This is a genomic window from Pantoea sp. MBLJ3, assembly GCF_000816655.1.
Lineage (GTDB): Bacteria > Pseudomonadota > Gammaproteobacteria > Enterobacterales > Enterobacteriaceae > Pantoea > Pantoea eucalypti.
Window position 1 is genome coordinate 399,534 of the sequence record NZ_JSUT01000003.1, and the last position, 57,671, is coordinate 457,204.

Here is a 57,671-nt window from a genome sequence, read left to right on the forward strand (position 1 = left end):
TCTGTCAGCAGATGAGAGGGGCCGACCAGGCGGCGCAGGTCAGAAAGCAGGGCAGAGGTTTGTGTCATGAGCAATTCCCTTGTCTTATCAGTGCGTCCTAACTGTAGCACGTCAACTGACCACAACGCAGTGTGACCCTGACCGCTACCTGCTATTCTCATCTTGTGGCACACTGCCGCCTGTTAATTCGATATTGCGCAGTTACTTAAGAGAACCCAACCTGATGAAATGGATTTGCTCTGTTAGTCTCGCTGTCTCCCTCGCGATGCAACCCGCTTTAGCTGAGACAGTGCAAGGTAACCACCCGATGACCGAACAGGCGCGGGATGCCTTCGTTAACCAACTGCTTAAAAAAATGACGCTGGACGAGAAAATCGGCCAGCTGCGTTTAATCAGCGTCGGACCTGATAATCCGAAAGAAGTGATTCGCGACATGATTCAGAAGAGTCAGGTTGGCGCGATCTTTAATACTGTGACCCGTCAGGATATCCGCGCGATGCAGGATCAGGCGATGCAGCTCAGCCGCCTGAAAATCCCGCTGTTTTTCGCCTACGACGTTATTCATGGCCAGCGCACCATTTTTCCTATTCCTTTAGCCCTGGCGTCGAGCTGGGATCTGGATGCGGTGAAAGAGGTGGGGCGCGTCTCCGCCTATGAAGCGGCCGACGATGGGCTGAATATGACATGGGCACCGATGGTGGATGTCAGCCGCGAACCGCGCTGGGGTCGTGGTTCCGAAGGTTTCGGTGAGGATACGTATCTCACCAGCGAAATGGGTCGCAGCATGGTGCAGTCGATGCAGGGAAAAAGCGCGGCCGATCGCTACAGCGTAATGACCAGCGTGAAGCATTTCGCACTCTATGGCGCAGTGGAAGGGGGACGCGACTACAACACCGTGGACATGAGTCCGCAGCGTATGTTCCAGGACTATCTGCCGCCCTACAAAGCCTCACTGGATGCGGGCAGCGGCGGCGTGATGGTGGCGCTCAACTCCATCAATGGCGTACCGGCCACGGCAGACAGCTGGCTGCTGAAAGATCTGCTGCGTGATAAGTGGAAATTCAAAGGCATCACCATCAGCGATCACGGTGCGATTAAAGAGCTGATCAAACATGGCGTCGCCAGCGATCCGCAGGAAGCGGTGCGCATCGCCCTGAAGTCGGGCGTCGATATGAGCATGAGCGACGAATATTACAGCAAGTATCTGCCTGCGCTGGTGAAGAGCGGCGACGTTACCATGGCTGAAATTGATGATGCGGCACGGCATGTGCTTAACGTCAAATATGACATGGGCCTGTTTAACGATCCCTACAGCCATTTAGGTCCGAAAGAGAGTGACCCGCAGGATACCAATGCGGAAAGCCGTCTGCATCGGGCTGAAGCGCGCGACGTCGCGCGTAAAAGCATCGTGTTGCTGAAAAACCGTCTGGAAACGCTGCCGCTGAAAAAATCGGGCACCATTGCCCTGATTGGTCCGCTGGCAGACAGTCAGCGCGACATTATGGGCAGCTGGTCTGCGGCGGGCGTGGCGAAGCAATCCGTTTCGCTGCTGCAGGGCATGCGCAATGCCACCGAAGGCAAAGCGACGCTGCTGTATGAGAAGGGCGCGAACGTCACCGACAACAAAGGGATTCAGGACTTCCTGAACCTCTATGAGCAGGCTGTTTCTGTTGATACGCGTTCACCGCAACAGATGATTGATGACGCGGTCGCTAAAGCGAAGCAGGCCGATGTGGTGGTCGCCGCCGTGGGTGAAGCGCAGGGTATGGCGCACGAAGCCTCCAGCCGCAGCGATCTGGTGATCCCGCCGAGCCAGCAGAAGCTGTTAGCCGCGCTCAAAGCTACCGGTAAGCCGCTGGTGATTGTACTGATGAACGGCCGCCCGCTGTCGATAGTGAACGAAGATCGCATGGCTGATGCCGTGCTGGAAACCTGGTTCAGTGGCACCGAAGGTGGCAACGCCATCGCCGATGTGCTGTTCGGTGACTATAACCCATCGGGCAAACTGCCGGTCTCCTTCCCGCGTTCAGTGGGTCAGATTCCGATTTACTACAACCATCTGCCAACTGGCCGGCCTTACAACTTTGCGAAGCCGAACAAGTACACCTCGCACTACTATGATGCGGTTAACGGCCCGCTCTATCCGTTTGGTTACGGCCTGAGCTATACCACGTTCACCGTGTCGCCGGTAAAAATGTCTTCACCGACCATGCCGCGTAATGGCAGCATTAAGGCCAGCGTAACGGTAACTAACAGCGGTAAGCGTGATGGTGCGACGGTGGTCCAGATGTATCTGAACGATCCGGTCGCCTCTATCAGCCGTCCGGTGCAGGAGCTGCGTGGTTTCAAACGCATCATGCTGAAAGCAGGCGAGTCGCAAACCGTGACCTTTAAGATCGACGTCGATGCGCTTAAATTCTGGAACCAGCAGATGCAGCATGTTGCCGAGCCAGGCAAATTCAACGTGATGATTGGACTCGATTCCGTGCGTACTCAGGATGCGCAGTTCAACTACCAATAACCGTCAGCCTTTCCCCTGAATGCAGGGGAAGGTGATGCGGCGCGTCGTGAGCGTCCTGCTATCACGCGTCGCATCATATCCACTATCAGAGCCGCTATGATTAATCTGCGTGACCGCATTCAGCAGCAGGTCTTCCGCCTTAATGGTCTGTCGATGAATGAATTTGACCTCTCTCAACCGCCAGGCGATCCCGGCCTGTATGGCCCGGACAGCGTGATCTGGCGCGTCCACGGTGATTTCACCTCCATGATGTGCGGCGGGATCAGCGCGCTGCTGTTGCAGATGCTGCATCCAGCGGCGCTGGCGGGCGTCTGGGATCACTCCAATTTCCGCGAAGATATGATGGGCCGCCTGCGGCGCACCAGTCAGTTTATCGCCGTGACCACCTACGGGAATTCGCAGGATGCCCGGACGCTGATTGAGCGGGTGAAACGCATTCATCTGAAAGTCAGCGGCGTCGACAGCGAAGGCAAACCTTATGCCGCCAGCGATCCACATCTGCTGACCTGGGTGCATGTGGCGGAGACCAGCCGTTTTCTGGCGGCCCATCTGCGCTATAAAAATCCGCAGCTCAGCCGCGCCGAACAGGATCAGTACTATCAGGAAGCGGCGCAGATTGCCGAGGCGCTGGGCGCGGAGAAGGTGCCGAAAAGCGTTGTTGATGTGGCGGATTACCTGCAACAGATGCGAGCAGAGCTGCGCTTTGATGAGCGTACCGCCGAAGTGACGCGATTGCTGATGAACGCCCCTGCACCGAGCTGGCAGGCGAAACCAGTGATGAAGATCATGCTGAAATCAGGCTTCGGGCTAATGCCAGCCTGGGCGCAGGCGATGTCCGGTAGAGAAATCGGCCGCTTTGAGCAGGCGATCATTGACCAGAAGATTAATGCCATCGCGTTGGGGTTGAGATGGTCGATTCAGCGCGGAGCGTGGTATCGGGCAATGGTGCGGATGGGGAGAGATCCGCACTGAGGTGACTGGTATCTTTTTTACTCGTTTTTAAGTAAGTCAGATGGTTAAGTTTTACCAGCATAACGACGCGGGTTCAGTGCTTTAAAAGTAACCCTACAGGCGCTTTTATGGCTTCCCGCAGAACCGAAAACGTCACGCGAGAGCAAGCAGCGTTTCCTGAAGCTATGACCACGAAAAAGCAGGTTATGCTCTGACGTTTATAGTCTGTTCAGGCTTCTGCATGTCTTACACTGATAATCTTTTGTACAGCAGTTTCAACAATTGATCGTTCCGGGCCAGCCATAAAGCTTACAGGCTGAGACAGATTATGGCTGTTTCTCCAGGCCTGGTTTCCAGCAAAGGAAAAGTTGGGCATATCCGTGAGCGGTTATAATAAGTATTTTCTTTTGACTAACGACTCTGGGGGAAAAGTGTTTTCTGACAGCAAGAACATTCCGATACTTAATTCTCTGACCGGCTATCAGCTCTCCCGCTTGCATACTTTTGAGTGCGTTGCACGGCGATTATCATTTGCGCTTGCTGCCGAGGAGTTATTCGTTAGCCCAAGCGCGGTGAGCCATCGTATCAGCCAGCTTGAAAAAGAACTGGGTTTCAGCTTGTTTTACAGGCTCCATCGTAAAATAGCTCTCACGCCTGAAGGAGAACGGATGCAATGGGCACTAAAAAATTCTTTTAATCTTTTAAATCAAGAGGTTAATTACATAAGGAATAGCGGGCTTACAGGTGATCTGACTGTTTATTCACATCCGTCTATCGTTCAGTGCCTTCTTCTTCCTCATCTTAATAAGTTTATAGAACAGAATCCTGCCGTTCAGCTGAAGATTCTGACCGGACTTGAAGCTATTAATCTGGCTAATCGGGGAGTAGACCTGGCAATATACTTCGGAAAACCTTCGTTTTCTGAAAGCTATACAGAAGAGATCTTCATGAAAGAAGCCATAACGCCGGTCTGTACTCCGCGGTATGCCAGAAATCATGGTCTTTATAACAATCCCGAAAAACTGTCAGATTGTATCTTTCTGCACGATCGTTTTAACTCAGGTGAAAATGAATGGGCAAATTGGACAAGTTTTTTTCAGCTGGATATTGATACTGATCTAAAAGGAATATCCTTTGACCGTTCTGATTTGGCTCTGATTGCAGCTTCCCGGCATCTTGGTATTGCGATGGGAAGAATTAATCTTGTCCAGGAATGGACGGAAAGAGGAGAATTAATTTTTCCTTTCCCGGGCATGCTGATGCCCGTAGAGCACTGTTACTTCAACTTCATAATATCCGACAGGCAGTGGCCAAAAATCATGGCTTTTAAGCGATTCCTGAGTTGTCTGCCTGATGTATATTAATATTTTTTTTTAGCCCAGGTGTCGGGGCTATACCAGGAAATAAGATTGCACCTGAAGATTTTTCCATGTTTAAAATAATCGATATGTGACCTGGTTTCGTTCCATGCTATTGCTGTATCGTCGCCAAATCGAAGTATCTCAATACGTTGATTTTTTGCAAGACTAAACCATTTTCTATTTCTCATGATTTCAAAGCTGGCATTGTCACTCAATGTGATGAGAGGCGCACCGTGAGAGTAATTTGTTACCTGAATCATAATGTTATTACCTCCAGTGCAGTTTATATTATAACTTAAAATATCGTAATTCATTCTACTGACTTATTTTTTGAATGCTGTTGATGCGTTTTTACTGTAATAAAAAGCAGGCCAATAATAAGCAGCACTGTGCCAGCAATAAAGTTGGCCTGAACTTTTTCATGCAATATTATTATGCCCGAAAGTATTCCGAAAAAAGGTGTCATAAATGTCAACATTGAAAGTGAGGCTACCTGATAATTTCGCAGCAGGCTGAACCACACAAGATAACTGATTACTGAAACAATTAATGTCTGGAATATCAGGCTTCCATATGCCACTGTACCTGGCTTGAAATGATAACCATCATTAAAGAGCGATATGGTCATTAGAATGATAAATGCACCTGAAAGCTGATACAGCAGGGTCTGTTTGGCTGAGCACACAGAAAGTGGCGTTGTACGTATAACTACGGTAGTGCATCCCCAGGCCAGGCCAGCAAGTAGTCCGCACAAATCGCCATAATTAATGCTGTCAAAGCCAGCATGAGCGACTGTATTGATCATGCTTACCACCAGCCCAAAAAATGCAATCATCACACCAAACCACTGTCGGGCAGTAAGTTTTTCTTCGGCAGAAAAAATATGCAAGCCTACAGCCGAATAGAGTGGAGCAGTATAAAGAAGTACCGCCATATGCGATGCGCTGGAGTAGCGTAGTCCTTCAGAAAGAAAAAAAAATTCCAGCGCAAAGAGGACTCCTGCACAAACGCCTGCGAAGAGTGTTATTTTCTCCATTGAAAATTTTTCTCCTTTAATCTTTGCATAAACGTATATTACTAATGCCGCGAGACCGGATCGCATAGCAATCTGCAGAGTGAGTGAAACCTCTTTTTCGGCAGCCTTGATTGCAACCTGCTGTAGTCCCCATACAAAGCAGATGAGCGTCATGATCATGATCGCTTTGCTGTTTAAACGTAAACGCATAATATTTTCTTTAACTCCAGGCTATAGACGATATCAGGCGTGTCCGGATATCATAATTCGTTTGTATGAACGAAAAATTGTGAGTTTTTTATTTTTAGCGCTGATTCATGATGGTGCGTTATATTTTTAACATCTTTCCGGTATGGATATTCGCGTTTCTTTTTCCGCTTTCGGGTTATTTCATTTTTCCTGCAGTGTTACGGGGGAATAGGGTAATTGTTAATGGTATTATTATTGAAAATATTAGCGTTCAGGATGCGCAGAATGACATTCTGCAATACAGGTCGGGGATTGCAAAACTACTATAATCAGATGTGCCGGATTCAACCTTCCGCTTTGGTTACATGGATTTAGTTCGATAGGGATATTTAACGTTTTTTTGCCTTAAGCTTCAAATGATATATATCATGCTTTACATGATATGAATTCATCTCAAGGGTAATATCATTTCTTTGAGGATTTCCGAGCTATTTGAAAAAAGGATGCAGTTAGCCACAGCTGATTTTTTATGATTGATATTTGCTCAGTTTCTGCATAGGAACATCAGGCAGTCGGATTTACGCATAGGGCCGGTCATTATCGATGCAAACAGACGCTATTCTTTTAGAAAGCCCTGTATGGTTTTATGATTAGCATGAGGCGATGATCGTCTCATCCTGTGTTAAAACCTTAGTCTTTTTTTAAATCGCATCGCTCTGGAATTTCACACTGTTTATCCGGGTCGTGTAAAAGTGTTTTTGTTACAAGAATCCTTCATCAGCTCCTCGCTCTACATCATCCTGAGATGCACTTTGAGACTATTACCCTTGTCTCATATCGCCGTAGCCAGGATCCTGCTCTATTCTCGGGGAAAATGGATTCCTCCAGGCTTTGTCGAGGCACTATGACGTACAAATCCCTGATTGCTGAAGTCCACAATCAGCAGCGCACACTGACCGCGATTGTCGAACAGGATGAGCGCACTGCCTATTTTTACATCTGGCCAACCGACCTGTTCCGCAGTCAGTATGCTGTGCGCGGCTGCTGGCTAAGAAATCTGCTGTCTGCACCGGCGCAGGAAGATCGCGAGGCAATGGAGCAGGGCATAGCGCCGCTGCTCAGCGCAGAGTATTGCCGTAATCTGGAAGCGGAACCCGCACTGGACCCGGCCGGTCTGCAGATCCTGTGGGAGCCTTCTGATGATGGTGCAGCACTGTGGTATTACGGCCAGCTGCTGGCTGTCATCCCTGGCTGGAGCCTTTATCAGGAAAAGCAGGTGAGCTTCTCTGCGGGCTGCATTAAAAAGAACCGGCTGACGGCTCCGCTGGGGTCGGCATCGACCAATGACTACTATGCCCGTGCGGAGCATCAGCGTCAGTTCTGGCGTGAATGGCACGACGGCAGCGAGTGGGATAAGGTCCAGCAGGATCTCATGGCCTGCTATCAGGCACGCTTCGGGGAGTCGGTGAAATATTACGCGATTGATCAGGGTAGCTGGCCGCCAATGGCAATCTCGCAGCACTGGCATCAGGGCGTCTGGTATTTCCTGACGCTTGGCATGAGTATCCGGCCCATGCCGCAGGTCGATTATCTGTTTGATGAGCTGGCACCGCAGTATCGACGTATCGAACTGGGTATGGCGGTTGACGGTGAAATCATGACGGAAGGCAATGCGGTGCAGATGGCCAGCGCATTGGCGGAATTTGTACATCTGCCCTGGGCGCGTCTCACCTGGCTGGGCGAGGGCCATACGCTGGCGTCAGAAGTGGCACCGGTCGGCTTTGAAAGCTTCCTGCTGGCGAATGAACTGGCAACCGAAAAAGGGCAGTTCACGCTGCCCAAGCGTGATGGCGATCGCCCGACGCTGCTCTGGACAACGCCGATTACTGAAGCGGAGCGGCAGTTCGCGCAGGCCGATGAACACGGCGGCCAGAAGTTACGGGAGTTGTTAACAGCAGACGGTAACGATCACGTTTTCCGTCCACGCCAGCAGGTGGTCGATTCGCCAGAGTAGCTCAGCAATGACGCGCCTGTAGACACTTTCCCCGGCGGCTGTCGGGGAGGTGATAGTCCCGGAGTGAAATTAAATTTCACATAAATCATACATTTCTTAAATATGTGATCCCGCCCATCTCAAGTTCCCCTTAAGCGAGCCGTTAACCCGAATAAGGCAATCGCGCCGTACCAGGGGCAGGGGCATGAAGATGTTCAAAACAACACAATCCCGCTTTACCGCAACAATGATCGCATTCTTTGTTGCGCTTTTACTCGTTACAGTCTGGGTGATTAATCAGTTCGTCGCACCACAGCTCGTCGACAGCGAAAGCCGTCTGGTTCGCTATCAGGTTGATTCACTGGCCTCTGGCATCGTTGAACAGATGAACCGCGTGCAGGCTCAGCAGCGTGCGATTACCGAAGCGGCCTCCGTTATGGACAGCGCGACTATCGACACCCTGTTACCGACGCTGGTAAACCAGTATCAGGACAGCAATGTGTTTGGTGGCGGTATCTGGCCACTGCCAAACCGTCGTGATCCGGCCAAAGAGAAAGACAGCAGCTTCTTTGCCCGTAATGCCAGCAATGAACTGCAGGTCAATACCTACTGGAACTCCGACGCCGCCGACAAATACTGGGAGCAACCCTGGTATAAAGATGGCATGGCTGCTGCAAAAGGGCAGTGTGCCTGGGCTAAAGCCTATCAGGATGCCGCCAGTCCGCAGCCGCGTACTAACTGTGCTATGGCCATCTACAAAAATGGCACGGCCTGGGGTGTTGCCACTATCGACGTCACGCTGGGGTTCTTTAATCAGCTGGCGAAGCAGATGGGTGAAACCATTCATGGCAACGTGCTGATTGTTGAAGCCGACGGCAAAGTCGTGGGCAATGGCGCGCTGGTCAATGCCGCACCGAAGCTGGAGAACCTGGCTGAAGTGCAGATGCCGATGGCAGCACCGCTTAAAGCGCTGCTGAACGGTGTTGGCAGCCAGCCGCTGGAAACCACCTATGACAGTAGCGAAGGCGAGCAGACCCTGTTCGTTCAGGCGATTCCCGGCAGCCCGTGGTATCTCGCCAGTAGTCTGCCGACCAGCCTGCTGAAAGCGCAGTCGCATAACATGCTGACCCGACTGGGCCTGGTGCAGATTCCTCTGGCGGTAATCCTGCTGCTGGTGTCGCTGGGATTTGTCCGCGCCATGATGAAACGTCTTAACGTGCTGAACAGCAACATTGAAGCGCTCTCGACGGGTGGCGCCGATCTGACCCAGCGTCTGCCAGCCAGCAACAGCCCGGAGTTCAACGCCGTTGCGCAGAGCTTTAACCAGTTCATCAGCTATCTGCAGGGCCTGCTCCAGCAGGTGGGTGACAGCGCGCTGGCGATCACCGCCGCGTCGCGGGAAATTGCCAGCGGCAACGCCAATCTCTCGTCCCGTACTGAAGATCAGGCCAGCTCGATTGTCGAAACGGCTGCGTCGATGGAACAGCTGACCGGCACCGTCCGTCAGAATGCCGACAACGCGACGCATGCTAACCAGCTGGCGGCCGATGCCTCACAGGTAGCCGCGCGTGGCACCGAAGTGGTCCGTCAGGTGGTCACCACCATGGGTGAGATTCATCACTCGTCCCGTAAAGTGGTCGATATCATCAGCGTAATCGACAGCATCGCATTCCAGACCAATATCCTGGCGCTGAACGCCGCAGTCGAAGCTGCACGTGCCGGTGAACAGGGTCGTGGGTTTGCGGTCGTGGCATCGGAAGTGCGTAACCTGGCACAGCGTTCAGCTAACTCGGCACGAGAGATTAAAAAGTTAATCGAAGAGTCAGTGGCGAACATTGATACCGGCAGCGCGCTGGTGGAACAGGCGGGTCAGACCATGGATGAGCTCATGCAGGGCGTGAGCAGTGTGACCACCCTGATGAGCGAAATCATGTCAGCCAGCCGTGAGCAGAGCATGGGTATCGAACAGGTCAACGTGGCAATTACCCAGCTGGATGGCACCACACAGCAGAACGCCGTGCTGGTGGAGCAGGTTTCCGCTGCCGCGCAGGCGATGGAATCACAGAGTACCCAGCTTGAGCGGGTTGTTCAGAGCTTCCGACTGTAATTCTCTTCCAGGCCAGCCTTGCTGGCCTGATTTCCCCTCTGCTTCATCCGCTTATCTCTGACGGACCTGGGTAAAAAATCCGCGATGATCCGCCCAAACTGCGCATTCTGTGCCAGAATAGTTGGGAATAATCTCAAGGAAACGCCATGTCTGCTATTGAAGTTATCCTCGTTGACCACCTCGATCGTCCCACCGGCAAAATGGAAAAGCTGGAAGTGCATGAAAAAGGATTGCTGCACCGCGCGGTGACGGTCTACATCTTCAATTCCCGGCAGGAGCTGTTATTGCAGCGGCGCGCCAGCGATAAGTATCATTGTGGTGGTTTATGGAGTAACACCTGTTGTGGCCATCCTTATCCCCATGAATCGACCCGCGACGCCGCCGAGCGCCGTCTGCGTGAAGAGATGGGTATGACAGTGGCACTGACGCCGGTGTTTGAACTGAGCTATAACCTGAAGCTGAGCAATGGCCTGACAGAGCATGAATATGGTCATGTCTTTTTTGCGATCTGTGACAGCCTGCCGCAGCTTAATCCTCAGGAAGCGGATGCCTTTGATTATCGTCCGATGGCGATGATCGAGCAGCAGATGCAGCAGCAGCCACAGCAGTTCACGCCGTGGTTTTTGCATACCTTCCCGCGTATCCCGGATTATCTGGAGCAGTTTCCATTTCCGGCTGTCACGGCATAAAAAAACCGCACTAAGGTGCGGTCAGACGGTTTGAAATTCACAGCGATGGGCGCAAACGTCCATCGCAAAGCATCGCGGGCCAGGGATGGCGTCTTTTGCATCTTTGCAGAGGACGTTTGTTCCCTGAGCCTGCGTGCGCGCCACGCCTGGAATGTTGTTTAACGCGGCAGCTCAAAATCCTCCGCATCCACATCATAGCCCGACGGCTCCCAGCGGATGGCCAGCAGCGCCAGAAGACCGGCCAGCGGCGCCAGGAAGATCACCCAGAACACGCCAGTGCCCAGCGCCGCGACCAGCACCGGAAACAGAAACAGCGAAACGGTTGAACTGCCGCGCATCAGTGTCTGGTTGAAGCCCACGCCCACGCCGCGCAGTGAAGTGGGATAGCTGAGTGAGGCAAACGTCATGGTGTGCGAGCCAGGCCCGAATCCCTGACCAAACAGGAACAACGCCAGCATGGCGATAGCCATTGCTGCCTCCTGACCGCCTTCCGGGCGACCAATCAGCGCCAGCCCAAGCAGCGCCACACACTGACAGCCATATCCCGCCACTGACATCTTCCACGCACCCAGACGCGGCACCAGTCGCACCGCCAGAATCCCGCCAACAAAGGCAAACAGCAGATTCAGTGCCAGCGACACCAGAATGGTGGTGAGCATCGACTGAGCAAAGAAGCTGGAGATAATCACCGGCAGTCCAAACGCCACAGCGTTATAGGCAAACGACGAGGCGATAGAGGTAATGGTCGCCAGCAGCGTACGGCGGCGATAGACGCCCTGCAGCAGCGCACCATAGTTACGCCAGCTTGCCTTACGCACCGGCGTGGCAGCGGTCAGTGCGGCGTCGGACGCGACCTGAGCGTTGATATTCCACGCACTGCGTAAAATCGCCGCGGCCCCTTTCAGGTCGCCCTGATTAGCTGCCCACACCGGGGATTCGCTCATGTAACGGCTGCGGATAGCGATGATGACAATCGCCGGAACGGCGCCAAAACCGAGGATCAGCCGCCAGAGCCAGTCGGTGTGACTTTCGGGCAACACCGCATAGAGCAGCAGCACCAGCAGATAAGAGATGCTGATTGCTGCGTACCAGGTCGGACACCACATCGCCACGCTGGCCGCTTTATTCCCCTTACCGCGCAGCTTTGAAAACTCCGCCAGAAAGGCCATCGCCACCGGCAGATCGATCCCGACGCCCAGCCCCATTACGAAGCGCGCGCCAGCCAGCACATATTCATTGGGCGCAAATGCACAGGCGATAGCCGCCACCACGAAAAAGAACATATCGGCCATGAAGACCCGATAACGGCCAATTTTGTCGGTGAGATAGCCGCCAATCAGCGCGCCGATAATCGCCCCGAAGGTAATGGCCGAGGCGACCATGCCGGTGCCGGCTGGGGTGAGATTAAACTCGCGTGTGATGTCTTTGATGCCAAAGGCCAGCGCACCCAGGTCGTAGGCGTCGAGAAAAACGCCTCCCAGCGCAATCGCCACCACAATGCGGGCATTATTACGGGCGCTGTCGCCGCTGTTGACTAATCGGGAGACGTCAGCTGCGCTACGAATCCACTGTGTTTCGCCACCGGGCGAACTCCCTGCTGTTGCCACATGGGCGGAAGAAGTCAGATCGGACATGATGTTATGTATCTTTTATTTTAAACAGATTACCGAGGATAGCCGTTTAGACGCCCAGACGTAAATTCATTTCAGTTATATAAGATAATATTATAATCCCAAATCGTTATTAATTTTCGATAAAGTCCGCTGCATCACCGCTATGCCAGGCTACGCTTTTAAAGCAGATAATTTATCGCTGCACGCCTTGCCAGCAACACTCTCAGCGGCAGGAGAGCAGCCTGCACCCTCAGGCGCATGACGCCTTGTAAGTCATCACGCACTCACGAAACACAAAAACAACACGCGAAAATGCGATAAGGAAAAGGCCATGGTCAGAGTTCGGGGTTGGATGGGCGTCAGCGCGTTGCTGCTTAGCATGGGGATGGCACACGCGGCCGATCCTGTGCGGGTCGGCTCAAAAATTGATACCGAAGGATCGCTGCTGGGCAATGTGATTCTTCAGGTGCTGGAAAAGCATGGGGTAAAAACTGTCAATAAAATCCAGCTCGGCACGACCCAGGTCGTCCGTGGCGCCATTACGGCGGGCGAACTCGACATCTACCCGGAATACACCGGCAACGGCGCATTCTTCTTTAACGATGAAAAAGACAGTGCCTGGAAAAATGCCGGCGCAGGCTACGAAAAGGTGAAGAAACTGGATGCGGAGAAAAACCATCTGGTGTGGCTGACACCGGCTCCGGCCAACAACACCTGGACCATCGCCGTGCGTAAGGACCTGGCGGAGAAGAACCAGCTTACCTCGCTGGCCGATCTCAGCGCTTTCCTGAAAAAAGGAGGCACCTTCAAACTGGCGGCCTCAGCCGAATTTATCGAACGCAGCGATGCCTTACCGGCCTTTGAAAAAGCTTATGGCTTCGACCTTAAGCAGGATCAGCTGTTGTCTCTGGCGGGTGGCGATACCGCTGTCACCATCAGCGCGGCAGCACAGCAGACGTCGGGCGTGAACGCGGCGATGGCCTATGGCACTGACGGTCCGGTGGCGGCACTGGGCCTGCAGACGCTCAGCGATCCTAAAGGCGTACAGCCGATCTATGCGCCGACGCCGGTGATCCGCGAATCGGTGCTGAAAGCCTACCCACAGATTGCCGACTGGCTGAAGCCGGTCTTCAGCGCGCTTGATGAGAAGACGCTGCAACAGCTCAATGCGAAAATCGCGGTCGACGGTCAGGATGCGAGCAGCGTAGCGACTGAGTGGCTGCAGCAGAAAAAGCTGCTGTAACCGATGCTGATAGCGCGGGACGCGATACGCCGCCCGGCTCAGCAGCCGGTAGCATTGTTGCTGCTGACGCTGTTGAGTCTGGCGCTGGTGACCTTGCCGTTTCTTAACTTCGCTCCTAACCGGCTGGTGGCGGGTGAACCGCTGATGAGCTGGCAGGTCAGCAGCGCCGGGCTGTTACTGCTGCCGCTGATGATGCTGTGGTTGCTGCTGTGGCGTCTGCCTGGGCGTACTACGCTGATTCTGGCGCTGCTGGCGGCAGAGCTGCTGCTGGCCGCCATGCTCTGGCTCAGCGGTCATCAGGCGACACTACTCAGTCAGCAGGGCAGCCGTCTGGCGCGAACCAGCTTTGCCAGTGGCTTATGGTGCAGCGGTGCACTCATTCTGCTGCTGATTACCGATCAGGTGCGTCAACTCACTTCCCATCGGCTCGCTCAGATGCTGCTCAATCTGCAGGTCTGGCTGTTGCCGCTGTTGCTGCTGTTCAGCGGCCAGCTCAGCGATCTCTCCCTGCTGAAAGAGTATGCCAACCGTCACGCGGTGTTTGATGCGGCACTGAGCCGTCATCTCACTCTGCTGGTGGGTACGGTACTGCCAGCCTTAATATTTGCACTGCCGCTGGGCGTCACGCTTTTCCGGAGACCCGACTGGCAAGGCAGTGTGTTTGGCGTCCTTAATGTTATTCAGACAGTGCCGTCAGTGGCGCTGTTTGGTCTGTTAATTGCGCCACTGGCCGGGCTGGCGCAGCATTTTCCGTGGCTCAGTGACTGGGGCATTAGCGGCATCGGTATGGCTCCAGCCTTGATCGCGCTGGTGCTCTACGCCCTGTTGCCGCTGGTGCGCAGCGTGGTGGTGGGCTTACAGCAGGTGCCGCAGGAGGTGCGCGAAAGCGCGCGCGGCACGGGCATGAGTGGCTGGCAGCAGTTTGTCGCGGTGGATGTACCGCTAGCGCTACCGGTCTGGCTGGCGGGCCTGCGGGTCGTCGTGGTACAGACGCTGGGCATGGCGGTGGTGGCGGCATTAATTGGCGCGGGCGGCTTTGGCGCGATTATTTTCCAGGGGCTGTTAAGCAGCGCGCTTGATTTGGTATTGCTCGGGGTGATCCCGGTGATTGCGCTGGCGGTCGTCATCGATGCGCTGTTTCGCCTGCTGATCTCACTGCTGGAGAGAGAAGATGATTGAGTTTGATCGCGTTTCCCGCGCGTTTAACGGCAAGGCGGCGGTGAAAGATCTGTCGCTGCAGGTGGCAAAAGGGGAGTTCTGTGTACTGCTCGGCACTTCCGGCTCCGGCAAATCGACCACCCTGAAGATGATTAACCGGCTGGTGGAGTATGACAGTGGTGAAATCCGCTTTGCCGGTGAGTCGATTCGTCAGCTCGATGCTCGCTCGCTCAGGCAACGCATGGGCTATGCTATTCAGTCGATAGGGCTGTTTCCACACTGGACGGTGCGAAAGAATATTGCCACGGTGCCGGTGCTGCTGGGCTGGTCCAGAGCAAAGATCAACGAACGCATCACGACGCTGCTGGCGCTGCTCAATCTCGACGAGCACCTGCTGAATCGTTATCCGCATCAGCTCTCAGGCGGTCAGCAGCAACGTGTCGGCGTGGCGCGTGCGCTGGCGGCTGATCCGGAGGTCCTGCTGATGGATGAGCCGTTTGGTGCGCTTGATCCGGTGACGCGCGGCGTGCTGCAACAGGAGATGCTGCGTATTCATCGCCTGTCGGGGCGAACCATCGTGCTGGTGACGCATGATATCGACGAAGCACTGACGCTGGCGGACCGCATCGTGCTAATGGATAACGGTGAGATTGTTCAGCAGGGCAGGCCGGTTGAGTTGCTGACCCAGCCGAAAAATGATTTTGTGCGCGACTTCTTTGGCCGCAGCGAAATGGGCGTACGGCTCTTGTCGCTGGAGCAGGTGGGTAATGCCGTGCGACGCGGCGAGTGGCTGGCGGGTGAACCGATTGCTGCAGGGCTGACGCTGCGCGACGCCCTGTCGCAGTTTATTGCACGGGGCACAGACAGACTCCCGGTCATTGACGATCAGGAGCAGCCGCTGGGCGTGCTCTACTTTGGCGACCTTCTGCGACAGCGCGAGGCATTAACATGCGCAGGCTAAGGGATCCGCTGTTGTGGCTGGTACTGCTCTATGGCGCGCTGCTGACGCTCATGCCTTTGAGTGGGCCGCTGTTCCATCTCTGGTTTCCGGAGCTGGCCCGGCCACTCTATCAACAGGAGAGTTTCTGGCAGTTGACGCTGGCGCATCTGTTTCTGGTGATCACCGCCAGCCTGCTGGCGATCGTCATCGGCATTGGCAGTGGCGTGCTGGTAACCCGGCGGGCAGGGCGTGCGTTCCGGCCGCTGATAGAAACTATCGTGGCAGCGGGCCAGACTATTCCGCCGGTAGCCGTGCTGGCCATTGCGGTGCCGGTGATGGGCTTTGGTGCCTGGCCTGCCGTGGTGGCATTGCTGCTCTACGGTTTACTGCCGATTTTACAGGGAACCCTGGCGGGCATTGATAGCGTACCGTCCAGCAGCCGGGAGATCGCTATTGGCGTAGGCATGAGCAACTGGCAGCGGCTGTGGCAGATTGAGCTGGCGCTGGCTGCGCCAGTGATCATTGCCGGGATACGCACTTCGGTGATCATCAACATCGGTACCGCGGCCATCGCCTCAACGGTCGGGGCAAAGAGTCTCGGGTCGCCAGTGATTATCGGCCTAAGCGGCTTTAATACAGCCTACGTGATTCAGGGAGCGCTACTGGTGGCGCTGCTGGCGATAGTGAGCGACCGCCTCTTTGAGCGCCTGCAACGTCGGCTTAGCGTGAGTGAACGATGAGAGAGTATCCCACCAGCATGAGACCGCTGGTGCCGCCAACCGCCATAATAAAAAACAGCGTGGCGAAAAAGGCTTTTTTGACATTCATGACGGAAACCTGAACTTGTTAACAGTGAGGCGGGGATAATAGCGCGCGCAAGGCAGCAGGCAAAGCGCCCGGCGTGCGTTTTTTGTTATCAGCCGGGTTCATGTAACCGCACGGCATAGCCCTGTTCCTGCCAGTGTGACAGCTGTTCCTGCTGGCGACGGGTTAATTTTTTACCGGTAAATACAAACATATTCATGCCAGGAAAAAGTTCAGGACGCGGGACATCAAGCGGTTCAGCCAGCACATCAATCCGCCAGCCATGCTGTGAAAGACGCCAGCCTTCCAGCCAGATACGGGTACGATCGTCGGTACCCCAGCCAATGATCAGCGCATCTTTTCCCGATTTTTTGCGGCTGCCGGTCAGACAGAAAGCGACATAGTCGATCAGCAAACCATCCAGCAGGCTGCACATGGTTCGGGCAGTATTCTGGTCCAGACTCAGTTTCTGGCGTACAGGCATGAAAACGTGATCAATTAGCGCATCAATCGGATGTTCGCGACCAATCGCAGCAATTTTGTTACGCAGTTTAGCGGGTCTGACATGACGTAATACGCTGATTAGCTCATCCTGCAGTGTGGTCCAGCCATCGTGTGCATCAACATCGCCACCTTCCAGCAATGCCTTTACTTTACCGACCGGCACGCCGCTTTCAATCCAGCGCATGATCTCTTCAATACGCTGCACATCCTCTTCATCAAACTGACGATGTCCGCCTTCGGTACGTTGCGGCTTCAGTAAGCCATAACGACGCTGCCAGGCGCGCAGGGTAACTGGGTTTATGCCACAGCGCTCGGCGACGTCACCGATACTGTATAAGGTCATAAATTCCTCTTTCGATTGGTCTGAGTGTAATTACCATAACGAAGCAAACTAAGTTGTACAATACATTTCTCAATGTACAACTTGACTGATACGGCCCTTTTCAGCTATATCTCATTTGAGAGAATATTTCCCATAAGTGAGAAAAGTAATGTCTGAGCTGAATACTGAGCAACGACTGGCTGTGAGGCTGTCAGAGTTACGCCTGCAACGCGGCTGGTCGCTGGATGAACTTGCGGTGGCCACGGGCATCAGTCGTGCGACATTATCGCGCATTGAGCGAGGCGAGACCAGCCCTACTGCTGCACTGCTTAACCGTCTGTGTGTCGCCTACGGATTAACGATGTCACGCCTGCTGAGTGAGGTGGAGGAGGAGTCCAGTTTGCTGGTCACCAGCCAGCATCAGCCGGTGTGGCAGGATGAGGCCAGCGGATTTATTCGCCGCAATATATCCCCTCCTGCACTTCATTTCAGATGCGAACTGGTTGAGGGCAGGTTACGGCCTGGGGCGCGTATCGATTACGATGCACCACCCATCCAGGGACTGGAGCAGCATATCTGGCTGCGTGAGGGCGGTCTCACCGTCACGATGGGATCTCAGGCGTGGACGTTGCAGCCAGGTGACTGTTTACGTTTTCATCTGACAGGAAAATCGGCTTTTGAGGCGCACCTGACCGACGGCGCGCGCTATTTACTGGTGGTGGCGAAACCATGATTGAGTACGTAACCCTCAGCGCCACCCAGGCGCAACAGAATCTGGCCGAACTGACCCATGTTTTACAGGGCTGTGTGGCAGATGGGGCCAGCGTCGGGTTTATTGATGCTGAAGACAGTGAGTTGATGACGCGATTCTGGCAGCAGCGAATCATCAGCATCACAGGCGGCGACAGCGAGTTAATCGTGGCGCGTCAACAGGGTCGCATTGTGGCGACGGTGATGATCACTAGCAGCGGCATGCCAAACGGCCGCCACCGGGCGGAGATCAGCAAACTGCTGGTGCATCCGCAGGCACGCCGACAGGGCATCGCCCGTGAACTGATGCAGCGCGCCGAGCAGCGGGCGCGCGAGCGCGTCAAAACCCTGCTGGTGCTGGATACGCGCAGCGGCGATGTCGCCAGCGATCTCTATCGCTCGCTGGGCTGGCAGGTAGCGGGATCGATCCCGTTTTATGCGGAATCCACCGCAGGCGTGCTGGACGCCACCACCGTAATGTACAAAGTGCTGGCGTAAATCACCGCCGCCGGGCACGCACTGAAATTTACGACAGCGCACGAAAAATTCGGCGTGAAAGCTGACGCCGCCGGGATACTGTGTAAAAATACAGGCCATATTTTCAGTGTGGTAACGCAAATCATGGCCCTGACAGCCGCAGTAAAAAGCCAGATAGCGCAATGGTATAAAGCGCTTCAGGAGCAGGTGCCTGATTTCATCCCGCGCGCGCCGCAGCGCCAGATGATTGCCGAAGTGGCAAAATGCCTGGCCGGTGACGATTCGCGCCATCTGGCGGTTGAAGCGCCGACCGGCGTGGGTAAAACTCTCTCTTATCTGATCCCGGGCATTGCGGCCAGCCGCGCCCAGGAAAAGCAGCTGGTCATCAGCACCGCCAACGTGGCGTTGCAGGATCAGATCTTCACCAAAGATCTGCCGCTGTTGAAGAAAATTATCCCCGACCTCACCTTTACCGCTGCTTTTGGCCGTGGGCGCTATGTCTGTCCGCGCAATCTGGCGGCGATGGCAGCCGACGCCGATCAGCAGGGCGATCTGCTGCTCTATCTGGACGATGATGCGGTCAGCAGCACCAAAGAGGAACAGACGCAGTGTGGCCGCTTACAAAAATCCCTGGATCGCTATCAGTGGGATGGCCTGCGCGATCACAGCGAAGAGAACGTCAGCGACAGCCTGTGGCAGCGCCTTTCTACCGATAAAGCAAGCTGCCTGGGCGCGCACTGCCACTGGTATCGTGAATGCCCGTTCTTTGTGGCGCGACGCGAAATCGAGCAGGTGGATGTGGTGGTGGCGAATCATGCGCTGGTGATGGCGGCGATGGAGAATGAGTCGGTGCTGCCACCGGCTAAAAACCTGATGCTGGTGCTGGATGAAGGGCACCATTTGCCCGACGTAGCCCGCGATGCGCTGGAGATGAGCGCCGACATTACGCCGGGCTGGAGCAGCCTGCAACTTGACCTGTTTATCAAGCTGGTTGACAGCATCATGACGCAGATGCGGCCAAAATCGCCGCCGCCTCTGGCTAACCCTGAGCGGCTGAAAGCACACTGTGATGAGCTGCGCGAACTGCTGACCGTGACCGCGCAGGCGCTGAATCCGCTGCTGCCACCGCATAACCAGCCGGGCGAATTTCGCTTTGTGCTGGGTGCGCTTCCGCAGGAGCTGCTGGATCTCTGTGCCCGGCTGTTCAAACTCAGCGACGCGCTGCGCGGTTTGAGCGAAGGCCTGATCAATGCCCTCAGTGAGCAGACTGGCAAGGTGGACGTGGTGCGATTGCATCGCAATCTGCTGCAGCTCAATCGTCAGTTTGGCTGGTTCGAGTCGGTGAGCAAATTGTGGCGGCTGGCGGCGATGGAAAAAGCGTCTGGCGCACCGGTATCGAAATGGATCACCCGCGAGCTGCGCGAAGGTCAGGCGCATCTGCTGTTTCACTGCGCCGGTATTCGCGTCAGCGATCAGCTGGAAAAGCTGCTGTGGCGCAAAATCCCACATGTGGTGGTCACCTCTGCCACACTGCGATCGCTCAACAGTTTCAACCGCCTGCAGGAGATGTCGGGACTCAGCGAAAAAGCAGGCGATCGTTTTGTGGCGCTGGACTCGCCGTTTAACCATGTAGAGCAGGGAAGGCTGGTGATCCCGCAGATGCGCTTCGAGCCGCTGATGACGCACGAAGCGGAGCACATTGCGGAGATGGCCGGTTTCTTCCGTCAGCAGATGGCGGAGAAAAAGCACAAAGGCGTGCTGGTGCTGTTTGCCAGCAACCGGGCCATGCAGCAGTTTGTCGCCTGTCTGCCTGACCTGCGGCTCTCGATGCTGGTGCAGGGCGATCAGCCGCGCAGCCGCCTGGTCGATTTGCATCGCCAGCGCGTCACCAAAGGGGAAACCAGTATTCTGATTGGCCTGCAGTCCTTTGCTGAAGGGCTTGATCTGAAGGGCGATTTGCTGAGTCAGGTGCATATTCACAAAATCGCTTTTCCCCCGGTGGACAGTCCGGTAATTTTGACCGAAGGCGAGTGGCTTAAAAGCCTGAAACGTTATCCGTTTGAGGTGCAGAGCTTACCCAGCGCCTCATTCACCCTGATTCAACAGGTCGGGCGCCTGATTCGCAGCCATCAATGTTATGGCGAAATCGTTATTTACGACCGTCGTCTGCTGAGCAAATCCTACGGCAGTCGGTTATTAGCCGCGTTGCCGATCTTCCCGATTGCGCAGCCGGAAACGCCAGAGCCGGAAGCGATACCGGCCACCGTGGCGCCAAAAAACACGGTGCGAAAACGACGTCCCACGCGGCGCTAAGCCGCGCACTTAACCGGAAGCGAGTGATGGAACTGAATAAAATCATTAAAGAGATTGGTCGCGGTAAAAATCATGCCCGCGACATCGATTTTGATACCGCGGTGACGCTGTATGGCGCAATGCTGGCGGGCGAGGTGCCGGACCTGGAACTGGGCGGCATCCTGATTGCGCTGCGTATCAAGGGCGAAGGCGAAGACGAGATGCGCGGCTTTTATCAGGCGATGCAGGCACAGATGATGCAGCTGCGAGCGCCAGAAAACCGGCCGATGCCGATCGTCATCCCCAGCTACAATGGCGCGCGCCGCCAGGGCAATCTGACGCCGTTGCTGGCGTTGCTGCTGGTGAAACTCGGCTTCCCGGTGGTGGTACATGGCGTCAGCGACGACGCGACGCGTATCACCAGTGAGGCGGTGTTTGCCGCACTGGGTGTAACACCTGTCACCACCGCAGAGTTGGCGCAGGCGAAACTCGACCAGGGCGAACTCGTTTTTATCACTATCGATCACCTCTGCCCGCCAATGGCGAAACAGCTCTCACTGCGCTGGCGGATGGGCGTCCGTAACAGCGCACATACGCTGGCAAAACTGGCAACCCCGTTTGCAGAGCGTGCGGCGCTGCGGCTGTCGAGCGTGTCGCATCCGGAGTATGTGCCGCGCGTGGCGAAATTCTTCAGTGACATTGATGCGCCAGCGATACTGCTCAATGGCACCGAAGGGGAAGTCTATGCGAATCCGCAGCGCTGCCCGGCGATCAGTATGATTCAGGGCGCAGGCGTGGAAGCGGAAGTGTGGGTCGAGCGTCAGCCTGAAGTGGCGGTTGAACTGCCGGCGGACAAGACGGCAGAGGTGACGGCGCGCTGGATTGATGAGGTGCTGAATCAGCAGCGCCCGGTGCCTGCGTCACTGCGATTGCAGCTCGCCTGCTGCCTGCGCGCCAGCGGCCAGTGCGACTCGCTGGCGGCGGCCGGGCAGCAGATTGCCGCTGCCGGATACTGAGTCAGGCGGCTGGCAGCGCCTGTTCAACCAGGTTCTGCCAGAAACGGATGCCAATCGGCAGCAGCGCGTCGTTGAAATCATAGCGAGCGTTATGTAGCGGCGCGGAGGGCGTCTCGCCATCCGCGCCCAGCCAGAAGTAAGCGCCGGGACAGGCTTCCATCATGCAGGCAAAATCTTCTGATGCCATCGACGGATTGACCTGCCAGTGAACCTGTTCTGCGCCCAGCGTTGCCAGCGCCACGTCGCGCACCTGCTCAGCCGGGGCCGCATGGTTAGCCGTGACCGGATAGCCCGGCAGCCAGTTAATCTCGCCGCTGACGCCAAACGGACGTGGCAGAGTCGTCACAAACTCATCAATCAGTCCGCGTACTTTTTCGCGCACGCTGGTCTGCAGGCAGCGCACTGTGCCGCGCAGCATAATCTGTTCCGGAATCACGTTGATCGCTTCACCCCCGTGGATCTGCGTTACACTGACCACCGCAGAGGCAAGGGGCGAGAGCCGACGGGAGGGAATCGTCTGCAGCGCCAGAATCAGCTCGGCCGCTACCACCATCGGATCGGCGCCACTTTCTGGCATCGCCGCATGGCAGCTTTTACCGTGCAGGGTAATTTCGAATGAATCCAGCGATGCCATCATTGCGCCAGGATTAACAGCCAGTGACCCCAGCGGCAGCCCCGGCCAGTTGTGCATCGCGTAGATCGCATCCATCGGAAAGCGCTGGAACAATCCCTCTTCCACCATTTTGCGCGCCCCGCCCAGATTCTCTTCGGCAGGCTGAAAGATGAAATGCACCGTGCCGCTAAACTGACGCGTGGCAGCCAGCTGTCGGGCGGCGGCCAGCAGGATAGCGCTGTGACCATCGTGGCCGCAGGCGTGCATGACGCCAGGCGTCGAAGATCGCCACTCAGCGTCGCCTTTCTCTGTAATCGGCAATGCATCCATATCCGCACGCAGCCCGATAACCGGACCGGGACCGTTTTCCAGCGTACCGATGACTCCTGTTCCCGCCAGACCACGAAACACCTGCAGCCCCGCCCGCGCTAATTCTTCAGCAATAAACTGGCTGGTTTGCTGTTCCTGGTAACCTAATTCGGGGTGGCGATGAAACTCACGGCGCCAGTGCAGGGCGTCTTCAAGCAGGGCAGGGGAAAGGGTCATGCAGCGTCGCGCTCCATACAGAATGAGAAGATTTCACTTTAGTGATTGGGTGGCGCGGCGTCTATCGCTGTCGGGACTAAATATGGCTATAGGCTAAATCAAAATGGAATAAGTAATAAGGAAGTGATTTCAGAGAGGGGTTTCACAATGGAAAAGTCAGAAAAACGGGGCAGGCCACAGCGCGCCCCGTGTAGTGAACAATATCAGACTATTTTTGCATTGGCAGGTTCAGGCCGTGCTCTGCAGCACAGCTCTGCGCCAGCTCATAACCTGCATCGGCGTGACGCATGACACCGGTGGCCGGGTCATTCCATAACACACGACCCAGACGCGCATCGGCTTCTTTGCTGCCATCGGCAACAATCACTACGCCAGAGTGCTGCGAGAAGCCCATGCCAACACCGCCGCCGTGATGCAGGCTGACCCAGGTCGCGCCGCCCGCGGTATTCAGCAGCGCGTTAAGCAGCGGCCAGTCAGAGACCGCATCCGAGCCATCTTTCATCGCTTCGGTCTCGCGGTTTGGTGAGGCAACTGAACCGCAGTCGAGATGGTCGCGGCCAATGACCACCGGCGCTTTCAGCTCGCCGTTGCGCACCATTTCATTGAACGCCAGACCGGCAAGGTGTCGCTCGCCCAGTCCCAGCCAGCAGATACGTGCCGGCAGGCCCTGAAAAGCGATGCGCTCCTGCGCCATATCAAGCCAGCGATGCAGCGTTTTGTGGTGCGGGAACAGCTCCTTGAGTTTGGCATCGGTCTTGTAGATATCCTCCGGGTCGCCTGACAACGCCACCCAGCGGAACGGGCCTTTGCCTTCACAGAACAGCGGACGGATATAGGCCGGTACAAAGCCAGGGAAGTCGAAGGCGTTGCTGACACCCTCATCCAGCGCTACCTGACGGATGTTGTTGCCGTAATCCACGGTCGGAATACCCATATGACAGAAGTCGAGCATCGCCTGGACGTGAACCGCCATAGAGGCACGCGCGGCTTTCTCAACCGCTTTCGGCTGTGAAACGCGCGCCTGTTGCCAGCGCGCCAGATCCCAGCCAATCGGCAGATAACCATTTATTGGGTCATGTGCCGACGTCTGGTCGGTCACGATGTCCGGCTTCGGCCCGCCCGCCCGGGCGCGTTTCACCAGCTCTGGCAGGATTTCAGCGGCATTGCCCAGCAGCCCGACTGAAATCGCTTTTTTCGCAGCAGTGGCTTCGCTGATGATGGCCAGCGCTTCGTCCAGCGTGGTGGCTTTGTAGTCTACGTAGCGGGTACGCAGACGGAAATCGATGCGTGACTCCTGGCACTCAATCGCCAGTACGCAGGCACCGGCCAGCACACCCGCCAGCGGTTGCGCGCCGCCCATGCCGCCCAGCCCGGCGGTGAGAATCCAGCGTCCGCTGAGGTCGTTGTTATAGTGCTGACGTCCCGCTTCCACAAAGGTTTCATAGGTGCCCTGCACGATGCCCTGTGCACCGATATAGATCCAGGAACCGGCGGTCATCTGGCCGTACATCATCAGGCCCGCTTTATCCAGCTCGTGGAAGTGATCCCAGGTCGCCCAGTGTGGCACCAGATTAGAGTTCGCCAGCAGGACGCGCGGCGCATCCGCGTGGGTGCGGAAGATGCCGACCGGTTTGCCGCTCTGGATCAGCAGCGTCTCATCCGGTTGCAGCGCCCGCAGCGAACGCAGGATCTGCTCGAAGCATGCCCAGTTTCGCGCTGCTTTACCGATGCCGCCGTAAACCACCAGATCTTCCGGCCGCTCGGCCACATCGGGATCGAGGTTGTTCTGAATCATGCGGTAAGCCGCTTCAATCAGCCAGTTAGCGCAGTGCAGTGTGGTGCCATGTGGCGCACGAATTTCACGTGCCACAGCCTGAGAAAGAGTTTCGCTCATAAGAGATTCCTTAATTCAAGAAGTTGGGCGCATGCTCGGCAGCAGCGCGGTCAATGCCTGAGGCCAGTCAGCGCGACTTGCCCACTGACGCATGGCCTCGATATCGGGTGCCAGCAGGCGATCTTCCTCAAGGAAAGCGACCTGCTCGCGAATGGTGTCGATGGCCTGCTCAATCAGCACAGAGCTTTTCAGCGGCCGGTTAAATTCAATACCCTGCGCGGCGGCCATCGCTTCAATACCGACCACCGCGGCGCTGTTAAAGCACATGCTGCCGAGACGGCGGGCGGCATAGGTCGCCATTGAGACGTGATCCTCCTGGTTAGCGGAGGTCGGCAGACTGTCTACGCTGCCCGGATGGGCCAGCGATTTGTTCTCAGAGGCGAGCGCGGCGGCGGTGACCTGGGCGATCATAAAGCCAGAGTTCACGCCACCGTCACGCACCAGGAAAGGCGGCAGGCCAGATAAGCCGCTGTCCAGCAGCAGCGCCAGGCGCCGCTCGGAGATGGCGCCGACTTCAGCAATGGCCAGCGCCAGGATATCTGCGGCAAAGGCCACGGGTTCGGCGTGGAAGTTGCCGCCGGAGATCACATCGCCGCTGTCGCTGAACACCAGCGGGTTGTCCGAGGCTGCGTTTGCTTCGATTTCCAGAATCCGCGCCGCGTGGCTGAAATTGTCCAGGCAGGCACCCATCACCTGCGGCACGCAGCGGATGGAGTAGGGGTCCTGCACGCGGCCGCAATGGGTATGCGACTGCAGAATTTCACTGCCCTCTATCAGAGCGCTGACGGCGGCGGCGACCGCAATCTGGCCCTGCTGACCACGCGCTTTATGAATACGGGCGTCGAACGGTTTCAGCGAGCCTTTGATCGCCTCCAGCGAGAGCGCACCCGCCATCAGACCGGCAGCAAACAGATTTTCACCTTCAAACAGGCCACGCAGCGCCAGCGCAGTCGAAACCTGGGTGCCATTGAGCAGCGCCAGTCCTTCTTTTGGACCGAGCACAAACGGCGACAGGCCGACGCTTGCCAGTCCTTCTGTTGCCGGGATCAGCTTACCAGCGAGCCGTACCTGACCTTCACCCAGCAGCATCAGCGACATGTGCGCCAGCGGCGCCAAATCGCCAGAAGCCCCGACAGAGCCTTTTTCCGGGATGCAGGGCATCACACCCGCGTTAAACAGGGCAAGCAGCGCCTCAACGAGTTCGATTCGCACGCCAGAGTGACCGCGCGCCAGACTGATGATTTTGGTTGCGACCACCAGCCGGGTGACATTGTCGGGCAGCAGATCGCCCAGTCCGACGCTGTGTGACAACACCAGATTACGCTGCAGATCCGCCAGCCGGCTGGCCGGAATTTGGGTCTGCGCCAGTTTGCCGAAGCCGGTATTAATGCCATACACCACGTTACCGGAGGCGACAATGGCATCTACGGTTTGCTGCGCCGCTGCAATCGCCTGACGCGCACGCTCATCGAGACTTAATGTGACATTACCCTGATAGATAGCGCGTAATGTGGCGAGGTCCACCTCGCCTGGCACCAGGCGCAATGCCTGAAACGAACCTGACATAGCCTACTCCTGTCGATACAAGTGTGCTGGTGTGGCGAAGCTGCTTCCCTTGCCCTGAACCAGCGGGATAATTCGAGTGAAACATAAGCATTAAATCTTGTCTATGCTTGTCTATACAATCAAGCAAAGGAAGCAAAGGACGTGCCAGGCCGATCACAAAAATCGAATCTCCCTATGCTGCGGGTCGGGTGTTTAGCATGTGGGAGAAGCTGCACCATCAGGATGCGGAGGCTGCACCATCGGAGCATCGCGTGCTCTGCTGGATGTATATACATTCACGCAGTGAGACAGTAAACTCAGGGGACTTTCAGCATAAGGAACAGCAAATGGTTGAGCATACGGCACTGGCACAACTGGCGGCGGCAATGAGCGATGAACCCGCACCGATCTATCAGCGGGTGAAACAGGCCATCGTCAGCCAGATTCGTGAAGGGTTGTGGAAAGCGAATCAGCGTGTGCCATCAGAAAGTGAACTGGTCAATGAACTGGGCGTCAGTCGCATGACCATTAACCGGGCGCTGCGTGAGCTCACCAGTGAGGGATTTCTGGTGCGGATGCAGGGTGTCGGGACCTTTGTGGCGGAGATGAAAGGGTACACCGCCATGCTGGAGGTGCATAACATCGCCGATGAGATTGCCCAGCGAGGTCATCAGCACAGCGCAAAAATCCTTACCATCGGTCAGAACAAAGCCGATCCCGAGCAGGCGGCCGTACTGGGTCTCACTACCGGGCAGACGCTCTTCCATTCGCTGATTGTGCACTACGAAAATGATCTGCCGGTGCAGCTGGAGGATCGTCTGGTCAATCCCCTGGTCGCGCCCGACTACCTGACGCAGGATTATGAGAAGATGACGCCGTACACCTATCTCATGCGGGTCGCGCCGCTGACGGCGGGTGAGCACATCGTTGAAGCGGTGCTGCCCGATGCGCGTCAGCGTAAGCATTTGTCGCTGGATGAGCACGAACCCTGCCTGCTGATTCGCCGTCAGACCTGGAGCGACACGAAAATCGTGACCTATGCGCGATTGCTCTATCCCGGCTCACGTTACAAACTGCTGGGCCGCTTCAGAGGACACGGTTAAGTCGGGTAAACAGCAGCCGGGCATCCGTTTCACACGGGCTGAGTTGTGTCTCATCATCGACCCACCACGTCCCCTGTTGCGCGCTCAGCTTTTCTCCGTCAGCCGTCTGCCATGCGCCAGCCAGCACCCAGGCGACGCCATGCAGCGCGCTGACCTCTGTGGTCACCACCTCCACCGTTGCCTGCCATTCACCACGTCGCGTCATGATATTAAAATCTTCGCTGACGCTGCCCTGCAGTTGTGCCGTTAAGGCGAGTTCGCCGGCAAACGCCCACGGCTTTTGCGGCGTCAACAGATGCTGCACGCCGGGCGCGGTTAACAACACCGGATCGCCGTGCAGCAGGGTGATAACCCGATCAATCTCCGGAAAGGGAGAGAAGGGGCCATCCTGCGCCAGGGTCGCAATACTGGCGCGCCAGCCAAAGCGATCTGCGCCGGGCGGGAAACTGATAATCTCACGGGTCTCACCGCCACCGTTGCGCCAGCGGCTGACTGCCAGATCGGCATATGCGAACCGGGCGATCATCGCAGCGCCGCCATTGCCTGAGCAAAGCGTGCGGCACACGCTGTCTGGTGCGGATGCACGCCATCTTTCACCACGGCTTTACCTGCAACATAGACGTCGCGAATCTGATCGCGCTGTCCGGCAAACAGCCAGCGGTTCATTACGGCGTGTGATTCCACGCTGCCGAGCCATGCCTCATCACGCAGCACCAGCCAGTCAGCACGTTGTCCCACCGCCAGCGTACCCTGCTGAATGCCGCACGCCTGCGCACCCCCTGCTGCAGCCTGTTGCCAAAGCAGATCGCCTACCGAGGGCTGGTCAGGCAGGGTGATTCGGTTGCGGCGCTGGTCGCGCAGGCGCTGCGCATACTCCAGCCAGCGCAGCTCTTCCTGGGTGCTCAGCGAGACGTGACTGTCGGAGCCAATGCCCCAGCGTCCGCCCTGCGCGATATACTCCACCGCCGGAAAAATGCCGTCACCGAGGTTGGCTTCGGTGGTCGGGCAGAGACCCGCCACCGCACCGCTGCGGGCAAGGCGTGACAGTTCGCTCTCATCCAGATGCGTGGCGTGGATCAGACACCAGCGCGTATCCACGTTAAAGCGGTTAAGCAGCCAGGCAACCGGCCGTTCGCCGCTCCACGCCAGTGAATCATTGACCTCTTTCTGCTGTTCAGCCACATGGATATGTACCGGCAGCCCAGGATCGCTGGCCGCCAGCAAGTCGTGCATCTGACTTTCACTTACTGCCCGCAGCGAATGGAAACAGAGGCCACGATTCAGCAGTGGCCGCTGCTGCTGCCACTCCTCCAGCCGCGCCTGCTGTTGCAGATACTGGTCGGTCTGCTGGATAAAACGTTTCTGACCCGCCGTTGCAGGCTGACTGCCAAAGCCGCTGTAGCTGTAGAGCACCGGCAGCAGGGTCTGACCGATACCGGCGATCTCCGCCGCCTCGATCAGCTGTTGCAGCATCGCATCATCACCATAGGGTGCGCCGCTGGGGTCGTGATGCAGATAGTGAAACTCCGCCACCTGGGTGTAGCCGCCCTTCAGCATTTCGATGTAGAGCAGGGCGGCAATATCGCCCACCTGCCGGGGTGTCAGGCGCTGCACCATGCGGTACATCAAATCCCGCCAGGTCCAGAAGCTGTCCTGAGGATCGCCCGCGACTTCTGCCAGCCCCGCCATGGCACGCTGGAACGCATGCGAGTGCAGGTTGGCGATCGCCGGAATTACCTCGCCGTTGAGCTGGACAGCATTCTCCGCATGGCTATCCGGAGCAATGGCATCGATAAAACCCGCCTGATTAACTGTGATACGAACCTGCTGCTGCCAGCCCTCTGCCAGCAGTGCACGCGGGGCAAAAAAAGTTACCATGGTTGATCCTCTCCGGATGTGGTTGTATATACATATACATACTTTGAGGCACAGTGTAAACGGTGGAGGCTTAGGCAGCGATGGCAGAAGAGATGCGTGTAGATACGGTATGGACCGGGGCCGACCTGGTTACCATGCGTGACGGAAAGTACCATCTGATTCCGCAAGGCGCGCTGGTGGTGCGGGCAGGTAAACTGGTATGGGTGGGCCCGCAGGCGGAGATGCCCGCGTTCGTCGCCGATCAGCATCATCAACTGCCAGGCGGCATCGTGACGCCTGGGCTGGTGGATTGTCATACCCATCTGGTGTTTGGCGGCGACCGCAGCCAGGAGTTTGAACAGCGCCTGAATGGCGTCAGCTACGCAGAGATCGCCGCGCAGGGCGGCGGCATTCTCTCCACCGTGCGCGCCACCCGCGCGGCCACGGAAGAGGAGCTGGTGGCGTCGGCTCGCTGGCGGCTCGATCGGCTGCTGGCCGAAGGCGTCACCACCGTGGAGATTAAGTCCGGCTATGGTCTGGATGAAGAGAGCGAACTGCGGATGCTGCGGGCGATTCGCCAGCTGGGAGAGAGCGTGTCCGCCGATGTGCGTGCCACCTGTCTGGCAGCACATGCCTTTCCGCCGGAGTTTAAGCACGACCCGGATAGCTGGGTCGATATCATCTGCGATCGACTCCTGCCGCAGGTGAAGGCGCTGGGGCTGGCGGATGCGGTGGATGCGTTCTGTGAGCATCTCGCCTTTTCCCCTGCGCAGGTGGCGCGGGTGTTTGACCGGGCGGTGGCGCTGGGTATGCCGGTGAAATTGCATGCGGAACAGCTTTCGGCACTGGGGGGCGCAGCACTGGCGGCGCGCTACGGCGCACTCTCTGCGGACCATCTTGAATACGCCACGGAAGAGGATGCCAGGGTGATGGCAGAGCATGGCACCGTCGCGGTGCTGCTGCCTGGTGCGTTTTACCTGCTGCGTGAGACCCAGCGCCCGCCGGTGGAAAGCTTCCGGCGACATGGGGTACCGATGGCACTGGCCAGCGATGCGAATCCTGGCACCTCGCCTGCGCTGTCGCTGCGTCTGATGCTCAATATGGGTTGCACGCTGTTTGGCATGACACCGGAAGAGGCGCTGGCGGGCGTCACCCTGTGGGGAGCAAAAGCGCTGGGGCTGGCTGACAGTCACGGCTCGCTGGAGGCGGGAAAAGTGGCAAACTTCGTGCACTGGCCGCTGGCTCGTCCCGCGGAACTGGTTTACTGGCTGGGTGGTGAGCTGCCCTGTACCGTTATTTATCGTGGAGAACCACAATGAACCCTTTCTATTTCACCCAGGGCAGCCTGCCGCTGCTGGTCAGCATTCCTCACGCCGGGACCGACCTGACACCCGACGTGGAGGCTGGATTAAGTGAGGCCGCGCGCGGCCTGCCTGACACCGACTGGCATATCCCGCTGCTGTATGATTTTGTGCGTGACCTCGGGGCCAGCGTGTTAATTGGCCGCTACTCCCGTTTTGTGGTTGATCTTAACCGTCCGCCCGATAACCAGCCGCTCTACACGACGGCCACCACTGGCCTGTTCCCGGAAACGCTGTTCGACGGCACGCCGACCTTTGCGCCAGGTAAAACGCCTGATGCCACGGCGCGTCAGGGCTACATCGATCAGATCTGGCAGCCTTATCATCAGCAGATTCAGCAGGAGCTGGCGCGGCTTAAAGCGCTGCATGGTTATGCGCTGCTGTTTGATGCTCACTCCATCGCCAGCGAAATTCCCCGCCTGTTTGAGGGCCGTCTGCCCGATATCAATGTTGGCACCAACGACGGTGCAAGCTGTACACCTGCCATGAGCGCGGCGATTGAGGCAGTATGCGCGGCACAGAACGACTACAGCTGGGTGATTAACGGACGCTTCAAAGGCGGCTACATCACCCGCGCTTATGGACAGCCGCAGCAGCATATTGAAGCCGTACAGCTGGAGCTGGCGCAGCTCAACTACATGGATGAGATGCCTCCTTACGCCTGGCAGCAGGCGCGTGCCGCCCGGTTACAGAAAGTGCTGAAGGCGATGATTCATGCCATGCTGGCGCAGGCTAAACCGCAATAAATCAGCGATGCGCCACGCCGGTGCAGCGCTGCGCTAATCGGGTGCAGGTGAGGGCAGCCTGTGTGGCTGCTCCCTTGCTACCACCTCCATTCTTCGCTTTTTCAGAGCTGGCATAACCTTTGCTTGGTTGTATGTACAAGTACTGCAGTGCGTGCTCCATCTGAATAAATTCCGTCTGGCTCACAAAATGAAAAAGCCGGCAATGAACTGCGTTGCGTTAACTTGTATATACATGACATATCATCTTGTGAGATTTATGTTAAATCTCATCAGGGCGATCACCAGGCCGCTACTTCAGGAGAACCGTATGACACACCCTCTGACTCTTCGTCGTTTATGTCTTACTACGCTGGTTTCCAGTCTGCTGCTCTGTGGCGTCAGCGCCCAGGCTAAAGAGTGGAAGTCGATCACCATTGCCACTGAAGGCAGTTATGAACCCTGGAACCTCACCCTGCCGGGCGGCAAGCTGGGCGGTTTCGAACCGGAGCTGATGGCGGATCTCTGCCAGCGCATGGCGATCCAGTGCAAGCTGGTGGTGCAGAACTGGGATGGGATGATCGCCGGACTGAATGCCGGAAAATATGACGTCATCATGGATGCGATTGTGATTACGCCCGACCGCAAAAAAGTGGTGAATTTCACCGTGCCTTACGCCTCAACACCCGCCACCTTTATCACGGTAAAAGGGTCACTGCTGCCCGCTGACAGCAAGATCATCAAACTCACTGACGATGAAAAAACCATTGAGCCTGCCATCGCACCTCTGAAAGCAGCGCTGAAGGGCAAAACGATTGGCATCGCCTCTGGCACGGTCTATACGCCGTTTATCGACAAATACTTCAAAGGGGTGGCGGATGTGCGTGAATACACCAGCTCAGCCGATGCGATTCTTGATTTGCAGGCCGGACGCATTGATGCGGTGTTTGACGATGTGACGTTCGCGCAGTCGATGCTGGCACGACCGGATAACCGCAACCTCAGTTTCAGTGGCCCTCAGCTGGGCGGCCCAATCTGGGGTGAGGGCGAGGCGATGGGTGTACGCATGGCCGACAACGATCTGAAAGCCCGACTGGATCAGGCGATTAAAGCCGCGCTGGCCGATGGCACAGTGAAAAAGCTGAGTGAGAAGTGGTTCAAAACTGACGTCACACCCTGAGTGAGGTAACTGATGATAAGCCTGCTGAGTTTTGGCCCGGACGGCTGGGGACGGTTGATTCTGAGTGCCACGCTGACCACGTTGCTGCTGTCGTTTTGCGCGCTGCTGGTCGGCGCGGTGGTGGGATCGGGCGTGGCCGCCGCAAAGTTATCCCCGCACCGGGCGGTACGCTGGCTGGGTGAAAGCTATTCGGTGATCTTTCGGGGTATCCCTGAATTGCTGGTGATCTACCTGTTCTACTTCGGTGGATCGGGACTGATCACGCAGATCGGACAACTGTTTGGCGCAGACGGTTTTATCGAAGCGCCGCCGTTTCTGATCGGGGCATTGGCGATCGGGCTTATCTCCGGCTCTTACCAGGCGGAAGTCTATCGCGCCGCGCGGCTGGCTCTGGCGAAAGGGGAGATCGAAGCCGCCGTCGCTATTGGCATGCCGCGCTGGCGCATCCGGCAACGTATCCTGTTGCCGCAGGTGGCGCGCTATGCGCTGCCCGGCCTGTCTAACGTCTGGCAGATGAGCCTGAAAGATTCCGCGCTGGTATCGGTGACCGGCATTGTCGAGCTCATGCGGGCCAGCCAGATAGCAGCCGGTTCTACCCGGGACTACTTCTCCTTTTACCTGGTGGGCGGTGTCTGTTATCTGCTGCTGACGCTGCTGTCGAATCGCGCCTTTCTGCGCGCCGAATCCCGTCTGGGTCGCGCCTGGCAAAGCCGCACCGCTGCACAGCATTAAGGAGAGTTATGATTGATTTTGCGTTCCTTACTGACACCTTCCTGAAACTCAGCGCGGCGCTGCCGGTCACGCTCGGTCTGTTTATCAGCGCCTTTCTCTGCGGGGGCGTGCTGGCGGTCGGTATTCTGGCGCTGCGCATGAGCCGCTGGCGGCTGCTGAGTGCATTTGCCCGCGGCTACATTCTGGTGTTTCGCGGCTCGCCGCTGATGATTCAGTTGTTCCTGATCTACTACGGGCTGGGACAGTTTGGGGTGATCCGCCACAGCGTCTTCTGGCCGTTTCTGCGTGAGCCTTTTACCTGCGCGGTGCTGGCCCTGTCCCTCTGTACCGCCGCCTACACGGCGGAGATCCTGCGCGGCGCGCTGCTGGCGGTCCCGCCCGGTCAGGTGGAAGCGGGGATGGCATGCGGCATGTCGCGCGGCCTGCTGCTGCGGCGCATTATCGCGCCGGTGATGCTGCGTTATGCGCTGCCTGCGTACTCCACCGAAGCGATTCTGCTGGTGAAATCAACCGCGCTGGCGAGTCTGGTGACGGTGTGGGATGTCACCGGGGTCGCGCAGCAGATTATCCAGCGTACTTACCGCACTATGGAGGTGTTTCTCTGTGCGGCGGCGATCTATCTGATCCTCAACTTCATCATTGTTCAACTGTATGCCCTGCTGGAGCGGCGTCTGACACCGGTTCATAAACCGGAAAAAAAGCCGTTACCGGCCGCTAAGCCGATCCCCGGAGGAGAAAAAAATGTCTGAACTGCCACCCGTCACGCTGTCGGCCAGCGATATCCATAAATCCTTTGGCGCGATGGAGGTGCTGAAGGGCATCTCGCTGCAGGCGCATCAGGGCGATGTCATCTCTATTCTCGGTGCCAGCGGCTCCGGTAAAAGTACGCTTCTGCGCTGTATCAACCTGCTGGAGACGCCTGATTCTGGCGTCGTCAGCGTGGGCGGTGAAACCATTGAGATGAAGCGTCATGCACGCGGGCACCAGCTGGCGGCTAACCCGCGTCAGATTGAACGGCTGCGTTCCCGGCTGGGGATGGTGTTTCAGAGCTTTAATCTCTGGTCGCATCTCACCGTACTGCAAAACGTTATTGAAGGGCCGCACTACGTGCTGAAGCGCGATAAAAAAGCCTGCATCGCTCAGGCAGAACAGCTGCTGGATCGGGTTGGCCTGCTGAATCGCAAAGACTTCTATCCCGCTCAGCTTTCGGGCGGCCAGCAGCAGCGGGTGGCGATCGCCCGCGCGCTGGCGATGGACCCGGAGGTGATGCTGTTTGATGAACCGACATCGGCACTGGATCCGGAACTGGTGGGTGAGGTGCTGAAGGTGATGCGCAGCCTGGCCGAAGAGGGGCGCACCATGCTGGTGGTCACGCACGAGATGGGCTTTGCCCGCAACGTCTCAAACCGGGTCGTGTTTATGCATCAGGGCACGATTGATTGTCAGGGCACGCCAGAGGCGATGTTCGGCGAGGCGGGATCGGCGCGCTTTAAGCAGTTTATTTCCAGCCATCATCAGGTGGAGCCGGTGGTATGAGCGACGTCATGAGTCAGACGCGGGTCTGGGGCGATGGTCCGCTTAAATGGCAGGAGCTGGTGCAGGTCGCCCGGCATGGCGCGACTCTGACGCTGAGCGACAGCGCCTGGCAGCGAATTGCCCGGAGCCGTGAAATCGTCGGCAACATCGTCGCGGCGGGGCAGGTAGCCTACGGCATCAATACCGGATTAGGGGCGTTGTGCAACATTACTCTTTCCGAAGATGAACTGAGCCAGCTGTCGCGCAATACCTTACTGAGCCATGCCTGTGGTGTCGGGCCGGTGCTGAAAAAAGCGGAGGTGCGCGCCATTCTGTGTGCCGCGATTGCCAACTACAGTCATGGCAAATCGGGTGTGTCAGTGGCGCTGGTGCAGCAACTGCTGGCGCTACTGAATCTGCAGATTACCCCTCAGGTGCCGTCCCAGGGATCGGTGGGCTATCTGACCCACATGGCGCATATCGGTCTGGCCCTGATCGGCATCGGCGAGGTGGAGTGGCACGGCGAAATCATGCCCGCGCAGCAGGCGCTAACCCAGGCAGGCTTAGCGCCTTACCGGCCAGGTGCCAAAGAGGGACTGAGCCTGGTCAACGGCACGCCTTGCATGACCGGCTTAGCCTGCCTGGCGCTGGACGATGCCGGGCGTCTGCTGGACTGGGCGGATGTGACAGGCGCAATGAGTTTTGAAGCGCTGCGCGGTCAGCTGGTGGCGTTTGATCCAGAGGTGCTGGCACTCAAGGCCAGCCCGGGAATACAGCGCAGTGGTGAACGTCTGCGCCAGTTGCTGAGAGACAGCCCGCTGCTGAACGCGAGTGTCGGCATCCGCACTCAGGATGCGATGAGTCTGCGGTCGATGCCGCAGGTGCACGGCGCCTGCCGCGATCAGTTTGATCACGCCGCACGTCAGGTGGAGACTGAACTCAATGCCTGTACCGACAATCCGTTGATTCTGGGCACGCCGCAGGAGTGGCGCGTGGTGTCACAGTCACATCCGCACGGTGAATCGGTGGCGATGGCCTGTGACCTGCTGGCGATTGCGCTGGCGGAACTGGGGAGCATTGCCGAACGACGGCTGGATCGGCTGGTAAACCCGCTGGTCAGTGGCCTGCCGCCGTTTCTGGTGGCCGAGCCTGGCGTCAATTCTGGCATGATGATTGCGCAGTACGTCGCGGCCTCACTCTGCGCGGAAAACCGTCAGCTGGCGCAGCCTGCGGTACTCGATAACTATGTCACTTCAGGATTACAGGAGGATCACGTCAGTCTTGGCACCGGTTCGGCGTTAAAGCTGCTGAAGCTGGTCAGCAACGTCGATCACATCATTGCGATTGAGTATCTGCTGGCGGCGCAGGCGCTGGAGTTTCACGGTGAATCACAGCTGGCAGCCGGCACGCGGCGCGCCTGGCAGCATCTGCGGCAGGTGGTTGAGCGCTGGCAGCAGGATCGCTGGCTGGCACCCGACATCGACCGTGCGGTGGCGCAGATAAGGGCGCACCGGACCGATGCGCTTGTGGGGTGAGGATTATTTAGGGCGTGCGTCGGGACGGACCAGGTCAAAGCGTTGTGTTTCGCTGATGCCGTAATAGGCGCTGGGACCACCTGCGCGCAGAATCGGCTCGGCTTTTGCGGTCTGATAAATGCCCGCTTCCAGCAGCGATTCATCGATGTGGATCGCGACCGCTTCACCCAGCACCAGCCAGCTGTCGACCAGATTGCCACTGGCATCCTGCAACTGAATCAGCTGGGTCAGACGACACTCAAAGTTGACCGGGCTTTCCGCCACCAGACTTGCACCAACCTGTGATGCTGACAGCGGGGTTAACCCTGCAAAGGCAAACTCATCCTGATCGGCAGGCAGTGAAGCGGAACTTTCGTTCATCGCTTCGGCCAGCGGGCGGGTAGCCAGGTTCCAGACAAACTCTTTGGTGTCCGCAATGTTCTGCACGCTGTCTTTCCAGCCGCTGCTGGCGAAACCGATAATTGGCGGATGATAGTTGAAGCAGTTAAAGAAGCTGTAAGGGGCCAGATTGCGCTGGCCGCTGGCGCTGACAGAGCTAATCCAGCCGATTGGTCGTGGTCCGATAATGGCGTTGAGCGGATCGTGGGGCAGACCGTGACCAGCACGGGGTTCATAGGAATAGCGTTTCCGGGTCATAACATCTCCAGCAGGTGATTTTATTTATCTTAGCCCGACAGCATCACCCGACGGAATCGGAAAGCGGTAAGCGGATGGTGCGGGTTTATTTTCCGCCGCCTACAGCGTATTGTACGCGCGCCTGAATAATTGAGAGAACGTATGAAAAAGTCAGCCAGCACGTCGCCCTTCCACGCCCGCAATCGCCATCAGGGCGAATACGATTTTGCCGCGTTAACCGCTGCTCATCCGCCGCTGAAGGCTAAAGTCCGGCCTAATGGTTATGGCGTGAAGTCCGTGGATTTTGCGGACCCGGAGGCGGTGATGCTGCTGAACCAGGCGCTGATCAAACTCTTTTACGACATCGACTGGCAGCTTTCTCCCGGCTCACTCTGCCCGCCGGTACCGGGACGCGCCGATTATCTGCACTACCTGGCCGATCTGCTGGCGCTGGATAACAACGGCGTTATCCCGATGGCGGACATTCTCGATGTTGGCTGCGGCGCAAACTGCATCTATCCACTGATTGGTGCGGCAGAATATGGCTGGCGCTTTACCGGCACCGAAATTGATCAAGCCGCCATCAAAGCCGCTAACCGCATCGTTGCGGCTAACCCACGCCTGACGCGCCAGATCCGTCTGCGTCGTCAGAAAAACAGCGATGCGGTGCTGGCGGGTGTGGTCAGCAAAACGGAATTCTTCAGCGCGGTGATGTGTAATCCGCCATTCCACGCGTCGCCGGATGAGGCAGTGGCCGGTTCGCAGCGCAAGGTCCGCAATCTCGGACTGGACAAGAGTGCGCCACTTAACTTTGGCGGGCAGCACAATGAGCTGTGGTATCCCGGTGGCGAAAAGGCGTTTATCGGCAAGATGATCGCCGAGAGCGTGGCGCTGGGTCGTCAGATCGGCTGGTTTACCTCGCTGGTGTCGCGCAAAGAGAACTTGCCGGCACTGGAAAAGCAGCTGCAGGCGCTCGACGTTGCTGAAGTGCGGGTGGTGAACATGGCCCAGGGTCAGAAACAGAGCCGCTTTCTGGCGTGGAGTTTTATGCCTGCCGCACCGCGCAGCAAACTGCTGAGTCGTCTGGGAAGTTAGGGTTTTCCCGGTGCAGGCACGCTATTACTGCGGCCAGGGGCATAAAAAAACGGGCCGCTTAGCGGCCCGTTTTGATCAGGAGACGTGCTGCAGGAATTCGCGCAGACGGTCACTGGGTGGATTGCTGATCAGGCTGTCAGGATCGCCATCTTCCGCAATCCGGCCTTTATCAATAAAGATCAGGCGCGAGGCGACCTTCTGTGCAAAGCCCACTTCATGCGTCACAATCACCATCGTCATGCCTTCTTCCGCCAGATCCTGCATCACTTTAAGGACTTCATGACGCAGTTCCGGGTCCAGCGCTGAGGTTGGCTCATCGAACAGCATCATCTTTGGCTTAACCGCCAGCGCACGGGCAATCGCCACGCGCTGCTGCTGGCCGCCGGACAGCTCAGACGGAAAATGATGTGCACGCTCTGCCAGGCCCACTTTGCCCAGCAACTCACGCGCCAGCTGGCGTGCCGCTTCTTTACTGGCGCCACGCACCCGGATAGGACCAAAGGCAACGTTGTCCAGCGCACTCATCTGTGGGAACAGATGAAACTGCTGGAATACCATGCCCGCTTCCTGACGAATCAGGCGGTCATCAACTTTCGGGTCATTCACGCGCAGGCCATCAACAATCAGCTCGCCGCTGGTGATCTCTTCCAGCTTGTTAATGCAGCGTAAAAGGGTGGATTTACCGGAACCGGATGGGCCGATAATCACCACCACTTCGCCCTGGTTAATCTTCAGATCAATATTGTGCAGCACCTGGGTCTGGCCAAAATGCTTGGAGACATCTTTAAATTCAATCACAGGATTTTCACCCTTTTCTCAATGCGGCGCAGCACAAAGCTCAGCACCAGCGTAATCACCAGATAGATGATCGCGACGGCGCTCCAGATTTCCAGAGCGCGGAAGTTACCGGCAATAATCTCCTGACCCTGACGCGTCAGTTCAGCCACACCAATAACGATAAACAGCGAGGTATCTTTGATGCTGACAATCCATTGGTTGCCCAGCGGTGGCAGCATACGACGAAGCGCCAGCGGCATAATCACGTAGCGCAGCGTCTCACGGCTCGACAGGCCAAGCGCCAGTCCGGCTTCGCGGAAGCCCTTATTAATCGACAGCACGGCACCACGCGTAATCTCCGCGATATAAGCGCCAGAGTTAATCATGATGGTCACTACCGCTGCGCTGAAGGGATCAATGCGCAGGTCGGGGAACGCCATCGGCAGAGCAAAGTAGATGAACATCACCTGCACCACGATAGGGGTGCCGCGGATAATTTCGATAAACACCAGTGCGATGTTATTGGTGATCCAGCCGCCGTAAGCGCGGGCAAAACCGGCAATCAGCCCGATAAACAGGCCGCCAACCAGTCCAATAACAGAGATTATTAAAGTCAGTTTAGCGCCTTCAAGCAGCGCTGGCATGGCGGGCCAGATGACGCTCCAGTCAAACTCCATGGTGTCACTCCAGATATGTTGCGATGGAAAAAAGCAGGGAAAAAGTTTCCCTGCTGAAATCAGATAACGGGCAAATTATTATTTAGGTTCGGTGCCGAACCATTTTTTATAGAGCGTGTTATAGGTGCCGTTCTCTTTCAGGGTTTTCAGTGCGCCGTTTACTTTTTCACGTAAATCGTCGCTGCCTTTCGGGAAGGCGATACCATACTGCTGCGCTTCAATCGAATCGCCTACCGCTTTAAAGCGGCCTTTACCGGCGGTGTGGATGAAGTAAAGAATGTTTGGCGTGTCATGCAGCACGGCGTCCGCACGGTTAGTGCCCAGTTCCATGTAGGCGCTGTCGATGTTCGGGAACTGACGCAGGTCTTTAGATTTGATGTGGGCTTTTGCGTATTCCACAGAGCCGGTGCCGCTTTTCACAGCAACCACTTTACCGTTCAGATCGCTGATGCCTTTGATGTCGTTTTCATTGTTACGCACCATTACCTGCAAACCGCTTTTGTAATAGCCATCAGAAAACTCGATCGCTTTTTTACGTTCTTCGGTAATGGTGATGCCCGCAAGGGCCAGATCGACATTGCGCGTTTGCAGTGCAGGGATGATGCCGCTGAAGTCCATTGGCTTCAGGGTATAATCCAGCTTCAGCTCTTTCGCAATGGCATCCCACAGATCCACATCAAAGCCGACATATTTGTCACCCTGTTTGAATTCGAACGGAACAAAGGCGGTATCGGTAGCGACAACCAGCTTCTTATCTGCTGCAGTGGAAGAGAGGGAGAAGGCCAGCGCCAGCGCGGCCACAGAAACTTTTAACAGTGACTTCATCATTTTTCCTTTTTTTACTACCAGGCGGCAGGGCCTGCGTTTGCGGCTTGTCATATGAAATAATTATGCCAACTTTGCAAATTTCGAGAAATCAGAGAGTTAAATAACATAGCTGACACGATTTTGCAGTTAATTCTGCCTTTGCACCATTTAGGTGCTTAGTTTTGGTGCAGATGGCTGTTTTGGTGCAAGCGGTAGTGTGCCTCAGATGTTAAGGCTGTGAAGCGAAGGAAGGAAGAACTGTTAACAGGGTCATAAAAATGCGGTAACGCAGACGTAAAAAAGGCGGGTTTCCCCGCCTGATTGACTGCATTGAGTTTTATTCAATGTTGGCTTCGATGAACCACAGGAATTTGTCCAGGTCACGTGATGCCGCAGTAAAGATGTCAGCGGTATCTTCATCTTTCACTTCAGTAATGGCTTTACGGGTATCATTAGCCACGACGCTGTAACGGTCTGCCAGCGCTTTCAGGTGATCCTGAACGCTGTGAATATTCAGCGGATAGCTTTTCAGCGGCGTCGTATCGTTAACAACCTGCGTGGTGCCCAGTGCAACGCCGCCCAGCTGTACCACACGCTCAGCAATGGTGTCCTGATGCTCGGTGATTGCAGTACGGAAGCCGTCCAGCATTTCATGTACACCGATGAAGTTAGCACCGCGCATGTTCCAGTGCGCCTGCTTAGTAATCAATGACAGGTCAATAAACTCGACTACCAGACGGTTCAACACCGCGATGGTGGCTTTCTTCTCATCTTCAGCCACGTCATTACGGGTATAAATCAGGTCAGCAGATTTAGTTTTAACCAGTTTAGCGGTACTCATCGTTTCAGTCCTCTCTTTGATGGTTGTCCTAATCAAGTACCGGATAAGTATAGCAGCGCTTTTCGGCTTTGCAGAAACGACTTTATCGATAGATGAAATAGTGCAGGTCTTTATTAAAAGCGGGAAGGCACCGACGAGGTTAATGTAATGTTAAAATAAAAGCACCTTGATTTAATTAATTAAATCAATACTTTAATTTTGTATGTAAATAACAGGTAAGCGTCTGTTTCAAAATAGTCAGAACATGGACAGGGGATGGTTAAGAATAATTCTCATGATGAGCATGATTGTTATTTAGCCCACCACAAAGGCAGGCTAAAGGCGTTTATTTCTGACCAGAATCTGATAATTCCACGCTGCTTAACTGGCTCTTTTTCGGTCGCATGGTCAGCGTTGAGCCTGCCGAAGCGATGATGATCGCCAGTAGCGCCAGCCACTGTAGGCCCGTCAGCGTTTCGCCCAAAAACAGCATGCCGGAAAAAGCGGCCATGGCGGGTTCCAGACTCATCAGCGTGCCGAAGATGCGCGCCGGTAAACGGGTAAGGGCGATCATCTCCAGTGAGTAGGGTATCGCGCTGGAGAGCAGGGCAACCAGCAATGCGATCGGCATTACGGCCCATGTCCAGATGCCACTTTCTGCAAACGTCAGCCCCAGCGGTACAAAAATCACCGAAGCAATCAGCGAACCAATAGCCACTGTCGCAGGACCATGTTCTGCGCCTGCCCGCTGCCCCGCCAGGATATAGATTGCCCAGCAGGCACCCGCACTCACGGCCAGTGCTGCGCCCAATGGATCAATCGCGGTCATCCCTGTCCCAAACGGCAGCAGGAACCACAAACCAATCACCGCCAGCAGCACCCAGACAAAATCCAGTGGTCTGCGCGATCCAAACAGCGCCAGCGCCAGTGGACCGGTAAACTCCAGTCCCACCGCCACGCCCAGCGGCACAGTGCGAATCGCCAGATAGAATGTGAAGTTCATGGTGCCCAACGCCAGACCATACATCAGCAAAGGCAGACGTTGTTCCCGGCTAAAGCGTAAACGCCAGGGTTTAAAGATGACACAGAGTATCAGGGTGCCAAAGCCCAGACGCAGCGCGGTGATTCCCGTCGCCCCAACAGAAGGAAACAGGCTTTTTGCCAGAGAAGCACCGCCCTGCAGCGACAGCATCGCAATCAGCAGTACGGCAATTGGCAACACGATTGGCGCAAGATTTTTAGAAGCGGGAGAGGCAGACATCCTGTGTACTTTTCCTGGTCATCAACGTAACGAGTGGGCCAGTGTAAAGGAAATGTCAGGGAAAAAATCATGAGTCAGCGTTTTTAATTTGCCTTAACTGCGCAAATTTTGGCCAAAATCAGTGCCATTTAGGTAAAGAAATGTCAGGTTTTTTTAGGAATTAACTTAAACGGCAAATTGAGCACAAAAAGATTATTGCAGGAAGATGACGGATTTTATAAGAAAAATGAATGACATAGTATGTCGCATTAACGTCCTGTTACACCAAACTTTCTGTTAGACAACAAAATCCGGGCAGAGTTTCTCGCTATTTTTTGTTATATTTTCAGCGTTGTCAGGAGAGAAGTATTTTCACATTTGAGGTGGTTATGAAAAAAATTGCATGTCTTTCAGCATTAGCCTGTGTACTGGCAGTATCTGCAGGTTCAGCAATGGCACAGAGCACCGTAACTGGTGGCTATGCTCAGAGCGATTATCAGGGCGTAGCGAACAAAGCTAACGGCTTCAACCTGAAATACCGCTACGAAGACGGTTCTAACCCACTGGGTTGGATCGGTTCATTCACCTACACTGAAAAAGATCGTACCGAAGATGGCGTTTACAACAAAGGCCAGTACTACGGTGTGACCGGTGGTCCAGCTTTCCGTCTGAACGACTGGGCTAGCATCTATGGTGTTGTCGGTATCGGCTATGGTAAATACCAGGGCAACGAAACTGCATCACGTGATAAAACTGACACCAGCGACGTAGGTTTCTCTTACGGCGCAGGCATGCAGTTTAACCCAATGCAGGACATCGCACTTGACGTTGGTTACGAGCAGAGCCGTATCCGTAGCGTTGACGTCGGTACCTGGATTGCTGGCGTAGGTTACAGCTTCTAAGTTTAGCTTAGCTGACCTGCAAAAAAACGGCCCCTTGTGGGCCGTTTTTTATTGTGCTGATTTTACCCGCCACCCCGACTTACCTGTCGGTCTCCCGTCTCATTCTCTGGCAGACGCTGATCTGCAGGCATGCCCCTTTCAGCCTCAGGGCAGTTTCTTATGAGGGGAAAAAACAAAGAGAACAAACAGAGGGGCGTGAGCCTTTCAACCGCAGGCAAAAAGGCTCTGAATCAGGATTAGCCGCGCCAGATAAGATTCGGACAGCGAGGTTCGGCAGGCTTATGGCCCAGCAGTTTTTCAATCAGCATCAGACGCAGTGTGAAAGGGGAACGCGTCAGCAGGCACAGCCAGGATTTAAACTCCGTGGTTGTTTTCTTCTCTGTCTGGAAGCATTTGCTGCAATCTAAGCAACATTTCAGAGTGCTCATAGAATTACCTCCCAATCCTGATCGACGCGGTAATCAGCAGCGTGGGGTGAGAGCGTCATCATCACCAGAGCAACAGAAGATCACTAGGGATCATGCGTTGGCTGCTTACATTATCAACAAAGATAGCACTGGCTATATCGTTTAGCCAAGGCTAATGACGAAAAATTTGAGCTTCTTTGTGGCTGGTTTACAATGAGCGCAGCTAAATCCGTACAGCAGCGTCAGTACGGGAAATAATAATGAGGAAGCTGAATGAGTCGTCGTGCTAAAAGCGTGGTTTCTGCGCCGAAAGGACCACTGAAAGATATTGAAGAGCATGTCGAAGGTTTTCGGCAGGTGCGTGAAGCGCATCGTCGGGAGTTAATTGATGACTACGTTGAGTTAATCTCTGATTTAATTGGTGAATTTGGCGAAGCACGTCAGGTCGATATGGCAGCCCGTCTGGGCGTTTCGCAACCGACAGTGGCTAAAATGCTGAAACGACTTGGCAGTGCCGGGCTGGTTGAGCAGGTCCCTTACCGCGGTGTCTTCCTGACCAGTGAAGGGGAGAAGCTGGCAGAGGAGAGTCGCGCCCGTCATCATATTGTTGAAAGTTTTCTGCTGGCGTTAGGCATCAGCCCCGAAACGGCCCGACGCGATTCAGAAGGTATTGAACATCACGTCAGTGATGAAACTCTGGCTGTATTTAAGAAGTTCTCCGAAACCCGTTAACGCTAAGGCGTACCCTCACCATGCCACAACTGCTTCGATCTTTTTTGCATGACTCAATTTTGCATTTATTAATCGTGATTGGTGTAGTTCTGGCATTCCTGGCGGATTTCCGCTGGGCCGATCTGCCCGGAGCCGTAGACTGGCATACCATTATCACACTCACCGGGTTATTGATTCTGACCAAAGGGCTGGAAACCAGCGGCTACTTTGACGTGCTGGGAGGACGCCTGATTGCGCGTTTCCGGCACGAACGTGCGCTGGCGCTATTTATGGTACTGGCTGCCGCGTTGCTCTCCACGTTTTTAACCAACGATGTTGCGCTGTTTATTCTGGTGCCGCTGACATTAACGCTGCGGAAGTTCTCTCATTTACCTATCTCGCGACTGATCATTTTCGAGGCGCTGGCAGTGAATGCCGGGTCGCTGCTGACGCCGGTCGGCAATCCGCAAAACATTCTGCTGTGGAGTCACGGCAAGCTCAGCGTTATTGCATTCATTGTGCAGATGCTGCCGCTGGCCGCCTGGCTGCTGCTGAGCCTGGTCGTGCTGACCTGGTTTAGCTTTTCAAAGCGGACGATTGATAAACATGACAACCCGGAGCAGCCGGAGTGGCAGAAGCCGCTGTTTATTGTCAGCGTGGTGTTATACCTGCTGTTTATCGCCGGTCTGGAGCTGGAAATCACCGGCTGGATACTGCTGGTTATCCTCGCCACCTTTATGGTAATGGCGCGTCCGGTGCTGCAACGTATCGACTGGAGCCTGCTGGCGGTGTTTATCGCCATGTTTATTGACGTCTTCCTGCTGACACGTCTGCCGGTGATGCAGGCTCACTTTGATGCGGTGGCGCATTTCGGCCAGGGGCAGCTCTATCTGCTGGCGATTGGTCTGTCACAGGTGATAAGCAATGTCCCGGCGACGATTCTGCTGCTGCAAAAAGTCCCGCCAACCGATGTGCTCGCCTGGGCGGTCAACATCGGTGGATTCGGTCTGCTGCCAGGTTCACTGGCTAACCTGATTGCTCTGCGTATGGCGAAAGATCGTGCCATATGGTGGCAATTTCATCTCTTTTCCCTTCCTTTGCTGGCCTGGTCAATGGCCAGCGGCTGGCTACTGCTGCGGTTGCTCAATTAGGCCCGATACATCCTGCTATCGCTGTCAGGTGGCAGGATGTGCGGCATTCCTCAAGTTTCGTAAAGTTGCACTGGATTTTGTCAATTTCCGATATAAGGTTAACAGGACCTTTATGCCCGGAATCAGGGCCTTAGCCAGTGATGGGAACTATGAGCGAGAACAATCAACGCGATCCACATCAGCAGGACGCAGAAAACACGACGGATCAAAACCGTCAGTCAGAGGAAAATCAGGACAACGACCAGCAGCCTGAGCGTAAACGCCCCGGTAAAAAGCCGCTGATTATTCTGGCGGTGGTGGTGGTGATTATGCTGATTGTTGGTCTCTGGTTCTGGTTATCTACCCGCAATATTGAAACCACCGACGACGCCTTTACCGAAGGCGATGCCGTTACTATTGCGCCTAAAGCATCCGGCTATGTCGTGAAGTTGCTGGTGAAAGATAACCAGCGGGTGAAGAAGGGCGATCTGCTGGTGGAGATTGATCCCAGCGACAACCGTGCCCAGCGTGAGCAGGCTAACGCGCAGCTCGGTTTAGCCGTTGCACAACTGCATCAGGCGCAGGCCCAGCTGGCGCTGTCAAAAGTACAGTATCCGGCTCAGCGCGATCAGGCTCTGGCCGATCAGGCGAAAGCAGAAGCCAATATGCTGAATGCGCAGGCGGATTATCGTCGCCAGCGTGGCGTCGATCCACGTGCGACCAGCCAGCGTAATATCGACAGCGCGTCTGCGCAGCTACGTTCGGCGCAGGCACAGTTACAGAGTGCGAAAGCCCAGGTTGAAGTCGCTTCACAGGTTGCCCTGCAGATTCGTCAGCAGGAGACCAATGTTGAAGCGCGTCAGCAACAGGTTGAGCAGGCGAAAGCACAGTTAAGCACGGCCGATCTTAACCTCTCCTATACCCAGGTTCGCGCGCCCTATGACGGGTTTATCACCAAGCGTAACGTTCAGCTGGGCACGCTGGTGCAGGCCGGTTCCTCTCTGTTCTCGCTGGTTTCGCCTGACATCTGGGTTACTGCAAATTTCAAAGAGTCTCAGCTGGAACGCATGAATCCTGGCGATAAAGTGAAAATCAGCGTTGATGCCTGGCCGGACATGAAGCTGGAAGGACATGTCGACAGCATTCAGATGGGTTCCGGCTCACGCTTCTCGACCTTCCCGTCAGAAAACGCCACCGGTAACTACGTGAAAATTGTTCAGCGTGTGCCAGTGAAAATCGTTATCGACAAGGGCCTGGATCCGAACCATCCGCTGCCGCTGGGTCTCTCCGTTGAACCCGAGGTAACAGTGGAATGAGTACGGCGCAGAGCTGGAAACCGGCCAGTAATCCGTGGTTAGTGGCAATCACGGTGACGCTGGCGGTGTTTATGGAGATCCTCGACACCACCATCGTTAACGTGGCGCTGCCGCACATCGCCGGTTCGCTCTCCTCCAGTTATGATGAGTCAACCTGGGTGCTGACGTCCTATCTGGTGGCGAACGGCATTGTGCTGCCTATCTCTGCGTTCTTCAGCCGGCTGTTTGGCCGTAAACAGTTTTTCCTGATTTGCATTGTGATGTTCACCATTTGCTCGTTCCTGTGCGGCATCGCCACTGAACTCTGGCAAATCATTCTGTTCCGCGTGCTGCAGGGCTTTTTTGGTGGCGGATTGCAGCCCGTTCAGCAGTCCGTGCTGCTGGACTACTTCAAGGCAAAAGATCGCGGCAAGGCATTTGGTCTCTCCTCCATCGCTATTATCGTCGCGCCGGTGATTGGCCCGACATTGGGTGGCTGGATCACTGACAACTACAGCTGGCGCTGGGTGTTCTTTATTAACATTCCGGTGGGCGTGCTGACTGTGCTGGCGATCTATCAGCTGCTGGAAGATCCGCCTTGGGAGCGTAAATGGGCCAAAGGTAAGCTGAAGATCGATTACATCGGGATCAGCCTGATTACCTTAGGCCTGGGGTGTCTGCAGGTGATGCTGGATCGAGGAGAAGATGAGGACTGGTTTGCTTCGCACTTTATCGTACTGTTCGCTGTTCTGGCGCTGGTTGGCATCGTTGGCGCCATTTACTGGCTGATGTATGCGCGTAAGCCGGTGGTCGATATTCTGGTAATGAAAGACCGCAACTTCTGGGTGGCCGGGCTGTTGATGGCGGGAATGGCAATGATTCTGTATGGCAGTTCTGTGGTGTTGCCACAGCTGGCGCAGCAGGATCTGGGTTATACCGCCACCTGGTCAGGGCTGGTGTTGTCGCCCGGCGCGGTGCTTATTGTGCTGACCATTCCACTGGTGCTGAAACTGATGCCGATTGTGCAGACGCGATACATCATCGCCTTTGGTTTCAGCTGTCTGGCCATGGCGTTTTTCTATTCAGCTACCCTGACGCCGAATGTCGATTTCAAAACGCTGGTGATGATGCGTAGCGCACAGTCGATCGGGCTGGGTTTCCTGTTTGTTCCGCTGACTACGATTGCTTTTGTCACCATTCCTCAGCGACTTAACGCGGACGCCTCCGCGCTCTTTACCATGTTCCGTAACGTGGCCGGATCCATTGGGATCTCGCTTTCGACCGCGGCCATTACCGAGCGCGCACAGGCGCGGTCTGCGCATATGGTGCACAACATGACGCCGCTTAACGAGCCGTTCAACATTACGCTTGAGCACTGGGCGCAGGCGATACGCGACTTCACGTCGGCGGTGGGCGATCCCATTACGCTGGCAACCGGTCAGCTCTATCAGGAGATGATTGCGCAGTCGCGTATTCTCGCATACATCGATGTCTTCTCAGGCCTGAGTATTGTCGCCCTGATTTTGATTCCATTTTGTTGGCTGCTGTCGCCGATCAAGAGCGAAGGCAGTGCAGGAGCACACTAACATGAAGGTTTTTTATACTCATCGCCTGAAACCCCTGAGCTTACTGCTGGCCCTGGGGCTGGCGGGCTGCGCTGTCGGACCTGACTATCAGGCACCGAAACCTGCCGTGCCAGGTAGCTACAACACGCTGGATTCGCAGGAGGCGTCAAAGCCACAAAACGCCGCAATTAATTCCCGCTGGTGGCGGAGCTTTAACGATCCGCAGCTCGACAGCCTGATTGAGCGGGCGATAGCGGGGAACCTGAGCCTGCAGCAGACAGTGCTGCGGATTGCGGGCGCGCGTGAACAGCTGACGCAGGCCCAGGGCAGCCTGTTCCCCAGTCTGAGCGGTTCGGCTAAAGTCACCCGTCAGCAGCTCGGCCTGAAAGGCTTGCTTGAGTCCAATGGCGCCACCGATCAACTCGACAGCAACGTGGCCAGCCAGCTCAATGGCCTGACCCAGCCGGTTAACCTCTATCAGGGCAGCTTCGATGCCAGCTGGGAGCTTGACCTGTGGGGCAAAGTTCGCCGTCAGGTTGAGGCCGCCAATGCCCAGCAGCAGGCAGCGATAGAGCAGCGTAACGATGCGCTGGTCTCACTTGAGGCTGAAGTTGCGCGAGCCTGGCTGCAGCTGCGAGGCGCGCAGAGCACCGTTCAGACTCTGCAGGAGCAGATTAATGTGGCGCAGCAGACGACCGAGCTGACGCAAAGTCAGCAGCGTAATGGTCTGGCTCCGTTAACTGATGTAGAAAATGCCCGTGCCCAGCTCAGCACGCTTCAGGCCCAGCTGCCGCAGTATCAATCGCAGGCACGGCAGGCGATGAACGGATTAGCGGTGCTGCTTGGCAAAACACCGGGTGCACTGGATGCTGAACTCAGCACACCTAAAGCCTTACCGCCGTTGCCGCAGTTTGTACCGGTTGGTATTCCCTCCACGCTGGCACGTCGTCGTCCTGATATTCGCCAGGCTGAAGCGACGCTGCATGCTCAAACCGCGGAGATCGGCGTGTCTGTTGCGCAGCTCTTCCCAAGCCTGTCGCTGACCGGACAGCTGGGCGTACGCAACACTGACGCCAGTTATCTGGATAACTGGAGCAGCCATTTCTACAGTTATGGCCCCTCGCTTTCGATCCCGATTTTCCAGGGGGGACAACTGGTATCGAGCGTCAAGTTAGCGCGGGCGCAGCAGGCCAGCGCCGCGCTGGATTACCGTCAAACTGTGCTGACGGCGTTACAGGATGTCGAGAATGCGCTGGTCAGCTACCGCGCCGACCAGCAGCGCGTGACTGCGCTGGATGAGACGACCGGCGCCCTGCAGCGGGCCTTTAACCTCGCCAGCGACAGTTACCGCCAGGGGCTTTCGACCTTCCTTGACGTGCTGGATGCGCAGCGCCAGCTGGCACAGGCTCAGGAGCAGGCGACTCAGGCGAGAATGCAGAGCGCTCTGGATTTAGTGGCGCTTTATAAAGCGCTGGGCGGCGGATGGGAAACGTATCAGAACGTTGAGATGCCGCAATATCCGGTATTTGGTCCGGCCACACAGGCGAATTAATCCTTTCGCGGTCGCTGCCTGTGCGCAGTGACCGCTTTATCTCTCCCTTTTAACCGCGTTAAGTTAAGGGTTCTCACCCACTCAATGTAAATCTCAATGGTCTAAGCCGTTGAATTAGCATACATCGCAGCCCCAACGCGTCCGGTCCGGACTGCAGAAAATAAACAGCCAGTCTTAGCCGGAATATTATCAGCGCTTTTGACCGGCAATTATTTTTACGTTACCGGCCATCCTGGATTCTGAGCCGTGTCACCTTTCTGAATTTATTTCTTTGACGATTCTTTAATGCAACTTACGACTGTTAAGGTGAGAGCACGTGATCATTCACCAGGCGGAGTCAGACCCTACAGTTATTGCACAGCCGGTCGGGCTGCGAATAATCTGACGCTGCTGGAAATCTCACCGTTAAAAAAGGGCTGGCTGCACGCTGAGGGATAATTAAAAAAAACACGCGAGCGGTAATAATTTTGCACTATTTAAGGTGGGGGAGGCGGTTTTTCAGGCATGATCTGTAAGCTGGTGTGACAGAGATCTCAATCAGGGCACGCGTTTAATCAGCTATCAACGAACCTTTAATTGCAATTAATGACGCGCTGTAGTGCGCGTTTAGCGAAAATCGTTAACGCCTGTTGCCGGTATAACAAGGCTGAAATCGTTTTCATCGGTTGAGTAAAAGGGCGATTTGTTGTTAATTCAGCGTTAATAAATTACCAGCCACTGCCGATTTAATAGTAAGATTTTAACTGAAATTAAAACTTAGGAATTATCTGTAGCGTAAAAATAATTTATTTTTTTATTTGAATTAGGTAGTCTTGGCGCTACAGTTTTATTAACCCCCCTTAATCAAGGACATTGTGATGAGTGACGCATTTAAGGTACTGAACAATATTCGCACATTACGTGCCCAGGCTCGTGAACTGCCACTGACCGATCTTGAAGAGATCCTGGAAAAATTAACGGTAGTCGTTACTGAGCGCCGCGAAGAAGCAGAAGCGGAAGAGACACAGAATCGCGAAAAAGAAGAAAAGCTGTCTAAATATCGCGAAATGCTGCTGGCTGACGGCATCGATCCTAATGAATTATTAGGTGCGCTGGAGAGCGGAAAAAAACGCACCAAGCGTGCGCCGCGTCCGGCTAAATATTCTTACACCGACGAAAATGGTGAGCAGAAATCCTGGACTGGCCAGGGCCGTACCCCGGCAGCGATTAAAAAAGCGCTGGATTCCGGTAAAAGCCTGGACAGTTTCCTGATCGATTGATCAACACAATCCTTGTAAGTGGGAGCCGGGGGGCCAATATGGCCCTCCGGCTTTTTTATTTCTGCCGGGATATCAATCACCCCGCCAGGAATCCACGCCTGACGCTGGCGTGCGCTGCGTCACATCTGGCATAATAGCCGCCGTTTTTTCATCCATTCTCTTCACAAAGGTCAATGCCGTGTTAGTTAGCAGCAATATCACCATGCAGTTTGGCAGCAAGCCACTGTTCGAAAATATCTCCGTTAAATTTGGCGGCGGTAATCGTTACGGTTTAATCGGTGCGAACGGCAGCGGAAAATCCACCTTCATGAAGATTTTGGGTGGCGATCTGGTGCCTTCAGGCGGCAACGTCTCTTACGATCCTAATGAGCGTATCGGTAAGCTGCGTCAGGATCAGTTTGCCTTTGAAGAATTCAGCGTACTGGACACCGTAATCATGGGTCACCATGAATTATGGGAAGTGAAGCAGGAGCGCGACCGTATTTATTCTTTGCCCGAGATGAGCGAAGAAGAGGGGTATAAAGTCGGCGATCTTGAAGCGCTCTACGGTGAGATGGACGGCTATAGCGCCGAGTCCCGTGCCGGTGAGTTATTGCTCGGCGTGGGTATTCCGGTTGAGCAACATTACGGCCCGATGAGCGAAATTGCGCCGGGCTTTAAATTGCGTGTGTTGCTGGCACAGGCGCTGTTTTCAAATCCCGATATTTTGTTACTCGACGAACCGACGAACAACCTGGACATCGACACTATTCGCTGGCTGGAGCAGGTGCTGAACGAGCGTGACAGCACCATGATTATCATTTCGCATGACCGTCATTTCCTTAATATGGTCTGCACTCACATGGCCGATCTGGATTATGGCGAGCTGCGGGTTTATTCCGGTAATTATGACGAATATATGACCGCTGCAACGCAGGCACGTGAACGTCTGTTATCAGATAACGCGAAGAAGAAAGCGCAGATTGCTGACTTACAATCGTTCGTCAGTCGTTTTAGTGCTAACGCCTCTAAATCGCGTCAGGCGACATCACGCGCCAAGCAGATGGATAAAATTAAACTGGATGAAGTGAAAGCTTCCAGTCGTCAGAACCCATTTATCCGCTTTGAGCAGGACAAGAAGTTGTTCCGTAATGCGCTGGAAGTGGAAGGTTTAACAAAAGGCTTTGATAACGGTCCGCTGTTTAAGAATTTAAATCTGCTGCTGGAAGTCGGTGAGAAACTGGCGGTCATCGGTGCCAACGGTATTGGTAAGTCGACGCTGTTGAAATCGCTGGTGGGTCAGCTTACGCCAGATAATGGCACTGTTAAATGGTCAGAGAACGCACGCATTGGTTATTACGCTCAGGATCACGCCGATGATTTTGCCAATGACCTGACAGTATTTGACTGGATGAGTCAGTGGAAACAGCCTGGCGATGATGAGCAGACCATTCGCGGTATTCTGGGTCGTCTGCTGTTTTCGCAGGATGATATTAAGAAGCCGGCGAAAGTGCTTTCGGGTGGTGAGAAGGGTCGTATGCTGTTCGGTAAGCTGATGATGGAAAAACCGAACATTCTGATTATGGATGAGCCGACCAACCACCTGGATATGGAGTCGATTGAATCACTCAATATGGCGCTGGAGATGTATGAAGGCACGCTGGTGTTTGTTTCACATGACCGCGAATTTGTCAGCTCGCTGGCAACCCGCGTGATTGAGCTGAAAGCAGACAAGGTGGTGGACTTCACCGGTAATTATGAAGATTACCTGCGCAGTCAGGGTATCGTCTGATAAAAACGGGGTGGCGCAGGCCACCCCGTTTTTTTGGTGCTGATGAGAGAGCTGAATGCTTATTGATTGTCAGAGGGTGTGGGTTGGGCTGAATGCCACGCTCATAGGTTATCTGACAGCAACGCAAATGCTCAAGGCGCAGGGAACACGGTCAGAGGAGGAAAGCGTCCCGCGCCAGGGACGGCGTGGGCCGAGCATCCATGGATGGTTTAAGCGACTTTCCGATCTGCCCGTGTTCCTGAAGCAGATCTCAATCTGATCGCTAAGCATTCACACTCTTATCAGCTGAGCGGGCTTCAGGGAGCATACGTGTTTCGCAAAGACATAAAAGACCCCATCCCTGGCATGCTCAGCGCGGGCGATTACGCACCTCATCCCTGAGGTGCGCTCGTAACCCGGCCAACGCATTGCGTTGTTCAAAAAACGCTCCCGGCGTTTTTATCCGGGCGGCGCGATGCTTTGCTACAGGCGTATGCTCCCTTCGCTTTAAGTTTTGAGCTGTCTGCGAACGGATATCTGCAGAAGGTTAATCTCCACCGCCACACACTTCACAGTGCGCGTCCTGCGCGACTTTCATGCTGCGGAACTCCGCGCTCATCGCATCGTACATCAGCAACCGGCTGGTGGCGGGTGTGCCAAAGGCGGTCAGTACTTTAATCGCTTCCATCGCCTGCATTGCACCAATGACGCCAACCAGCGGGGCCATGACGCCCGCTTCCACGCAACTCAGGGTCTGTTCGCCAAACAGGCGGCTGATGCAGCGATAGCAGGGCGTGCCGGGCTGCCAGTTAAATACGCTGATCTGACCTTCCATCCGAATTGCGGCGCCCGAGACCAGTGGCACCCGCTGCTGCCGACAGAGCCGGTTAAGCTGCTCACGCACCGCAACATTGTCGGTGCAGTCCAGCACCACCTGCTGCCGGGCAATCAACGCCAGCAGCGCTGCGTCCTCCAGCTGTCCATTGACCGGATGCAGCAGGCAGTGCGGATTGATAGCGGCCAGGCTTTGCGCGGCAGAGTCCACTTTGGCGCGGCCAATATCCACGTCATGGTGCAGAATCTGCCGTTGCAGATTAGAGTGCGACACGGTATCGAAGTCGAGCAGTGTCATGTTGCCGACGCCCGCAGACGCCAGATAGGGCGCGGCGGCGCAGCCGAGTCCCCCCAGCCCGACAACCAGCGCATGACTCGCTTTGAGCCGCTCCTGACCGTCGAAATCAAAGCCGCGCAGGACAATCTGCCGGTTGTAACGCAGTATCTCCTCATCGCTTAATTCAGGCACCATTTATGCCTCCAGCAAGGCGTTGAACGGTTCTACCTCAACCCATTCGCCCGGCTCAACGTTTCCGCGTTCACGTTCCAGCACGATGAAACAGTTCGCCTGGGCAAAAGAGCTGAAGACGTGTGAACCCTGCATTCCGGTCGTCTCCACCTCCAGATCACCCTGTGCGTTCTGGCGCAGGATGCCGCGCTGGAAGTCGAGGCGGCCCGGCGACTTTTTCAGTCGCGAGGCGCTGCGCACTTTCTGACGGGGCGGCAAGGCGGATTTTTGCTGGCCGGTAAGGGTGGCAAGCAGCGGCTGTACCAGCTGATAGAAGGTCACGGCGGCGGAGACCGGATTGCCGGGCAGACCGCAGAACCAGCTGCTGTTAAGACGACCAAAGGCAAATGGTTTGCCAGGCTTAATCGCCAGTTTCCAGAAACTAATCGCGCCCAGCTCTTCCAGCATATTTTTAGTGAAGTCCGCTTCGCCGACCGAGACGCCGCCGGTGCTGATCACCACATCCGCCTGCCGATCGGCTTCCTCAAATGCGGCGCGAAGGGCAGCAGGATCATCTTTGATGATGCCAAGGTCGATGACTTCACAGTTGAGCTTATGCAGCATCAGCGAGACCGCAAAACGGTTAGTGTCGTAAATCTGGCCCTCTGCCAGCGGCTCACCGACCGGCTGAAGCTCATCACCGGTGGAGAAGATAGCGACCCGCAGTTTACGTAGCACGCTCACCTGCGCGATACCCAGCGAAGCCAGCAGCGGCAGCTCGGCGGCACCCAGACGTGTTCCCGCTTCCAGCACCACATGACCTGGCTGAATGTCGTCGCCGGTCAGGCGGATGTTTTGTCCTGGACGCACGGGCGCGGTAATCACAATCGCATCGCCCTGAGATTCGGTCTGTTCCTGCATCACCACCGCTTCACAGCCTGCGGGCACTGGGGCACCGGTCATGATGCGAATCACGCTGCCTTGCGGCCACTCACCGCTGAACGGCGCGCCCGCAAAGGCTTTGCCCGCGACGGGTAACGGCTGGCCGCTGCTGACATCGGCCAGCCTGACGGCGTAGCCATCCATCGCAGAGTTATCAAAGGGCGGCACGGCGATCGGGGAGGTGACGGCTTTTGCCGTGATGCGGCCGACCGCGTCGGCCAGCGACACGCTCAGTGAGTCGGTAACGGGCGTCAGCTGTGACAGCATTTTTTGTTGCGCCTCCTCAAGGGAGATCAAACCTGCAGTAAAACTTTCCATAAACAGTCCAGCCTGGTTAACTCAGATGCTGCCTATTATGAGTCGGATTAGCCGCTGAGTCACATCGGTGTCGGTCAGACGCGCCGGTTGTTATGGCAAAAATGAATCAGGGTGGTAAGAAAAGGTTATAACCACAGGAACAGTTTCCGCTTTACAACACTTAGCAGGCTTTCTATAGTCAAAAATCACCCAAAATGGGTGAAAACCATTTTAAATCAGTGTTTTTCGTCCTGATGCAACCACAGGGTAAAGCGTTATGGTCAATGCAGTGATCGCCATTCACGGCGGCGCGGGTGCAATTTCGCGCGCAGCAATGAGCGCTGAAAAAGAACAACACTATCGTCAGGCGCTACACGATATTGTTACTCAGGGTCAGCAGATACTGGCTCAGGGTGGCAGCGCACTGGATGCGGTGACGGAGGCCGTGCGACTGCTGGAGGAGTGTCCACTTTTCAACGCCGGTAAAGGCGCGGTGTTCACCCATCAGGGCACTCATGAACTTGATGCCTGCATCATGGATGGGCGTACGCTGGATGTGGGCGCGGTCGCGGGCGTGACGCGGGTGCGTAATCCGGTGCTGGCGGCACGTGCCGTGCTGGAAAAAAGCGAGCATGTGCTGTTTATCGGCGAGGGTGCAGAGCAGTTTGCCGTAGCGAACGGGCTGGAAATGGTTGCACAAGATTACTTCTCAACGCCGGAACGCTGGGAGCAGTTGCAGCGCGCGCTGAACAGCGATACCGCGGTGCTGGACCACGATGGTGCCGCGCACAGCGACGACCCGCTCGATCCGGACCGCAAGTTCGGTACGGTAGGCGCCGTCGCGCTGGATCTGGCAGGCAACCTGGCTGCAGCTACCTCAACGGGCGGTATGACCAATAAACAGGCCGGGCGGGTCGGCGACTCACCGCTACCGGGTGCGGGCTGCTACGCCAGCAACGACAGCGTGGCCGTCTCCTGTACCGGCACCGGTGAAGTCTTTATGCGCACGCTGGCGGCCTACGATGTGGCTGCGCAGATGCGCTACGCCGGACGTTCGCTGCAGCAGGCTACGGTTAATGTCATTCATGACAGCGTGCTGGAACTGGGCGGCAGCGGCGGGCTGATTGCGGTGGATCGTGCAGGTAACGTGGCGCTGCCGTTTAACAGCGAAGGCATGTATCGGGGTGTTGGGCGCGTCGGCGAAGCGGCGGACGTCGCGATATATCGCGAAAGTTAAGGGGCAGTGATGAGCGACAGGCAAACGTTATCGCCGCTGGCCCCTGAACAGGTACTCGCGGTGCGCGATCTCAATGTGCGTTTTCAGCACGAAGACACCGTCACGGATGCGGTGCGTCATTTGTCACTCGATCTGTTTCGGGGCGAAACGCTGGCGCTGGTGGGGGAGTCAGGTTCGGGGAAATCGGTCACCTCGCTGGCGCTGATGAGACTGATTGAGCAGGCGGGCGGAATCGTCAGCGGAGAAGTGCAATTGCGCCGTCGCAACGGCGACGTGCTGGATCTGATGCGCGCCTCAAAAGGTCAGATGCGCCGGGTACGCGGCGCGGATATGGCGATGATCTTTCAGGAGCCGATGACCTCACTGAATCCGGTCTTCTCCGTGGGCGAGCAGATTGCCGAATCCATTCGTCTGCACCAGGGTCTGAGCCACGCCGGGGCGCTGGCAGAGGCGCGCCGGATGCTGGATCTGGTGCGCATTCCCGATGCGCAGAATGTCTTATCCCGCTTTCCGCATCAGTTGTCGGGTGGGATGCGCCAGCGCGTGATGATTGCGATGGCGCTCTGCTGCAAGCCGGCGTTACTGATTGCCGATGAACCGACTACCGCGCTCGACGTCACCATTCAGGCGCAGATTCTGCAGCTCATCCGCGTGCTGCAAAAAGAGATGCAGATGGGAGTGATTTTTATCACTCACGATATGGGCGTGGTCGCCGAAATGGCCGACCGGGTGCAGGTGATGTATCGCGGCGAAGTAGTGGAAA

At 55.9% G+C, this 57,671-nt stretch carries 51 protein-coding genes (2 of these 51 cut by a window edge); 33 read left to right on the forward strand and 18 right to left on the reverse strand.

Annotated elements, in window-relative coordinates; translation table 11 throughout:
• Positions 1–68, reverse strand: the 5' portion of a protein-coding gene (gene dld / locus NP77_RS04970) for a D-lactate dehydrogenase (protein ID WP_003851802.1). Its footprint begins 1,636 nt before the window's first position; 68 of the gene's 1,704 nt are visible here — the first part of the coding sequence; its start codon is at positions 66–68; its stop codon lies off the left edge, out of view.
• Between the two features lie 155 nt (positions 69–223).
• Between dld and bglX the strand changes: the two genes are divergently transcribed.
• The 3 genes from bglX to dsdC all read left to right on the forward strand — a co-directional run bounded on the left by bglX (position 224) and on the right by dsdC (position 4,836).
• Positions 224–2,521, forward strand: coding sequence for a beta-glucosidase BglX (bglX, locus tag NP77_RS04975; protein WP_008925070.1), 2,298 nt, complete (start codon positions 224–226; stop codon positions 2,519–2,521).
• Between the two features lie 96 nt (positions 2,522–2,617).
• Positions 2,618–3,493 (forward strand): oxygenase MpaB family protein, encoded by an 876-nt coding sequence (locus NP77_RS04980; protein ID WP_008925071.1) that lies wholly within the window; start codon positions 2,618–2,620, stop codon positions 3,491–3,493.
• A 410-nt stretch (positions 3,494–3,903) separates the two neighbouring features.
• Entirely contained in the window at positions 3,904–4,836 is a 933-nt protein-coding gene (gene dsdC / locus NP77_RS04985; RefSeq protein WP_052250631.1) for a DNA-binding transcriptional regulator DsdC, read from the forward strand.
• Between the two features lie 307 nt (positions 4,837–5,143).
• Here the strand turns inward: dsdC and NP77_RS04995 are convergent, their stop codons facing one another.
• Positions 5,144–6,058, reverse strand: coding sequence for a DMT family transporter (locus tag NP77_RS04995; protein WP_039659237.1), 915 nt, complete (start codon positions 6,056–6,058; stop codon positions 5,144–5,146).
• An 883-nt stretch (positions 6,059–6,941) separates the two neighbouring features.
• On the opposite strand from NP77_RS04995, the gene NP77_RS05005 reads away from it, so the two are divergent.
• The 3 genes from NP77_RS05005 to idi all read left to right on the forward strand — a co-directional run bounded on the left by NP77_RS05005 (position 6,942) and on the right by idi (position 10,826).
• Positions 6,942–8,051 (forward strand): suppressor of fused domain protein, encoded by a 1,110-nt coding sequence (locus NP77_RS05005; RefSeq protein WP_039659241.1) that lies wholly within the window; start codon positions 6,942–6,944, stop codon positions 8,049–8,051.
• Positions 8,052–8,241: 190 nt separating this feature from the next.
• Positions 8,242–10,137, forward strand: coding sequence for a methyl-accepting chemotaxis protein (locus NP77_RS05010; RefSeq protein ID WP_039659300.1), 1,896 nt, complete (start codon positions 8,242–8,244; stop codon positions 10,135–10,137).
• Between the two features lie 146 nt (positions 10,138–10,283).
• Positions 10,284–10,826, forward strand: a complete 543-nt coding sequence (idi, locus tag NP77_RS05015; RefSeq protein ID WP_008925075.1) for an isopentenyl-diphosphate Delta-isomerase — start codon at positions 10,284–10,286, stop codon at positions 10,824–10,826.
• A gap of 158 nt (positions 10,827–10,984) precedes the next feature.
• On the opposite strand, the gene NP77_RS05020 is transcribed toward idi, so the two are convergent.
• Positions 10,985–12,460: an MFS transporter gene (locus tag NP77_RS05020; RefSeq protein ID WP_003851786.1), complete on the reverse strand. Its 1,476-nt coding sequence runs from the start codon at positions 12,458–12,460 to the stop codon at positions 10,985–10,987.
• A 310-nt stretch (positions 12,461–12,770) separates the two neighbouring features.
• Between NP77_RS05020 and NP77_RS05025 the strand changes: the two genes are divergently transcribed.
• Genes NP77_RS05025 through NP77_RS05040 form a run of 4 tightly spaced genes read left to right on the forward strand, consistent with a single transcriptional unit; the run spans position 12,771 to position 16,520 of the window.
• On the forward strand, positions 12,771–13,682 hold the full coding sequence (locus NP77_RS05025) for an ABC transporter substrate-binding protein (protein ID WP_003851785.1): 912 nt from the start codon (positions 12,771–12,773) through the stop codon (positions 13,680–13,682).
• 3 nt (positions 13,683–13,685) lie between these two features.
• Positions 13,686–14,861, forward strand: a complete 1,176-nt coding sequence (locus NP77_RS05030; protein ID WP_039659242.1) for an ABC transporter permease — start codon at positions 13,686–13,688, stop codon at positions 14,859–14,861.
• A complete protein-coding gene (locus NP77_RS05035) occupies positions 14,854–15,801 on the forward strand; it encodes an ABC transporter ATP-binding protein (RefSeq protein ID WP_039659244.1) in 948 nt (315 codons plus the stop codon). Before NP77_RS05030 ends, NP77_RS05035 begins: the two co-directional genes overlap by 8 nt.
• Entirely contained in the window at positions 15,789–16,520 is a 732-nt protein-coding gene (locus NP77_RS05040; RefSeq protein WP_003851780.1) for an ABC transporter permease, read from the forward strand. Before NP77_RS05035 ends, NP77_RS05040 begins: the two co-directional genes overlap by 13 nt.
• 176 nt (positions 16,521–16,696) lie before the next feature.
• Here the strand turns inward: NP77_RS05040 and NP77_RS05045 are convergent, their stop codons facing one another.
• On the reverse strand, positions 16,697–17,431 hold the full coding sequence (locus NP77_RS05045) for a MerR family transcriptional regulator (RefSeq protein WP_003851779.1): 735 nt from the start codon (positions 17,429–17,431) through the stop codon (positions 16,697–16,699).
• 148 nt (positions 17,432–17,579) lie between these two features.
• Between NP77_RS05045 and NP77_RS05050 the strand changes: the two genes are divergently transcribed.
• From NP77_RS05050 to ybiB, 4 genes are all read left to right on the forward strand, one after another.
• Positions 17,580–18,143 carry an XRE family transcriptional regulator gene (locus NP77_RS05050; protein WP_008925079.1) on the forward strand — a complete coding sequence of 188 codons (564 nt, stop codon included), beginning with the start codon at positions 17,580–17,582 and terminating at the stop codon, positions 18,141–18,143.
• Positions 18,140–18,658, forward strand: coding sequence for a GNAT family N-acetyltransferase (locus tag NP77_RS05055; RefSeq protein ID WP_039659247.1), 519 nt, complete (start codon positions 18,140–18,142; stop codon positions 18,656–18,658). The genes NP77_RS05050 and NP77_RS05055 overlap by 4 nt, the downstream gene beginning before the upstream one ends.
• 123 nt (positions 18,659–18,781) lie before the next feature.
• Positions 18,782–20,950 carry an ATP-dependent DNA helicase DinG gene (gene dinG, locus NP77_RS05060; RefSeq protein WP_003851773.1) on the forward strand — a complete coding sequence of 723 codons (2,169 nt, stop codon included), beginning with the start codon at positions 18,782–18,784 and terminating at the stop codon, positions 20,948–20,950.
• A gap of 26 nt (positions 20,951–20,976) precedes the next feature.
• Positions 20,977–21,945 carry a DNA-binding protein YbiB gene (ybiB, locus tag NP77_RS05065; RefSeq protein WP_039659248.1) on the forward strand — a complete coding sequence of 323 codons (969 nt, stop codon included), beginning with the start codon at positions 20,977–20,979 and terminating at the stop codon, positions 21,943–21,945.
• Position 21,946: 1 nt separating this feature from the next.
• Here ybiB and NP77_RS05070 read toward each other — a convergent pair whose 3' ends face one another.
• The 3 genes from NP77_RS05070 to hutH (NP77_RS05080) all read right to left on the reverse strand — a co-directional run bounded on the left by NP77_RS05070 (position 21,947) and on the right by hutH (NP77_RS05080) (position 26,564).
• Positions 21,947–23,104, reverse strand: a complete 1,158-nt coding sequence (locus NP77_RS05070; RefSeq protein ID WP_039659250.1) for a M20 aminoacylase family protein — start codon at positions 23,102–23,104, stop codon at positions 21,947–21,949.
• A 208-nt stretch (positions 23,105–23,312) separates the two neighbouring features.
• On the reverse strand, positions 23,313–24,998 hold the full coding sequence (gene hutU / locus NP77_RS05075) for a urocanate hydratase (protein WP_003851765.1): 1,686 nt from the start codon (positions 24,996–24,998) through the stop codon (positions 23,313–23,315).
• A 15-nt stretch (positions 24,999–25,013) separates the two neighbouring features.
• Positions 25,014–26,564: a histidine ammonia-lyase gene (hutH, locus tag NP77_RS05080; RefSeq protein ID WP_039659252.1), complete on the reverse strand. Its 1,551-nt coding sequence runs from the start codon at positions 26,562–26,564 to the stop codon at positions 25,014–25,016.
• Between the two features lie 326 nt (positions 26,565–26,890).
• Here hutH (NP77_RS05080) and hutC point away from each other — a divergent pair, with 326 nt between their 5' ends.
• On the forward strand, positions 26,891–27,646 hold the full coding sequence (gene hutC, locus NP77_RS05085) for a histidine utilization repressor (RefSeq protein WP_039659254.1): 756 nt from the start codon (positions 26,891–26,893) through the stop codon (positions 27,644–27,646).
• On the opposite strand, the gene NP77_RS05090 is transcribed toward hutC, so the two are convergent.
• Together NP77_RS05090 and NP77_RS05095 are read right to left on the reverse strand one after the other, a co-directional pair.
• Positions 27,630–28,172 (reverse strand): HutD family protein, encoded by a 543-nt coding sequence (locus NP77_RS05090; protein WP_039659255.1) that lies wholly within the window; start codon positions 28,170–28,172, stop codon positions 27,630–27,632. The two genes, hutC and NP77_RS05090, sit on opposite strands and share 17 nt — an antisense overlap.
• Positions 28,169–29,524 carry a formimidoylglutamate deiminase gene (locus NP77_RS05095; RefSeq protein WP_039659258.1) on the reverse strand — a complete coding sequence of 452 codons (1,356 nt, stop codon included), beginning with the start codon at positions 29,522–29,524 and terminating at the stop codon, positions 28,169–28,171. The genes NP77_RS05090 and NP77_RS05095 overlap by 4 nt, the downstream gene beginning before the upstream one ends.
• An 80-nt stretch (positions 29,525–29,604) precedes the next feature.
• Here NP77_RS05095 and hutI point away from each other — a divergent pair, with 80 nt between their 5' ends.
• From hutI to hutH (NP77_RS05130), 7 genes are all read left to right on the forward strand, one after another.
• Entirely contained in the window at positions 29,605–30,822 is a 1,218-nt protein-coding gene (hutI, locus tag NP77_RS05100; protein ID WP_039659260.1) for an imidazolonepropionase, read from the forward strand.
• Positions 30,819–31,610: an N-formylglutamate deformylase gene (hutG, locus tag NP77_RS05105; RefSeq protein WP_039659262.1), complete on the forward strand. Its 792-nt coding sequence runs from the start codon at positions 30,819–30,821 to the stop codon at positions 31,608–31,610. The genes hutI and hutG overlap by 4 nt, the downstream gene beginning before the upstream one ends.
• A 307-nt stretch (positions 31,611–31,917) precedes the next feature.
• Positions 31,918–32,766 (forward strand): transporter substrate-binding domain-containing protein, encoded by an 849-nt coding sequence (locus NP77_RS05110; protein WP_008925090.1) that lies wholly within the window; start codon positions 31,918–31,920, stop codon positions 32,764–32,766.
• Between the two features lie 12 nt (positions 32,767–32,778).
• The gene (locus NP77_RS05115; RefSeq protein WP_039659264.1) at positions 32,779–33,498 is read left to right on the forward strand and encodes an ABC transporter permease; all 720 of its coding nucleotides are present in this window, start codon (positions 32,779–32,781) and stop codon (positions 33,496–33,498) included.
• Between the two features lie 8 nt (positions 33,499–33,506).
• On the forward strand, positions 33,507–34,247 hold the full coding sequence (locus NP77_RS05120; RefSeq protein ID WP_008925091.1) for an ABC transporter permease: 741 nt from the start codon (positions 33,507–33,509) through the stop codon (positions 34,245–34,247).
• On the forward strand, positions 34,240–35,034 hold the full coding sequence (locus NP77_RS05125) for an ABC transporter ATP-binding protein (protein ID WP_003851746.1): 795 nt from the start codon (positions 34,240–34,242) through the stop codon (positions 35,032–35,034). Before NP77_RS05120 ends, NP77_RS05125 begins: the two co-directional genes overlap by 8 nt.
• Before the next feature lie 8 nt (positions 35,035–35,042).
• On the forward strand, positions 35,043–36,548 hold the full coding sequence (hutH, locus tag NP77_RS05130) for a histidine ammonia-lyase (protein ID WP_039659302.1): 1,506 nt from the start codon (positions 35,043–35,045) through the stop codon (positions 36,546–36,548).
• A 3-nt stretch (positions 36,549–36,551) separates the two neighbouring features.
• Here hutH (NP77_RS05130) and NP77_RS05135 read toward each other — a convergent pair whose 3' ends face one another.
• The gene (locus NP77_RS05135; RefSeq protein ID WP_039659265.1) at positions 36,552–37,184 is read right to left on the reverse strand and encodes a flavin reductase family protein; all 633 of its coding nucleotides are present in this window, start codon (positions 37,182–37,184) and stop codon (positions 36,552–36,554) included.
• A gap of 141 nt (positions 37,185–37,325) precedes the next feature.
• Here NP77_RS05135 and rlmF point away from each other — a divergent pair, with 141 nt between their 5' ends.
• Entirely contained in the window at positions 37,326–38,258 is a 933-nt protein-coding gene (rlmF, locus tag NP77_RS05140; protein WP_039659267.1) for a 23S rRNA (adenine(1618)-N(6))-methyltransferase RlmF, read from the forward strand.
• 75 nt (positions 38,259–38,333) lie between these two features.
• On the opposite strand, the gene glnQ is transcribed toward rlmF, so the two are convergent.
• From glnQ to rhtA, 5 genes are all read right to left on the reverse strand, one after another.
• Positions 38,334–39,056 (reverse strand): glutamine ABC transporter ATP-binding protein GlnQ, encoded by a 723-nt coding sequence (gene glnQ / locus NP77_RS05145; protein WP_003851741.1) that lies wholly within the window; start codon positions 39,054–39,056, stop codon positions 38,334–38,336.
• A complete protein-coding gene (glnP, locus tag NP77_RS05150; protein WP_003851740.1) occupies positions 39,053–39,712 on the reverse strand; it encodes a glutamine ABC transporter permease GlnP in 660 nt (219 codons plus the stop codon). Before glnP ends, glnQ begins: the two co-directional genes overlap by 4 nt.
• A 78-nt stretch (positions 39,713–39,790) precedes the next feature.
• Positions 39,791–40,537 carry a glutamine ABC transporter substrate-binding protein GlnH gene (gene glnH / locus NP77_RS05155; protein ID WP_003851738.1) on the reverse strand — a complete coding sequence of 249 codons (747 nt, stop codon included), beginning with the start codon at positions 40,535–40,537 and terminating at the stop codon, positions 39,791–39,793.
• Between the two features lie 319 nt (positions 40,538–40,856).
• Positions 40,857–41,360, reverse strand: coding sequence for a DNA starvation/stationary phase protection protein Dps (dps, locus tag NP77_RS05160; protein ID WP_003851735.1), 504 nt, complete (start codon positions 41,358–41,360; stop codon positions 40,857–40,859).
• 325 nt (positions 41,361–41,685) lie between these two features.
• Entirely contained in the window at positions 41,686–42,600 is a 915-nt protein-coding gene (gene rhtA / locus NP77_RS05165) for a threonine/homoserine exporter RhtA (protein ID WP_003851733.1), read from the reverse strand.
• A 368-nt stretch (positions 42,601–42,968) separates the two neighbouring features.
• Between rhtA and ompX the strand changes: the two genes are divergently transcribed.
• Complete coding sequence (gene ompX / locus NP77_RS05170) at positions 42,969–43,481, forward strand: outer membrane protein OmpX (protein WP_008925816.1); 513 nt, start codon at positions 42,969–42,971, stop codon at positions 43,479–43,481.
• 236 nt (positions 43,482–43,717) lie between these two features.
• Here the strand turns inward: ompX and NP77_RS23780 are convergent, their stop codons facing one another.
• Entirely contained in the window at positions 43,718–43,909 is a 192-nt protein-coding gene (locus NP77_RS23780) for a hypothetical protein (protein WP_003850513.1), read from the reverse strand.
• A 252-nt stretch (positions 43,910–44,161) separates the two neighbouring features.
• On the opposite strand from NP77_RS23780, the gene mntR reads away from it, so the two are divergent.
• The 7 genes from mntR (at position 44,162) to NP77_RS05210 (ending at position 53,171) form a co-directional block, all read left to right on the forward strand.
• Complete coding sequence (gene mntR, locus NP77_RS05180) at positions 44,162–44,620, forward strand: manganese-binding transcriptional regulator MntR (RefSeq protein ID WP_003850512.1); 459 nt, start codon at positions 44,162–44,164, stop codon at positions 44,618–44,620.
• Positions 44,621–44,640: 20 nt separating this feature from the next.
• Entirely contained in the window at positions 44,641–45,750 is a 1,110-nt protein-coding gene (locus tag NP77_RS05185) for an SLC13 family permease (RefSeq protein ID WP_039659272.1), read from the forward strand.
• A gap of 149 nt (positions 45,751–45,899) precedes the next feature.
• Positions 45,900–47,045, forward strand: coding sequence for an HlyD family secretion protein (locus NP77_RS05190; RefSeq protein ID WP_003850510.1), 1,146 nt, complete (start codon positions 45,900–45,902; stop codon positions 47,043–47,045).
• Complete coding sequence (locus NP77_RS05195; RefSeq protein WP_039659273.1) at positions 47,042–48,610, forward strand: DHA2 family efflux MFS transporter permease subunit; 1,569 nt, start codon at positions 47,042–47,044, stop codon at positions 48,608–48,610. The genes NP77_RS05190 and NP77_RS05195 overlap by 4 nt, the downstream gene beginning before the upstream one ends.
• 1 nt (position 48,611) lies before the next feature.
• Positions 48,612–50,141: an efflux transporter outer membrane subunit gene (locus NP77_RS05200; RefSeq protein WP_003850508.1), complete on the forward strand. Its 1,530-nt coding sequence runs from the start codon at positions 48,612–48,614 to the stop codon at positions 50,139–50,141.
• Between the two features lie 857 nt (positions 50,142–50,998).
• The gene (locus NP77_RS05205; protein ID WP_003850507.1) at positions 50,999–51,400 is read left to right on the forward strand and encodes an H-NS family nucleoid-associated regulatory protein; all 402 of its coding nucleotides are present in this window, start codon (positions 50,999–51,001) and stop codon (positions 51,398–51,400) included.
• Positions 51,401–51,578: 178 nt separating this feature from the next.
• Positions 51,579–53,171: an ABC-F family ATPase gene (locus tag NP77_RS05210; RefSeq protein WP_008925818.1), complete on the forward strand. Its 1,593-nt coding sequence runs from the start codon at positions 51,579–51,581 to the stop codon at positions 53,169–53,171.
• Positions 53,172–53,697: 526 nt separating this feature from the next.
• On the opposite strand, the gene moeB is transcribed toward NP77_RS05210, so the two are convergent.
• Both moeB and moeA read right to left on the reverse strand, forming a co-directional pair.
• Positions 53,698–54,456, reverse strand: a complete 759-nt coding sequence (gene moeB, locus NP77_RS05220; protein ID WP_039659275.1) for a molybdopterin-synthase adenylyltransferase MoeB — start codon at positions 54,454–54,456, stop codon at positions 53,698–53,700.
• Positions 54,457–55,692, reverse strand: a complete 1,236-nt coding sequence (gene moeA / locus NP77_RS05225; RefSeq protein WP_039659277.1) for a molybdopterin molybdotransferase MoeA — start codon at positions 55,690–55,692, stop codon at positions 54,457–54,459.
• Between the two features lie 256 nt (positions 55,693–55,948).
• Here moeA and NP77_RS05230 point away from each other — a divergent pair, with 256 nt between their 5' ends.
• On the forward strand, positions 55,949–56,908 hold the full coding sequence (locus NP77_RS05230; RefSeq protein WP_003852309.1) for an isoaspartyl peptidase/L-asparaginase family protein: 960 nt from the start codon (positions 55,949–55,951) through the stop codon (positions 56,906–56,908).
• A gap of 9 nt (positions 56,909–56,917) precedes the next feature.
• On the forward strand, positions 56,918–57,671 hold the beginning of the coding sequence (locus NP77_RS05235) for a dipeptide ABC transporter ATP-binding protein (RefSeq protein WP_008925822.1). Its footprint extends 1,103 nt past the window's final position; only the first 754 of its 1,857 coding nucleotides appear in the window; it begins with the start codon at positions 56,918–56,920; its stop codon lies off the right edge, out of view.

What these genes read in the sequence shown, in the direction of transcription:
- moeA (WP_039659277.1), bottom strand. Translation starts at nt 55,692, where the DNA reads ATGGAAAGTTTTACTGCAGGTTTGATCTCCCTTGAGGAGGCGCAACAA.
- rlmF (WP_039659267.1), top strand. Translation starts at nt 37,326, where the DNA reads ATGAAAAAGTCAGCCAGCACGTCGCCCTTCCACGCCCGCAATCGCCAT.
- NP77_RS05095 (WP_039659258.1), bottom strand. Translation starts at nt 29,524, where the DNA reads ATGGTAACTTTTTTTGCCCCGCGTGCACTGCTGGCAGAGGGCTGGCAG.
- NP77_RS05090 (WP_039659255.1), bottom strand. Translation starts at nt 28,172, where the DNA reads ATGATCGCCCGGTTCGCATATGCCGATCTGGCAGTCAGCCGCTGGCGC.
- NP77_RS04995 (WP_039659237.1), bottom strand. Translation starts at nt 6,058, where the DNA reads ATGCGTTTACGTTTAAACAGCAAAGCGATCATGATCATGACGCTCATC.
- NP77_RS05230 (WP_003852309.1), top strand. Translation starts at nt 55,949, where the DNA reads ATGGTCAATGCAGTGATCGCCATTCACGGCGGCGCGGGTGCAATTTCG.
- bglX (WP_008925070.1), top strand. Translation starts at nt 224, where the DNA reads ATGAAATGGATTTGCTCTGTTAGTCTCGCTGTCTCCCTCGCGATGCAA.
- hutH (WP_039659302.1), top strand. Translation starts at nt 35,043, where the DNA reads ATGAGTCAGACGCGGGTCTGGGGCGATGGTCCGCTTAAATGGCAGGAG.
- NP77_RS05025 (WP_003851785.1), top strand. Translation starts at nt 12,771, where the DNA reads ATGGTCAGAGTTCGGGGTTGGATGGGCGTCAGCGCGTTGCTGCTTAGC.
- NP77_RS05120 (WP_008925091.1), top strand. Translation starts at nt 33,507, where the DNA reads ATGATTGATTTTGCGTTCCTTACTGACACCTTCCTGAAACTCAGCGCG.
- NP77_RS05110 (WP_008925090.1), top strand. Translation starts at nt 31,918, where the DNA reads ATGACACACCCTCTGACTCTTCGTCGTTTATGTCTTACTACGCTGGTT.
- mntR (WP_003850512.1), top strand. Translation starts at nt 44,162, where the DNA reads ATGAGTCGTCGTGCTAAAAGCGTGGTTTCTGCGCCGAAAGGACCACTG.
- hutU (WP_003851765.1), bottom strand. Translation starts at nt 24,998, where the DNA reads ATGAGCGAAACTCTTTCTCAGGCTGTGGCACGTGAAATTCGTGCGCCA.
- NP77_RS05125 (WP_003851746.1), top strand. Translation starts at nt 34,240, where the DNA reads ATGTCTGAACTGCCACCCGTCACGCTGTCGGCCAGCGATATCCATAAA.
- dps (WP_003851735.1), bottom strand. Translation starts at nt 41,360, where the DNA reads ATGAGTACCGCTAAACTGGTTAAAACTAAATCTGCTGACCTGATTTAT.
- NP77_RS05045 (WP_003851779.1), bottom strand. Translation starts at nt 17,431, where the DNA reads ATGACCTTATACAGTATCGGTGACGTCGCCGAGCGCTGTGGCATAAAC.
- NP77_RS05135 (WP_039659265.1), bottom strand. Translation starts at nt 37,184, where the DNA reads ATGACCCGGAAACGCTATTCCTATGAACCCCGTGCTGGTCACGGTCTG.
- NP77_RS05030 (WP_039659242.1), top strand. Translation starts at nt 13,686, where the DNA reads ATGCTGATAGCGCGGGACGCGATACGCCGCCCGGCTCAGCAGCCGGTA.
- NP77_RS05005 (WP_039659241.1), top strand. Translation starts at nt 6,942, where the DNA reads ATGACGTACAAATCCCTGATTGCTGAAGTCCACAATCAGCAGCGCACA.
- ompX (WP_008925816.1), top strand. Translation starts at nt 42,969, where the DNA reads ATGAAAAAAATTGCATGTCTTTCAGCATTAGCCTGTGTACTGGCAGTA.
- NP77_RS05200 (WP_003850508.1), top strand. Translation starts at nt 48,612, where the DNA reads ATGAAGGTTTTTTATACTCATCGCCTGAAACCCCTGAGCTTACTGCTG.
- NP77_RS05205 (WP_003850507.1), top strand. Translation starts at nt 50,999, where the DNA reads ATGAGTGACGCATTTAAGGTACTGAACAATATTCGCACATTACGTGCC.
- NP77_RS05020 (WP_003851786.1), bottom strand. Translation starts at nt 12,460, where the DNA reads ATGTCCGATCTGACTTCTTCCGCCCATGTGGCAACAGCAGGGAGTTCG.
- NP77_RS05035 (WP_039659244.1), top strand. Translation starts at nt 14,854, where the DNA reads ATGATTGAGTTTGATCGCGTTTCCCGCGCGTTTAACGGCAAGGCGGCG.
- NP77_RS05055 (WP_039659247.1), top strand. Translation starts at nt 18,140, where the DNA reads ATGATTGAGTACGTAACCCTCAGCGCCACCCAGGCGCAACAGAATCTG.
- hutH (WP_039659252.1), bottom strand. Translation starts at nt 26,564, where the DNA reads ATGTCAGGTTCGTTTCAGGCATTGCGCCTGGTGCCAGGCGAGGTGGAC.
- moeB (WP_039659275.1), bottom strand. Translation starts at nt 54,456, where the DNA reads ATGGTGCCTGAATTAAGCGATGAGGAGATACTGCGTTACAACCGGCAG.
- rhtA (WP_003851733.1), bottom strand. Translation starts at nt 42,600, where the DNA reads ATGTCTGCCTCTCCCGCTTCTAAAAATCTTGCGCCAATCGTGTTGCCA.
- NP77_RS05010 (WP_039659300.1), top strand. Translation starts at nt 8,242, where the DNA reads ATGTTCAAAACAACACAATCCCGCTTTACCGCAACAATGATCGCATTC.
- glnP (WP_003851740.1), bottom strand. Translation starts at nt 39,712, where the DNA reads ATGGAGTTTGACTGGAGCGTCATCTGGCCCGCCATGCCAGCGCTGCTT.
- NP77_RS05115 (WP_039659264.1), top strand. Translation starts at nt 32,779, where the DNA reads ATGATAAGCCTGCTGAGTTTTGGCCCGGACGGCTGGGGACGGTTGATT.
- idi (WP_008925075.1), top strand. Translation starts at nt 10,284, where the DNA reads ATGTCTGCTATTGAAGTTATCCTCGTTGACCACCTCGATCGTCCCACC.
- NP77_RS04980 (WP_008925071.1), top strand. Translation starts at nt 2,618, where the DNA reads ATGATTAATCTGCGTGACCGCATTCAGCAGCAGGTCTTCCGCCTTAAT.
- NP77_RS05190 (WP_003850510.1), top strand. Translation starts at nt 45,900, where the DNA reads ATGAGCGAGAACAATCAACGCGATCCACATCAGCAGGACGCAGAAAAC.
- NP77_RS23780 (WP_003850513.1), bottom strand. Translation starts at nt 43,909, where the DNA reads ATGAGCACTCTGAAATGTTGCTTAGATTGCAGCAAATGCTTCCAGACA.
- hutI (WP_039659260.1), top strand. Translation starts at nt 29,605, where the DNA reads ATGGCAGAAGAGATGCGTGTAGATACGGTATGGACCGGGGCCGACCTG.
- NP77_RS05040 (WP_003851780.1), top strand. Translation starts at nt 15,789, where the DNA reads ATGCGCAGGCTAAGGGATCCGCTGTTGTGGCTGGTACTGCTCTATGGC.
- NP77_RS05070 (WP_039659250.1), bottom strand. Translation starts at nt 23,104, where the DNA reads ATGACCCTTTCCCCTGCCCTGCTTGAAGACGCCCTGCACTGGCGCCGT.
- NP77_RS05050 (WP_008925079.1), top strand. Translation starts at nt 17,580, where the DNA reads ATGTCTGAGCTGAATACTGAGCAACGACTGGCTGTGAGGCTGTCAGAG.
- NP77_RS05185 (WP_039659272.1), top strand. Translation starts at nt 44,641, where the DNA reads ATGCCACAACTGCTTCGATCTTTTTTGCATGACTCAATTTTGCATTTA.
- hutG (WP_039659262.1), top strand. Translation starts at nt 30,819, where the DNA reads ATGAACCCTTTCTATTTCACCCAGGGCAGCCTGCCGCTGCTGGTCAGC.
- NP77_RS05195 (WP_039659273.1), top strand. Translation starts at nt 47,042, where the DNA reads ATGAGTACGGCGCAGAGCTGGAAACCGGCCAGTAATCCGTGGTTAGTG.
- hutC (WP_039659254.1), top strand. Translation starts at nt 26,891, where the DNA reads ATGGTTGAGCATACGGCACTGGCACAACTGGCGGCGGCAATGAGCGAT.
- ybiB (WP_039659248.1), top strand. Translation starts at nt 20,977, where the DNA reads ATGGAACTGAATAAAATCATTAAAGAGATTGGTCGCGGTAAAAATCAT.
- dinG (WP_003851773.1), top strand. Translation starts at nt 18,782, where the DNA reads ATGGCCCTGACAGCCGCAGTAAAAAGCCAGATAGCGCAATGGTATAAA.
- glnH (WP_003851738.1), bottom strand. Translation starts at nt 40,537, where the DNA reads ATGAAGTCACTGTTAAAAGTTTCTGTGGCCGCGCTGGCGCTGGCCTTC.